Raw genomic sequence first — 57,671 nt, 5'->3', positions numbered from 1 at the left:
ACATGGCAATAGCTGCAAACGGACCGCATGGTCACTTCATTGGAAAAATAGGAAATCTTGTTTATTATATGCTCAACGGGCAGCCTGTAGTCCGGTTAATCGGCAAAAAAGGAAAATCCAGCAAGCTTCAACTGGCCAATTACCAGTCGATGGCCGTCACGATGAAATTGCTCAATAGAATGGGCAGCTTTATTAAACTAGGCTATGGTTTACAAGCAAATGGAACGGTATGTAATGCCCATAACCTGGCGACTTCCTATCATAAAAAACACGCTTTAAAAGGTGAATACCCTAATATAAGTGTGGATTATAGTAAGGTGAAACTGAGCCAGGGCGTGATGCCAGAGACCAAAAATTTAGCAATAAAAAAGGTCGCAGCTGGGCTGGAAATTACTTGGGATGCGGCGCATGGTAATGAATTGCAGCACAACGATAGTGTTATGGTGATGATCTGCTGCCCGGAAACTGGAAAAGACCAGGAATACCTAAATGTAGCCAGAAGATCCGAAGGGAAATGTTTTATTCCGATGCAGGAAGAAGCGCTAAATCAACAGATTGAACCTTATATTTCCTTTATCTCTGCGGATGGGGAAAGGGTGTCGGACAGCGTTTATCTAGGTAATTTGAACGGTTTAGGTCACACAGAGGCAGAAAAACAGGAGCAAAAGAAGTATCAACAGGTAAAAGAGCGTTTTGATCAGGTGTCTGGCAGCTATCTCAGACAATTGAAAGAAAATTATAATACTCCACCAGGTACCAAGGCTTTCAAAGTCCTGGAAAAGGAATATAAGGTACTTAAAGAGAAGTTGGATCATTTACCCGGAAAAAGCAAAAGTCCCACCCTGGAGTGAGACCTTGCTACTATTAACTACTACTATCCTTAAAATTTATGGTATTAATCGCGATTATTTCTTTGTTTTAAAGTCCTTATTAGATTCCTCATTTTTCAATGCAGTAACTACTCTTTCCTCGAAAGGCTTCAAATTAAGACTCAATTGCTGCTTAGAAACAGGCATTTCATTTGCTGTTTTCAGCGTAGGGGTATACCCACCTGAAGACATGTAAAACATATCCGGATATTTCTCAGAAACACCTTGTTCATAATCTACCCGCTGGCCAGGTTTACCATCTGTATTGGAGAACCTTACTTTGTTAAAGTTTACCCATTTTCCGGTCTGATCTTCCATTCCCCAGGCATTGTAATAGTATGCTTCTCTGCGAACCTGGCCATTTGTGTAACCGAAATTCTCAAGGAAAGAATAGAAACCATCAAACATCCGCTGTTCTTTTGGCGCTCTCCAGGTAGCTACATATTTCCAGTCTTCACCTTCCAGTTTATACCAGGCAGATAACACCACAGAATTGTTATCCTGTTTCAATACATTCATTAAAAACTTCACAGGCTCCGCGGTTTTCCAGTTGGCAGTTTTTACATAAGATTGTCCGCCGGTACCCTCGCCACCAAAAGTGTTGACAGTTGTCGATTTATCTTTGTCTACAAATGACACGTAATCCTGTGCTGTGATGGTTTTGTCGTTTTCGGCATCTTTGCTGTCCCAGACCGAGAAAAGCACCCTGCGTTCCGTATTGGAGTTCGTTTGTATCCCCATATACCCACGGTAAAAACCTAAGCTCATGTAATATGTTGCCAATGGATCGCCACCTTTTGGAACCATAATCTCCTGATAAATCCAATTGTAAGATTTAGTAGTCGGTTCCGTACTGCTGAAACTTAAGTGCACAGAAGGGGAAGACTGGTAGTCGGTTTGATGAACCTGTCCACCATCCTTTAAGGATTTGAAAGTCATTGTGTTTATTTTGATGGCCGATTGCGGATCAGTAACCGGTTTCAATTCGTACCTAAAATACCCCGTTTCTGGTACTGCTATATTGCCTGCAAATAGAGAATTGGCTTGCCCATTACCATTAAAGGTTATTTTTTTAGCGATGTTTTTGAATCCTTTATTAGGAGCAGTCGGACTGATGATCAGCTCGAAGGTTAGTTTTTTGCCATTCTCAACGGTATTGTCGATATAAAAATCATACTGTCCAGGTTTGTGATAAAGATACCAGACTACGCTTTTACTCTTGTCGCTCCATCTGGAAACAATGCCTTTATCTTCTGGATAGCCAACTGGTACAGAAACCCCTCGGTCATTGGGGCTAAAAGGTTCAATGTAGGCTTTGTTGGCTGGCACAGTAAATACTTCCTTGAAGCTTTTACTTTGGGCAAAGCCTGAAAGTGTGGCCGCCATCAACAGGATGGTGCTGAGGCCGGTTTTAGGATTTAGTGAATTTGGTTTCATTGTGTGTTTGGTTGTTTAATCAAATAACCAGATTAAATTGGTGATTCTTAATGTTTTTGTTTACACAAACGTTTGCGGAAATTTTCCTTTTCTACACCAAGGCCAGTTCTGTAAATCAGAACTGGCCTTGGTGTATTAATTTGAAAAGGGAATGAAGCAGTATTTAGTTAGGCGTTGGTGTTAGAAGGTTTAAGGGGAGGAGCATCAGGAATGCGCATTTGCCCGAACAAATCTTCTTCAAGCGGCAGCACCGTTTCTAATTTCTGTTTTTCTTCCTTAGGCTTTTCCAGCTTGATTTTTTCTTCCTTTAACTTGGTTGCTTTTGGACTATCAGAGCTGTTTTTAATGGTCTTAGGTTTCTCCTCAATGGATTTTTCTACTGTTTTAGATTTTGTCTCCGCCTGTACGGTTACAGCTTGGATTTGCTCGCTTTCCATCTGCTCTTGTTTAGCTTCAATGGGTGCTTCTTCGGTTTGAACTTCTGGCTGGGAACTATGAATGGCGACCGGAACAGAACCACCGCTCACATGAGCAGCCGTTTTTGCCAGATCTTCAATGATGCTTTTTCCCAGGATGTCAGCTGAAATGTTTTCTTTTTTATCAAGATTTACTTGAGCAAGCTGCGCCTTCAATTCTTCTAATTGCTGCTGCTGTTCCAGAACTAAGGCTTGCTGTTCCTGAATCAGGAGGTCCTTTTCGTTCAGCTGAGCTTTTAATCCATGGATACATTCGCCTATTTCTTCCGCACCACCAGCTAATTTATTCAGTGTTTTAGAGAAATCATTTAAGATCTGGTTGTCCATTTTCTCCTGGTTGCGGGCATAGTGGTCTATTGCTGCCCATCCTTCTTCAAAAATGCTGCGGATTTGAACAGCTGCTTTGTATTCCTTTTTACTTGGCGCTGTTTTAATCACATAGTCAATAGAGCGGTAACCATCTGGCTGAATTTTCAGCTCAACTCCTTTATCGGTAAATTCCTGGTGGACAGCTGCGGTATCTTCTTGTCTGAAATTCGCAGTGATCTTGTCAAAAACTACAAATTGATCAAGGATACTTTCATGGATCTTGGCCCAGTCAGATTTAAAAAGAGGAATGATCCTGATGCTGATCAGGTCGTCAATCAGTGCTTCATAATTGGTTAAATCAATGTGGACTGCTGGATTTTCCAATTGATAGGCTGCCAATTTATACATCAGTTCTTCTGAGGTGTTGATCTGATACCTGATCGCATGTACCCCATTAAATTTGAAAAGTATTTTGACAACTCCGTTGCCAATTTCATCATAAGCAGCTCTTTTTGATTCAAAATCCGAGCTGATGTTTAATAGTTCTTCGTAATTAAGGTTTGCGGCTTTAAAATCTGCTGAAGTCAGCTGGTGTTTGCTTAGGAAATCAGCTTGTTGGATCTTACTCATTTCTTGTGGGATCATACTCATTTATAAACGGTTTTTTGGTTCTTTTTAAGGTGGTTCTTCTATTTCAAAAATAGTCTTTTTGGGCAGATTAGAAATAATATTGAGGATTTTGAGGCAGGTTTTTAAACCGTTATTTGTGTCAGTAATTGAAACTTATTGATACACTGTGAACTGCATTTTAAAATTTCATTTGAAAACATTAGATAAAATAGCGAAATCCAAAGACTAAAGTAAATTGCCAGCTTAAAACTCAAAGGCTGTCGTAAAAAGCTTGCTGTAATAGGAGCGGTTCAGATGAAAAAACAGGCCGGACTATATTAGCCGGCCCGCTGAGTATCCTTTCATTGACCATCAATGGAGGACATAAATTATAGATGTTTGAAGCAGGATACTGCTTAAAAGTCAAACAAGTCTTCTAAGAAGGATTTCTTCTTTTTAGGATAACCATTGGTATGATTTCCGTAACCTTGCTGATGACGCTGGTCCTGACCGCGTTGGTCTTGTCCGCGGTATCCTTCCTGACGGAAATTCTGCTCCCGACGATCCTGTTCCCTATGGTCTTGTCGGAAAGACTGCGTATCAGGTGTGCTGCCGCCTTTTTCCTGGTCGAATGCCAATAACTTGTCTAACTCACCCCGGTCTAACCAAATGCCACGACATTTTGGGCAATAATCGATTTCTACATTATTTCTTACGGTCATTAATAGGGTTTCCTGGCAACTTGGACAATTCATATTCTAATTTTTTTTAATAGTTAATAGCGATCACAATTATTTTAAACACTTAATCCCAGGCAAGATCACCAGCAACCTATTATTCCTAGTATTTAGGATAGGGGCTATGTTGTCCAGTAGGGAGTTAAGCAGAGGGGATGCGCTGAAAGCTAAAATGGCGTCAGCCTAAAAAGAAAAGAATATTCTCCATGTTGAGGCCAGTTCCATGGGGCAACAGCAACCTTTGCTGCGGCCTGAGGCAGTACTGGACTTACAATGGCATCTTGATTTGTAATGCGGGTTTGAAAATACTTGGCTTTTTTAACCGCAGAAGTATAAGCCCTATCCAGGGGAACATCTTCCAATAGTTCCCCCTGGTCATAAGAACTGTAAAAGAAAACAGAATGCTCATTGGAGGAATCTGCAGAAAAAGCATTTTGTATAAAAAACACTCCCCACACGAATACGAGTGTCGCGAGTACCACTTTTCTTAAACTAATTGTCTTTTCCAATTGATCTTATATGCCATTTAAACCGCTCCAATATAACCACAATTCTGACACATTCAGGCGCTTGTTTATACAAAGGAGATAACTGTGACTGTATTAACGCAGTAATTTACGTGGAACGCCCTCATTTGTCATCACCACTGGTTTAATCAAGCCATCTTTATCAAAATACATTTTGTCAATGCAGGTTTCTCTGGAATTGCCATCGGTTTGATCTAATGGTCTTCTATGGTATACAATGTACCAGTCATTGCTTTTTTCATCTCCAATCACAGAATGATGCCCTGCACCAGTTGCAATCTTTGAATCCTGCTGCAAGATTTTTCCTACTCTTTTAAAAGGACCCATCGGAGAATCTGCAATCGCGTAAGCTACACTGTAATCAGGACCTGTCCAGCCGCCTTCAGACCACATGAAATAATATTTATTGTTTCTCATGAACATAAAAGGACCTTCCACATAGTTTTCAGGAGTAATCTCTTTAAACGTACTGCCATCTGCCATTGGGATGAAACCTGTGAACTGATCGTTTAGCCTAGCAATATTGCAATGTTTCCAGCCACCATAAATCAGGTAATATTTGCCGTCTTTGTCTTTGAAAACAAACTGGTCTATCGGCTGTGCACCATGATGAAACTTGTCGACCAATGGTTTGCCAATATGATCTTTAAAAGGGCCGGCAGGATGATTTGCAACGGCAACGCCAATTCCACCATACGCTTTGTCGTTTTGAATGTCATTCGCTCCGAAAAACAAAAAATACTGGTCCTTTTTCTTAATGATAGAAGGTGCCCATATTGCTTTCTTCGCCCATTTTACATTTGCCGTATCCAAAATCCTCGGGTGTTTAGTCCAATTCACTAAATCAGGAGAGGAAAAGGCATCAAAAAACACCTGCTTTTCATAAGGAGCTGAAAACGTTGGATAGATCCAGTAATTTTTGTCGAAAATGATGCCCTCAGGATCAGCATACCAACCTTTAAACACTGGATTGCCGGAATAGGCTTTTGATTTTTTTGTTTGGGCGTAGCTGCTGTTGACCACAGAGAGCAGCAGGACTGCCATAAATAATTTCTTCATTCAATGCTTAGGTTAATAATATTTGGTGGTTAAGGTAGAATCGGCTCGTGTAAAACAGGTAAAAACGGTCTCTATTTAATTTAAAAACAATTTAGCAATTCTTAGAACAAGTATAATATAAAATTCACAGATGCGGTATAGCACGCGCGTAACATTATTAGAGAAAAAGAGTTTCGTCTTTTTTTTGCCATAAAATAATTAAGCTTCAATTTTGTGCTTCCTCCGGGTCATCTTTGTCGGATTGATAAGGAACAACTCCTTATGTCGGTGGATAAGCCGGTAAAAAGAAAAAGAAAAACACACGAATGATTACAAGGTTAGGCAAAATTCTCTTTTCCACCCGAACGATGGGTGCTATGTTATTGTTATACGCGTTCTCCATGGCCATGGCCACCTTTGTTGAAAACGATTATGGGACGGCAGTTGCCAAAGCATTAATCTACAACTGCTGGTGGTTTGAATTGGTTATGGTAATTCTGGTACTCAATTTTATTGGTAATATTGGTAGATACCAACTCACACAACGTAAAAAATGGCCGCTATTGGTATTTCACCTTGCATTTGTGATCATCTTTATTGGTGGGTACATTACCAGATATGTGAGTTTTGAAGGCTCCATGCACATTAGAGAAGGAGAATCTACAGATGAAATCATTTCTGATGCTACCTTTTTCAAGATGCAGATCGGGAAAGATGATCAGGCATTAGCCTATGATGACCTACCGGCAATTTTAATCTCCAACCGCATTCCTACTTATTTAAAGCCTTTTAAGAAAACTTTTAAAGCGGAATATGACTATCAGGGACAAAGGGTTAAAGTAAAAGTAATTGATTTTTATGCAAGAGCACAGGATTCCTTAGTTCGCACAGAAACCGGTAAACCAACCTTGCATTTAGTAGTATTAGAAAATGGAAATCGAGTAAATAAATACATTCCTTCAGGAACTGTACAGCTGATTTCAAATATGCTGATCAGCTATAATAAAGAAACTCCGGGCGCCATCAATCTTTCAGATGCAAATGCCAACCTGCAAATTGCTACGCCTTTCACAGGAGATTATATGATCATGGCCACTCAGGAAAAGAAACCTGTGCTTGCAGACAATCCGGCACAACCCTTTCACCTGAGAAGCTTATATACTTTTGGTAACCTGGCTTTCGTAATTCCTGAAGCTCCTGTAGCAGGTAATATCATCTATTTCGAAGGGGACAAAACCAAACATGAACACGATCTGGACCTGATTAAAGTGGAAGTAACCACTGCAAATAAAGTGGATACCGTTTCGTTTTACGGTGGAAAGGGAATCACTAATTTCCAGCACCAAAGTGAAATCGGCGGTTTAAGAATTTCTATGGCTTATGGTTCTAAAATCTATAAAACACCGTTTTCTATTAAACTGGTAGACTTTAAAATGGAGAAATATCCAGGTAGTAACAGTCCTGCTTCTTACGCTTCAGACGTATTGATCCAGGATGGCGGACAAGATACCCCTTATAAAATTTACATGAACCACGTATTAGATAAAGCAGGATACCGCTTATTCCAGGCTAGTTTCGACGATGATGAGAAAGGAACCGTACTTTCTGTAAATCATGATGAAATGGGTACAAACGTGACTTATATCGGTTATACCTTATTGTTCCTGGGTATGTTCGTGACTTTATTCTGGAAAGGAACGCATTTTTCTAAACTGAACGAACAATTGAGAGCACTCTCTAAATCTGCGAAAACAAAATCACTTTTACTGGCGCTGTTATTTCTTCCTTTAGGTGCTGCGTTTAGTCAGAAGATTGATATGCATGGCAAGAATGGCTCTACCGCCATTCCAGGACTGGTAAAACCACAGGCGCAGCTGCCTTCAGGTGACGGGCACAATCATGCGCCTGGCGACGGACATGATCATTCCGCAGATGATGGACACAATCATGCACCGGGCGATGGACACGATCACTCGGCAGATGCACCCGCAGAACCAGTACAGGCGCACAATCACGAACAGCCAACAAAGGAGGAAATGCAAATGATGCTTTCTGCAAAATCTGTAGATGCGGTAAAGTTCGCTGCAGGCATCAAAATTGATCCGGCACATGCCGATAAATTTGGTCATTTAGCCGTACAGAATATCGATGGAAGGGTGGAGCCAATCAATACCATGGCCCTGGAAATCCTAAGAAAATTACACCGTAAAGATCGTTTCCATAGCTTAAGTGCCAACCAATTCTTCTTATCAGTTTCTACTACGCCTTTTATCTGGGTAAATGTTCCGCTGATTAAGATCGGTGCAAAAGGTGGCCCTGAATTATTGAAAGTAGTGAAAGCCAATGAAGATGCTTATACTTCGATGATCAACCTGTTGCAGGTAGGCGCAGATGGAACGCTTCAGTTTATATTAAAAGACGATTATTCAAAAGCTTTTGCAAAGAAACCAGCTGAGCAGAATAATTATGATAAAGAGATCATCGACCTGAATGATAAATTACAGGCGATGCAATCCTTGATCAACGGACAGTATTTACGTATTTTCCCTATTCAGGGCGACGCAAATAATACCTGGATTGCCATGCCTTCTGCATTGCCTGGCTCTGCATTGGTAGGGGAATTGAATCCGATCGATCGCTATGCGAAAAGTATAAAGGATGGTCAGCAAACCGGAAATTGGGAGGCGGCAAATACAGCTTTAGATCAGATCAAAGACATTCAAGTGAAATTTGGCAAGGACGTATTGCCATCGGATACTAAGATCTTCTGGGAAGTGAGCTACAACTCATGGAACCTGTTCCTAAACCTGATGATTACTTATGCGATGTTAGGCGCAGTGATTCTTGGATTGGCTTTCTTTAAGTTATTCAAGAACTCCAAAATGCTGGATAAAATGGTGACTTTCGTCTTGATCTTAATCAGTATAGCCGCGTTCCTGCAAGGGTTTGGGCTGTCTACAAGATGGTATATTTCTGGTCATGAGCCATGGAGTAACGGTTATGAAGCAGTATTGTTTATCAGTTGGATTGGCGTGCTTTCCGGTCTTGGAATGTACAGAAATAGCAATGCCTTTATTCCTGCCGCAGGTTGTTTAATTGCAGTGATTTTAATGGGCTTTGCACATGGTGGATCACAGATGAATCCGCAGATTACACCATTGGTTCCAGTACTTAAATCGTATTGGTTAATGATTCACGTAGCTATTATTACTTCGAGTTATGGTTTCTTCGGACTGAGTGCCTTAATGGGTACGGTAGTCTTAGTTTTATACATTATTGACAATAATAAGATCTCTGCGAAAGTGAAATCTTCGATCACAGAATTGACCATTGTGAACGAGATGTCTTTAACTGTAGGACTATTTTTACTAACTGTAGGTACTTTCTTAGGGGGCATCTGGGCAAACGAAAGCTGGGGACGTTACTGGAGCTGGGATCCTAAAGAAACCTGGGCTTTTATCTCTGTGATCGTTTATGCCTTCGTTTTACACGTGCGTCTGATCCCGGGATTAAGAACCAAATACTTGTTTAACTTATTGTCGCTGTTGAGCTTCTCGACGATCATCATGACGTATTTCGGAGTAAATTACTACTTAACTGGATTGCATTCTTATGCACAAGGTGATCCTGTTCCCATCCCATCATGGGTGTATGTTACAGTAGGGGTCGTTTTTGTACTGGCCTTCATCTCTTACAAAAGGTTCAAACTTCGCAGTAAATAATCCACCGATATTTGAGGCCGACCGCTTGGTCGGCCTTTTTTGTTTACAGGCAGCTCTTCCTTCTTAAAAGCTCTTTTTGACAACTGTTCTAAATTGATGGAAGGATCAAATTCAGTTCATACGGATAGGCCACCTTCTTGAACCGTAAACTTTAAGGCACCTTTTGGCGCTGTGTAATTGGACTACAAAGTAATCCAATTGTTGGCTATTTTTGTTTCAGCAAATCAGAATAGAACTGAAATGGAGCGGCAAAAGATAGCGGACTATTTAGAAAAAAGCGAGGACAGCTCTGAAAAAGCGATAGCAGATTGTATCAGAAAATTATAAACACACACATCATCATGGAAAATACATTGAACCCACTTAAAAGCTTTAGTATTCAACCATTGCTGGAAAACGAAAAGCTGATGCTCCTTCCCTTGAAGGAAACGGATTTTGAAGCTTTGTATAAGGTGGCCTCAGATCCAAAGATCTGGGAGCAGCATCCAAATAAAGACCGTTGGAAGAAGGATGTTTTCCGGACTTTCTTTGATGGGGCAATGCAAAGTAAAGGTGCTTTTAAAATTATAGACAAAGCCACTAATGAGCTGATGGGAAGCACTCGGTTTTATGGTTATGAGGAGCAGGAAAGTAAGCTGTTTATAGGCTATACCTTCTATGGAACCGCTTACTGGGGAAAAGGAATCAATCCTGCAGTTAAGCAGATGATGATGGATTATATATTCCAGTTCGTATCAAAAGTCCAGTTCCAGATTGGCGCCACGAATCTTCGTTCGCAAATTGCCATTGGCCGGCTCGGGGCGGTAAAAATAGCGGAAGAGGAAGTTACTTATTTTGGCGAAGGCCCAAAACTCAATTTTGTATACGAGATCAGTCGCTAAGAAAAAAGGCATGGAGTTTTTTACTCCATGCCTTTAATATCAGGTCTCAGCTATAGGAAAGCTGTTTAGATTTTATTCAGTTCTGCATCGATAAAGCTCAGCTCCTCTGCGCTTAAATCAAAGCTCATGGCCTGCGCATTAGCAATTGCCTGTTCCGCATTCCTGGCACCCGCCAATACAATGGTAATGCCTTTTTGAAGGGTTGTCCAGCGCAATGCCAGTTGTGCCAGACTCGCATTTTTCTCCGCGGCAATCGGACGAATGCTTTCCAAAAATGCTTTTACTTTCTCCAGGTCAAACTGTCCGAAATAACCATTTCTATGGTCATCAGTTTTCAGTTTTTCATTCTGGAAGTATTTACCTGAAAGTAAACCTCTTTCCATCGGACTGTAGACAATAATCCCGATGTTATTTGCTAAGGTATAAGGCACAAGGTCTTTTTCGATACCGCGGTTCAGCATACTGTAAGCCACTTGATTTGCTGCAGGAACAAAGGTGTTTCCAGCTGTTTTCAATTGATCTAAGCTGTAGTTTGAAACTGCCGCTGCACGTACTTTTCCTTGTTGGATTAGGCTTTCCATCGCTTCCATGGTTTCGTCGATAGGGGTGGTCGGATCTGGCCAATGCTGCTGGATTAAATCGATATAATCTGTGTTTAAACGCTTCAGACTTTCTTCTACTTCTTTGATGATGTTCGCTTTTGACGATAACTTATAGATAGGGACATTCTTGCCATCCGCGTTGATGTCGAAAAAATGTGCTCCTTTTCCCTGATTGCTGCCGTCCCAAACTAAACCGAATTTAGTCAACAACTGTACTTTAGTCCTGTCTTTTCCTTTTAATGCTTGTCCGATCAGTTCCTCACTTAATCCGAAACCGTAAAAAGGAGCGGTATCTAAGGTCGTCAGGCCATGATCCAAAGCAGCATGGATCGCTTCAATTGAATTTTTCTGCTCATTTCCACCCCACATCGTACCCCCAATCGCAAAGGCACCGTAAGTTATTGTAGACAATTCTAATGCTGTATTTCCTAATTTTCTATATTCCATTTTGTGATTAATTATTGAGGACACAAAATTCTCTAAAATGGGCCTATCCTCAAAATAACATAACTACTAGCTATCTATCATTTTAATGATACTAAAAGAAGAAATAATAACTGAAGTAGATATGAAAGTCCTGATAGATTAAATCAACTAAAGGACACCAAAGATGAATGGCTTAGTTTTTTTTCCACCAATTGTAATAATTGTGGTCTGAATCCAGTTCAAAACCACATTTTGGGTATAACCTATTGCCGATGTCATTTGTCTTTTCTGTTTCCAATAATAGTCCGCAGGCATCAGTTTCGTCGCAATGGATTTTACACCTGTCTATTAAATCAATAGATAAACCACGACCTCGGAAATCAGGATTTACAAATAAGTCGCTCAATAGCCATTGACGTTTCAGGGTTTTGTAATGGAATAAGGAATACAATTGTGCGAATCCAACAAATTTTCCATCAGCTTTAATTAAAAAGGTAACGGATTCATTGTTTTTAATTCTTTCCTTAAGGAAGCTTTTGCCTTTTTCAACATCAGATGCTTGTCGGTAAAAGACACGGTACTGATCAAATAATTCGGCAAATTCATTTAAATGGTCTAGTGTGGCTGTTTCAATTGTGCTCATGCTTTTTAAATTTATAGTGGTTTAATGTCCCGCAAAACTGGTTTATTTCAGGAGTATTGAAGGGGTCCAGTTTTGATAAATCTATAGGGCCAGATGAAATTGCTTTCTTAAAGAAAATGTTCACCTTTGTCATCGCAATTGCAATAAATTAACATTGAAACTTTTGAAACTGCCTAAAAAAACTGTTCTGCTGCTTTTTCTCTTTACCGCTGGATTTTCCAGGAGCATGGCTGCGTCTGCAGACAGTTTGCTGAAAGCGCTGGACCATGCCATTCAAAACAGGCAATTCTATACGGACAGGAGAGAAGCAACGATCAGTCAGCTTAAACAGCAGCTGAAATCAATCGGTTCATCAATAGGGGCCGCAGATTTAACAACAGCATCCGATCGCTTATCAAAAGAAAAGCTTTATCAGTTAAACAGTAAGTTGTATCAGGCTTATAAGCCTTATCAAAGTGATTCTGCGATACGTTATGCCAACCACAATCTAGCTATTGCCAGGGTTTTGAATAACCCTCAGCAGGTTGCCGAATCAAAACTGCAGCTCTCCGAACTCTATGCTATCGCTGGAATGTCTATGGATGCAGCGCGCATTTTGAGTAGCCTGCGGGCAGATCAATTGAGCCTGGATTTGAAAATAGGTTATTATCAGGCCTATAAAGACCTTTACAGCAACCTTGCCGACTACCGCAATGTGAATTCGGGCCTTTATCGTCAATACAATGCGGCTTACAGGGACTCTCTATTACAAATACTCCATCCATCTTCCAGAAATTACCTCGGCGTTTATGCCGAAAAGCTAAGTACTTTAGGGAAATACCGGGAAGCAGAAAAGATCCTGCTCAATTTATTATCCGGACTGAAAACAAAAAACCATGAATATGCGATTTGGAGTTCCGCATTGGGAAATGTCTATAAGAAAGAAGGCAATACCCTGCTTCAACAGAAATATTTCGCCTTATCGGCCATTTCTGACCTGGAAAATGCAATTAAGGAGAACACTTCTTTGCAGGCACTGGCTATTTCCTTGTATGAAACAGGAGATTTAGACCGCGCGTATTCCTACATTAAATACTCTATGGAAGATGCCATTTTCTGTAATGCACCATTGCGAACTATTGTGATTTCTAAGATTTTCCCGATTATTGATGCGGCACATCAAGCTAAAGAAAAGGAGCAAAGGACACAGCTGGTGTCTTTACTAGTGCTCATTAGTGTGCTTTCTGCAGGTTTAGTCGCAGCTATAGTGTATGTCTTTCAACAGCTGAAAAAGCTGGAGAAAAGTCGATTGGAATTACAGGAAGTCAATGGCCTTTTAAAACAATTGAACAAAGATTTACAACTGGTAAATCAGCAATTGAAAGGAGCCAATAGCAAACTGATGGAGGCCAATCGGATCAAAGAACAATATATCGGGAACTTTTTAGACCTCTGCTCCAATTATATCAATAAGCTGGAGGATTACCGCAAAGGCTTGAATAAAAAAGCCAGCACCGGTAATCTGGACGTACTTTTTAAAACACTGAAATCAACCGAGCTGATGACCACAGAGCTGAAAGCATTGTACAAAAATTTCGACGATACTTTTCTGCATTTGTATCCCGATTTTGTAATTGCCTTTAATAATTTACTGGTAGAAGAAGAACGGTTTGAACTTAAACCAGGGGAGTTAAATACAGAACTCAGGATTTTTGCTTTGCTAAGATTAGGCATCCATGACAGTGCGAAGATTGCTGCATTTCTTCGCTGTTCGATGAGTACGATCTATAATTATCGTACAAAGGTGAGGAATAAAGCCCTCGTTCCAAGAGAAGATTTCGAGAATTACGTCATTGAAATCGGTACCATATCTACATTTTAAGGGGGTGTTTTTGTGGTTAAGTTGCTGTAATTAAGCATCTTGATTTTTCATTTGGTCTACATATTTTAACCGCTCTGGATTTTTAGCGGATTTCAGGGTTACTTTTGAATCAGCAGCCCAGGTTGGGCATGCCAACCAAATTTAATATTAAACCTATCTCAGGTATGAGCAGCTATCATTTTCGAAATCCAATGACCATTACCAGAATTTCTAAGTTAATTCTGATGGTTTGTTTCTGTTACACCACCAGCGCCCTAAAGGCACAGGAGTTAAAATCACCAGATCAAAACCTGACTTTAAAGTTCAGCCTCGGCACTGCCGGAACACCAGTATACGAACTTTCCTACAAAGGAAAAAGCGTGATTAAGCCTAGTAAATTGGGTTTTCAATTGAAAAACGCAGATGATTTGTTGAACGGTTTTGAAATCGCTGATACTCAACAAAGTACTTTTGACGAAAGTTGGAACCCGGTTTGGGGTGAAGTAAAAACCATCCGTAACCACTACAATGAGCTTGCAGTAACGATTAAACAACCTGCCAGCGATCGCTTTATCATTGTTCGCTTTCGTTTGTTTAATGACGGTTTGGGATTCCGCTATGAATTTCCTGCACAGAAAAACCTGAACTATTTCACTGTAAAGGAGGAGAAAACACAATTTGCTTTAGCTGGAGACCACAAAGCCTTCTGGCTTCCTGGTGATTATGATACTCAGGAATACAGCACCACAACTTCTAATCTTTCCGAAGTACGCGGTAAAATGAAAACTGCAGTAACGCCAAACGTTTCTCAAAAGACCTTTTCAGAAACTGGTCTGCAAACGCCTTTAATGATGAAGAGCAAGGATGGCTTGTACATCAACATCCATGAAGCGGCATTGATCAACTATTCTACGATGTCTTTAGAGCTGAATGATAAAGATATGGTGCTGGAATCTGTATTGACACCGGACGCTATCGGCGATAAAGGGTACTTGCAGGCACCTACGCAATCGCCATGGAGAACGATTATTGTGAGTGATAAAGCTGGTGATATCTTGTTGTCTAAAACGATCCTTAACTTAAATGAACCTACTAAATTTAAAGATGTTTCCTGGATTAAGCCGATTAAATACGTAGGTGTTTGGTGGGAAATGATCACAGGGAAAAGTACCTGGGCCTATAATGACCTGGATAATGTGCAGCTGGGCATCACTGATTACAGCAAGACAAAACCAAACGGTAAACATGCTGCAAATACCAAACGTGTGAAAGAGTATATTGATTTCGCAGCAGAAAACGGTCTGGATGCCGTATTGGTAGAAGGATGGAATGAGGGATGGGAAGATTGGTTTGGAAAAACAAAAGACTATGTTTTTGACTTCGTGACTCCTTACCCTGATTTCGATGTGAAAGAATTACATCGCTATGCGGCCAGTAAAAATGTGAAAATTATGATGCACCATGAAACATCGTCTTCTGTACGTAACTATGAACGTCATCTGGATACAGCCTACAAGTTTATGGTGGATAACGGCTATAACGCGGTTAAAAGCGGTTACGTAGGTAATATTATCCCAAGAGGGGAACACCATTATGGACAATGGTTAGTGAATCACTATCAATATGCGATTGAAAAAGCTGCGGCGTATAAAATCATGGTGAATGCGCATGAGGCGGTAAGACCTACAGGATTGAGCCGTACCTTCCCAAATCTACTGGCAAATGAATCCGCAAGAGGCACGGAATACGAGGCTTTCGGTGGTAATAATGCGGATCATACGACGATTTTACCTTTTACCAGGTTAATGGGAGGTCCGATGGATTATACGCCAGGGATCTTTGAAACGAAAGTGAGTGCTTACAATCCTGAAAACAACTCTTTTGTACACAGTACGCTGGCCCGTCAGCTGGCCTTGTATGTAACCATGTATAGTCCGCTGCAAATGGCGGCTGATTTACCAGAAACTTATCACAAGTTCAAAGATGCTTTTCAGTTCATCAAAGATGTAGCGGTAGATTGGGACGATACGAAAGTACTGGAAGCAGAACCTGGGGATTACATCACGTTCGCCAGAAAAGCCAAAGGAACAAACAATTGGTTTGTAGGCAGTACTTGTGATGAACAGGGACGTGTTTCTAAGGTAAATCTGGACTTCCTGGATGCGAATAAAAAATACCTGGCGACGATTTATTCGGATGCAAAAGATGCTCATTATGAGAAAAATCCGCAGGCTTATGTAATTAAAAAAATGAGGGTTAGCAAAGGCACTAAATTGACGCAGTTTTGTGCGCCTGGCGGAGGTTATGCCATCAGCATTATCGAAGTTCAGTAATCCGTACCGTGGTCAGAAAAAGGCGCTTTCGTTCTATACGAAGCGCCTTTTTTATTTGCGCAGAATTTCTATTTTTGGGACCTTATGGAAGCAGCACAAGTTTACATTGTCCATGGATACATGGCCAGCACTACAGACCATTGGTTTGAATGGATACAGGCAGCGCTTGAAAAGGAAGGAATAGCAGTCCATATTTTAGCGATGCCAGATTCCAGTAAGCCAAATCCTCAGGCATGGGTCAACTATTTAAAAGAAAACGTGAAGTTCAGCGACCAGACTTATTTTATAGGTCATAGTTTAGGCTGTATTTCCCTGCTTTTATATTTAAACCGTTATCAATTGAAGTCAGCAGGAATGATCCTGATTGCCGGATTTTTAGAGAAGCTGGAGGATATTCCCGATTTAGACGGTTTTTTGGAGGAGGAGATCTCTATTCCGGGGCTGATTCAAAATGTGCCTAAACGATTGGTTATCGGAGCGGAAGATGATTACATTGTTCCTTTTGAGCTGACTCAAAAGTTAGCGGAAGCACTGGAAGCACCAATCATTACGATCGCGGATGGAGGACATTTCCTTGGAAAAGACGACTTTAAAACTTTTCCGGTACTTTTAGAAAAACTGAAAATAATGATAAAGGCGTCAATATAGAACCATAAAAGAACAGTGTGCTTCCAGCTAGCTCTTGGTATATTTAGATAGCAAGCTTTAAATAAATTTGTTTACCTAAACAATGTTTAAGGCCAACTGTTTTATAGGGATATTACCTATAAGTCCATGTCAGGTCTAACCAGTGTGATCAAAAAGAAAATAAAGAAAAACGGCGCAATATCTTTTTGTGAGTATATGGAAATGTGCCTTTACCATCCTACACTCGGCTATTACAATACTCAGGCAAATAAAATTGGTAAGAATGGCGATTATTTTACCAGTGCTTATTTGGGAAATGCCCTGGGTGTACTGATCGCGAAAAAAATGGTGGAAATCTGGGCTATGCTAGGGAAAGGGCCCTTTACCATCGTAGAATACGGCGCTGGCAATGGTAAATTGGCGGAGGATATTCTTGCTGCAATCCAACCTAATGAAGAGATGTACCAGGACCTTCGCTATTGCATTATTGAAAGAAGCGAGGCCATGAAAGTGCTGGAAAAAATCAGGCTAAAAGAAAAAGTAGAGTGGCTGAATGATATCTCAGAGATAGAGGACATTCGCGGATGTGTATTCTCAAATGAGGTGCTGGACAATTTCCCTGTTCACCGGGTCATCATGTTGGAAGAGTTGATGGAAATATTTGTGGAGGAGCAGGATGGCTTCAAAGAGGTATTGAAACCTGCCTCTCCAGCATTGATCGATTACATGCGGGTATTAAATATTGTGCTTCCTGAAGGATACCAGACGGAGATCAATCTTGAGGTGATTCCCTGGATCAAAAAGATCGCTTCGGCTATGAAACAAGGCTATATCATCACCATTGATTATGGCGATAGAAATAAAGGAATGTATAAAAAAAGCAGGGTAGAAGGGACTTTATGCTGTTATAGAGCACATGCTGTGAACGATGATTATTACACTCACATTGGGAAACAGGACATTACCGCTCATGTCAATTTCTCCGCTTTAAGCTATTGGGGGCAGCAATATGGTTTAGAAGATGCTGCATTTACCAGTCAGGGGGAATTTCTACTGCAGATGGGCTTTAATGACTGGGTGATGGAGGCTTTCTCTGAGGAAAAAGATGTAGCGCTGGCGGCAAAAAAAATAGCACTGCTTCGCCATGCCTTAATCATGGATATGGGCTATAAATTCAAAGTCTTAATCCAGGAAAAGGGAATGGAAGACCATCAAGTTCCGCTGCTAACTTAAAAGTTCAATACAATCTTACCATTTAAGCCGCCTGCGGAGACCAGATCCTGTGCTTCGGCTGCTTGTTCAATCGACATTGTTTTGGCAATTTGAACCTCGATTTTATGAGATTCTACCAGTCGCTTTCCAAAATCTAACTTTTTATGGTCTCCTACAGCACTGATAAACTTTGCGGTAATTCCATATTTTAAGGCCAGCTGATCATCTGTTGGCATGACAATACTCAATAGCTTTCCTCCTTTTTTGACCAAAGGGTAAGATTTTAACTGCGTTTCTCCACCTACAAGATCAACGATTATATCCAGGTTTTCTACCAGTTCACTGAAGTCCTGCCATTTGTAATCAATCAATTCATCAGCACCTAAATCATGAATTCTGGCAAGTCCGGAGCCGGAAGCTGTGGCAATCACATACGCACCGAGCGCTTTCGCCATTTGTAAAACAATATTGCCTACACCGCCTGCGGCACCATGGATTAATACCCTTTCTCCTGGATGTAAATGCGCTGTTTCTACCAGGATACTGTAGGCGGTATTTAATGGGACTGCCAAGGCTGCGGCCTCATTCATGCTCACATGATCCGGGATTAGGGAAACCGTTTCTTCGTTAATACAGACATATTCCGCATAAGTGCCATGAGAGGCGGTCGCAAAAACCAGGTCGCCAACTTTAATCCGCGTCACTGCTGATCCTATTGATTCTACCATCCCAGACGCATCAGTTCCAGGAATATGAGGAAATTTGATGGGTACAAAGGCCTTCATAGCGCCAGAGCGATTCTTGATGTCAAAAGGGTTGATGGTGGTGGCCACCACTTTTATCAGCACTTCATGTGCTTTTGGGACAGGCTTAGCAACTTCTTCTAATTGTAATACAGCGGAATCTCCATAGGAGTGGAATTGAATGGCTTTCATAAGGTCTAATTAATCCTTCCTGAAATTACGAATTAATACAGGAAAAATCATTTCTTTTCCCCTTATCCTTGGGTGAAAAGTGAATAAATCCTATCTTACCGCCTAGAACCATAAATAAAACCTAATCCCTTTACAATGAATAAGAAATTTTTTGTGATGGCTGTCACTGGCTTGCTCAGTTTTGGATCAGCTGATGCGCTTATTGCCGCTCCATACCTTACAAATATCACTGCTTTACAAGATATTCCTGGAAAAAACCTGATTGGCCGATGGGACCTTACGGTTGATGAAAACGGGAAATCCGCACCTTCCTGGCTGGAAGTGAAGCTATCCGGCAACCGTACACTGGTAGGTTATTTTGTTGGCGCTTCCGGCAGTGCCCGCCCGGTATCAGAAGTGAAGTTCCAAAATGGTAAATTCAGCTTTAGAATCCCACCGCAATGGGAAGGCGGGAACCAGGATTTCGTGATTGAAGGAGAACTGAAAGGTGCAGGGATTGAGGGCACTATGCTGACCAGTGAAGGCAAAACATATACTTGGAAAGGGGTAAAGGCACCGTATTTGAAAAGAACCAGCCCTGTTGTCTGGGCAAAACCTATTCAACTTTTCAATGGGAAAGACCTGACTGGCTGGAAAGCTTTAGGGAAAAACCAATGGGTAGTGAAAGACGGAGTATTGACGAGTCCACAATCTGGTGCCAATCTGATCTCTGATCAGAAGTTTGAAGATTTTAAATTACATGTGGAATTCAGGTACCAGAAAGGAAGTAATAGCGGCGTTTATTTAAGAGGCCGATATGAAGTTCAGATTGAAGACAGCCCGAAGGAAGCACATCCTTCCAGTGTTTATTTCAGTGGGATTTACGGATTCCTTCCACCTAGTGAAATCAATGCTTTAGGCCCTGATAAATGGCAGAGTTACGATATTACGCTAGTGGGCAGAATGGTGACGGTGGTTGCCAATGGCAAAACTGTGATCAGTAATCAGGAAATCCCAGGAATTACTGGCGGCGCATTAGACAGTAATGAAGGCGAACCAGGACCGATCTATTTCCAGGGTGACCATGGACCAATCGAGTTTAGAAAAATTGTGATTACTCCAGCTAAGAAATAAGCTGATTTCTATATGACCGGTTATCAGGTGTACACCTGATAACCGGTATGAATATTCCCTTGCAGGGCTTCCAAGGTCTGTTTTTTCTTAAAGAATTTGCATATTGCATTCATGTACAAATTTACCTTGGAATTGTTGTTTCAGATCATTGGAATTGGCTCTGCTTCCGGTTTGCTCTTGAAAAATGATCAGCTGAACGTGATCTCCGACAACGGAACTTTTCTGTACAGCTATGAGATGAAAGCTGCGCATCTGAGCCGACATCCTTTAGGCAGCCAGCCTTCAGAAAACATCGTAAAAAAAAATAAGCCTGATTTTGAAGCCATCACCGCTTATGGGGATAAAATATATGTTTTTGGCTCTGGATCTACCGAAAATAGAAACCAGATGGTCACTTTAAAGGCGAAGGATAAACAACTGATTTCAACCGCTGATGTCTCGGAAGTATATCAGGAAATGAGGAATGTTTCTGGAATTGATGCTGAAAACTTCAATATCGAAGGGGTAATTTTTACTGGGGCAGATTGGTACTTCCTGAATAGAGGGAATGGAGGATCCGGAAAAAATGGAGTGTTCAAAGTTTCGGGACCACAACTTAAGGCGATCTCAAAAATCAGCTTTAAGGAAATCGCATTGCCCGGGATTAAAGGAGTTCCTACGGGATTTACAGATGCCATCCTCGTTGACCATCATATTTATTTTCTGGCTGCTGCCGAAGACAGCAATTCTACTTATCAGGATGGAGCGGTATTGGGTACCTTGATTGGCAGCATCAATATGGACAAGATGGCCTTGGATTTTACGGCACAGATCAGCGAGCGGCATAAATTTGAAGGATTGACCTTAAAGCAGGAAACTGCAGATGAACTGAGTTTTCTCCTTTGTGAGGATAATGATACCGATAAATTACAGGCCGACATTTATCAATTGAAGCTGAAACGATAACATATTGAAAATGAAAAGTATTAAATGGGGAATGATTGGTTGCGGAGACGTAACTGAGGTTAAAAGCGGACCTGCCTTTAATAAGGTGCCCAATTCATCATTGGTTGCGGTGATGCGTAGAGATGGGGAAAAAGCGAAAGACTATGCCGCCAGACATGGGGTACCTAAGTGGTACGATGATGCGCAGCAGCTGATTGATGATCCGGAAGTAAATGCCATTTATATTGCGACCCCTCCGGCACAGCATGAAGCTTATGCTTTAATGGCATTCGCCGCTGGAAAACCGGTCTATGTGGAGAAGCCAATGACCTTAAATTCAGATTCAGCGATCAGAATGAAAATTGCTGCCTCAACTGCAGGTATTAAAATATGCGTGGCCCATTATAGACGTGCGCAGCCTTTATTCTTAAAAATCAAAGCCTTATTGGACGATCATGAAATAGGAGACATCCGTTTGGTACAATTAAAGATGTTTCAGCCCCAGGATGCGGATATTATTGCAAAATCAGCCAGCAATTGGAGGTTAGATCCCTTGATTTCGGGAGGAGGCTTGTTTCATGATCTTGCTCCCCATCAGCTGGATTTGATGGTCTTCTTTTTTGGAGAATGGCTTTCCGCTGCTGGATTCGCGCTGAATCAAAGTGGAATAGGACAGGCAGATGATCTGGTAACCGGTCAGGTATTGTTTAAAAATGGAACGGTGTTTAATGGCAGCTGGTGTTTCAGCGTATCTGAACAAGATAAAGCCGACCTATGTGAAATTATAGGCACGGCAGGAAAAATCAGCTTCCAGGTTTTTGGTCAGCAAATAAAATTGATTAAAGATGGGATTGCTAAGGTCTACGACTTTAGCCCCCTGCAGCATGTACAGCAACCCATGATTGAAAAGGTGACCGCTTATTTCTTAGGGCAGGGAGAAAACCCTTGTTCTGCCGAAGAAGCGATATTGTCTATGCAGCTGATGGATCGCTTTACAGCAAAGCCTTAATGCTTTTCAGGGTCTGGTTGATCTGTACCGTCTTTACCTTCTTTAAATTCACGGATTCCTTTTCCCAGGCCACCCAATAGTTCAGGGATCTTTTTACCGCCAAAAAGCAGGAGTACAACAACCAGGATAACCAGGATTTCCTGCGTACCTAAAGCCGCAAGTATAGGGGTATGTAACATCATTTGTGTGTTTTATAATTTTGGGAAACTAAACTTTTTCTTTAACCTCTTGTGCTGTTGCTTCATTTTCTATATCGGAGAGGTTGATGTTTCTGTGGATTTCTCTTTTAACACCCTCAGAAGCATCTTTGAACTCACGAATGCCCTTTCCAAGTCCCCCATATTTAAAAATTCTGCCAACACCATATCTATAGCTTTAAAGGTTTTAACAAAACTAATCGCAAGAGATTAAAGCGGGATTAAAACGAAATTAAAGTTTGAAATAAACTTGTCGTCTTTACCTGTTTCAGTTAGGTTAGGACTGGTATCGGAGGAAAATACTTGCGCTGCGCTAGAAAAATAGCAGGACCATATTTTGAAATTGCATGGCTAAGCCCGTTAATGTTTCAAATAGGAGGGGTACAAGTAGTTTAAACGCGAAATCTACTGATTTAACTAAATTATTAGTGTTATTTGATAAATAATTATATTTTTGGGTATAAATTAAATTTTAAATAAATCTTCTTTTATCTTTTCGCTCTCATGGATCATATATTGGAACAGCCTATAATGTTTAAGAACTTAGAAATTGCAAATTTATCTATCGGTGACAAGCTTATCAATTTAGGCGAGGTCTTGGAAATTTCAGAAAATGAAGATTGTTATTCTTTGGTCATTGCCAGAAGAGGCCAGCGACAGGTCTGGACATTCGACAAGGAGCAAGAGGTATACGTTTCTTAATTTTATCCGTATTCCTTTAAGTAAGGAATGAACAGGGCTTAGCTATGGTGTTTAAATGCGGCAGGCGTAAGTCCCGTATTCTTTTTAAAGTAATTGTTGAAATGAGCTGGATAATCGAAACCCAGGCAATACCCAATTTCAGCTACATCCCAATCCGTTTGTTTCAACAACGTTTTTGCTTCTTCAACTACTCTGTTGCTGATCATCTGCGTAGTGGTTTTTCCAGTATGTGATTTAATCACATAATTCAGGTGGTTCACATGAATGTGAAGCTGATCAGCAAATTCAGATGCACTCTTCAGTTTTAAAGGGTTTTCGGGAGAATCTACCGGGAATTGTCGTTCCAGTAAATCCAGGAACCTGGGGGTAATGTGGTCGGAGACGTCGGTAAGCGCAGGCGCAAGGGTCGCCGATTGGATCTTGATGCCTTCATGAATGATCAGTCTTAAAATACTCCTGATCACCTCATATTTATATTCATAGTCGCTTTTTAGCTCGGCAATTAATTGCAGGAAATAACCATTCACTCTTTGATATGCTGGTTCATCCAAAAAGCAGGAAGGAGAGATCATGGGATTAAACAAAGGACATATCCTTTCCAGCCCTTTCTTCAGCTCTGCTGAAATAAAAGAATCATTGAACAAACAGTAATACCCTTCCTGGCTTTCAGAGGTGGATTCCCAGGAATAAGGGACCGTCGGATTAGAGAAAACCAGAGCCGGACGATCAATTTCAATCACCTCATTTGCCACATGCAGTCGCCCTTTTCCAATCGTCAGGCAGATCTTATAATGGTCTCTGCGGTTATATGGACTCATTTTACTGCAGTAACTGCGTTCCTTCACGTTAAAATGACTTGGATTGGCCGAGGTGTTTAACAATTCGACCGGAACGATTTGGTTGGTCCTTTTGTAAAACTGATCAATGGTCTCAACAATTTGCATAACAGGATGTGTTGTGGATGGAATGTTTCAAAGGTAACTTTTACGCGATAGTTTAGCAAGCCTTCATTTAGAATCCCATTTTTGTGTAGTAACTTATATCAAATGACATTTATCGTCATGGATACTCAAAAAAAAATGATACAGACCGAAAACTACAAACCGATCACTAAAACCTTGCTCAGCGTATTGCTGATGGCAGGTTTAAGTACCCAAGGATTTGCGCAGGAGAACCTGACTTACCAATTGCCTCCTAAAAGCATTGTTGACTTGGTAGATGCGCCGACAAGCCCAACGGTGCGTTTTAATAAAGACGGAAGCTTGATGCTGCTGCTTTCTTCACCAGGATATGCTTCCATCGAGCAGGTGGCTCAACCTGTAATTGGTTTGGCAGGCATCAGGATCAATCCCGCTAATAATTCTACGGAAGGAGAGGTTTCAGGTATTTACAGCGACTTGAGGATTAAAGACCTGAAAACCGGTAAAGAAAATAAGGTTGCCGGATTGCCGGAGAAAATGAGAATGACCAATATCAGCTGGAATGCAGATGGGAACTTTTTCGCTTTCAGCAACAATACTTTAAAAGGGGTGGAGCTATGGCTGGTGGATGTTAAAAATTTAAAAGCCCGCAGACTGACCAATGGTTTACTGAATGATGCTTACGGCACCACTTTACAATGGCATCCGGATGGCAAGCGTATTCTTGCCCAGTTTATCCTTCCATCCCGTGGAGATAAGCCGGTAGAAAATATCGTACCTACAGGGCCGGTGGTTCAAGAAAACTTAGGTGTAGTGACGCCTTCCAGAACGTATCAAAACTTATTGAAAAATACCTATGATCAGGATCTGATGGGCTATTACCTCAGTTCTGAGCTGCAGGAAGTAGATTTGACTGGGAATACTACAAAAATCGCAGGTCCTGCAATTTATCGCAAGGCTGCCTATTCGCCAGATGGCAAGTTCCTGATGGTACAGACCATTGAGAAACATTATTCTTACCTGGTGCCTATTTATTATTTCCCTTTCAAAACCACCATTCTGAATCCTCAGGGACAATTGGTAAAAGAACTTTACCATGCACCGCTTGCGGAGAAATTGCCAACAGGCTTTGATGCCGTTGCTATGGGGCCTCGTGCTTACGAATGGAGAAGCGATGCAGCTGCAACTATTGTTTGGGCGGAAGCTCAGGATAAAGGTGATCCTAACCTGAAAGCGGAAGTCCGCGATGCTTTGTTCCTGCTGAAAGCACCTTTCACAGGGGCTCCGGTAAAGTTGTATAGTATGGCTTCAAGGTATAGTGGTGTGGAATGGGGCAATCAAAATTATGCTCTGGTACAAGAACAATGGAGAAAAGATCGTGCTCAAAAAATGACGCTGATCAATCCTGAAAGCGGTAAGGTGGTCAAAGTGATCTCGAACAGGTCTTCAGAAGATACTTATACGGATCCAGGAGATTTTATTTATGGTAAAGGGCCTTTCTCCGCAAAAGTCTTATTGTTTGATAAAGGTGCTCCAGGCGTAATATTCACTAAAGGTGCAGGTGCTTCTCCGCAAGGCGATCGCCCATTTATTCTGAAATGGAACCTGATTTCCAATAAACAGGATACTTTGTTTAAATCTAAAGCGCCATATTATGAGGAGCCGGTATTCTTTAACAATACAGGAAAGGTGTACATCTCCAGAGAGTCGACCGAAGAAGCGCCTAACATTTATGCTGTTGACTTGAAAAACAGGGCGGAACAAGCCTTAACCAGCTTTCCAGATCCTTACCCTAGTTTGAAAGGAGTTCAAAAGTCTTTACTTTCGTACCCTCGTAAGGATGGAATCAAGCTTTCTGCTACGTTATACCTGCCAAAGGATTTTAAGAAAGAAAATGGACCATTGCCGGTATTGATCTGGGCTTACCCGCGTGAATTTAAAAGTCTGGCTGCTGCCGGACAGGTAAAAGGTTCGCCGTATCGTTTCACCAGGCTGGCTTTCCGCTCCCCGGTATTCTGGGTAACCAGAGGGTATGCAGTATTGGATCAGGCAGATATGCCGATTGTTGGTGAGGGAAAAGAAGAACCTAATGATACGTTCTTGCAACAGATTGAAGACAATGCCACTGCTTTGATCAATTATGTGGTAGATATGGGCGTAGCAGATAGAGGTAGAATTGCAGTAGGAGGTCATTCTTATGGCGCATTCATGACTGCCAACTTGCTGGCACATACCAATCTATTTGCTGCGGGAATCGCCAGGAGTGGGGCTTACAACCGTACCTTGACCCCTTTTGGTTTCCAGGTGGAGGCGCGTACTTATTGGCAGGCAATGGATGTTTACAATAAAATGTCGCCATTTAATTATGCGGATAAAATCAAAACACCCTTATTGATGACTCATGGTATTGACGATGAGAATTCAGGCACTTTCCCGATTCAAAGTGAGCGCTTGTATAGTGCGATCAAAGGCCATGGCGGTACGGTGAGACTAGTACTGCTGCCTAAGGAGTTTCATGGATACAGAAGCAGAGAGTCGATTCTGCACACGTTCTGGGAGCAGGATCAGTGGTTAGAAAAGTATGTCAAGAATAAAAAATAAGGCTTTTAAATTAAAATGCCCTTCCGATTTATCGAAAGGGCATTTTAGTATACAAATCTTATGGTTTTCTGATCGCCTGATAGCGCTTAGTTTACCCCGCCTTTGCGTGTTGGTTTAACTTGTGGAGGCCATACACCTGGTTCTCCGGTTCTTGGATTCACAGGTAAAATGCTTTTCTCTCTGGAAGTTGTTTCTGGGTCTTCACTCGCCATATAGGCTAGAATTGCAGTCAATATGGCATTGCTTCTCACATCATCAAAAACTACTTTATCATAAGTATCTCTGTTGGTATGCCAGGTATAAGTTCCGTAAGACCAGCTATTGGAGCTCAGCGAGAATGCGGGTACACCTGCAGCTACGAAGGACGCATAGTCTGAACCACCACCACCAGGAGTACCAGGGAAAGTGGTTGCGATCTGTTTTCTAATGTCTTCCGGCACTGCCGATAACCATTTTCCTAAATAAGAATAAGCGTTTAAAAAGCCTTGTCCGGCAAGGTTAACCACGCGGCCTGTACCATTGTCCTGGTTAAAAACCACCTGGATATTTTTAACAATTTCCGGATGATCTTCTACAAATGCCCTTGAGCCGTTTAGCCCTTGTTCTTCACTTCCCCAGTGGCCTACAAGGATGGTTCTTTTTGGGTTTGGGTAGATCTTTTTCAAAATACGGATGGCTTCCATCATGGTGATGGTCCCTGTTCCGTTATCAGTGGCGCCAGTGCCACCATCCCAAGAGTCGAAATGCGCGGAAAGGATGACATATTCATTCGGCTTTTCTGTGCCTTTGATCTCTGCAATGGTATTAAAGGTAGGAACGACGCCCAGCTCTTTAGAACCGACATTTACACTGATTTTAGGCTTGTTTCCAGATTCGGTCAGACGGTACAGTAAACCGTAATCTTCCAGGGAGATGTCGATAGAAGGGATTTTGGTGGTATTGGCACCAAAGATTTTATTGACACCAAATCCAGAAGACCAGTTGCTGGTGACTACGCCTAATGCGCCTGCACTTTCGAATGCCAGTGCCAAAGCTTTCAGGTTAAGTCCGGTTTTGCTGATGCGGGAGCGCCAGGCATTGGTTTGTTCGGTTCTGTCTTTTTTCATTTTCTCGAAAGACTCCGGAGTCGCAAATTCCTGCCAGTTATAGTCTGGTCTGCCGGTAGGTTGATTCATGGAAAACATCACGAATTTTCCTTTTACATTTGGTAACCAGCTTTTGAAGGATACAGAATCGGGTAGGTCAGGGTAGATGATCATTTCACCCACTACTGCTTTTCCTTTTGTGCTTGGACTCCATGCCAATTGCATGCCTTCCAGGGATTTTACGCGAGGATAAACCATGTCAATATGAGAAATTCCACGTTCCCAGCCACGCCATTCTCCCCATTGTTCGTTTTTTGCAGGTATGCCCCAGCTGGTATATTTTGCGACCGCCCAGTCGTTTGCCTGTTTCATCTGAGGAGAGCCCACAAGTCTGGGGCCCACCATATCTAAGAGCTCATGGGCGAGCTTTTCCAGTTGAGAGTTTTCCGTGGCTTCCTTGACGATCAGGTCAATAGTTTCCTTTTTAGTTTGTGCATAGCTGACGTTTCCAGCGATCAGCATCGCCATAAAGAAGGCAGCGGTTGCCTTTTTTAATCCATTAACAGGAGGGGTTGTTGGTTTGGTTTTCATGATTCGTCAATTTAGGCATAAATGCTTCTATCCTGTCAAAAAGGAACAAATTTGATACAATAGGTCGGTTTTAAAAAATCAAAAGGTTATCTTCGCAGAAAAAATTAAATGCTGGAAATTGTATATCAGGACGATCATCTGATTGCCATCAATAAGCCTCATGGTTTATTGGTTCACCGTTCTTCTATTGCTAGTGATGCTACAGAATTTGCCTTGCAAATGCTAAGGGATCAGATCAATAAGTATGTTAGTCCTGTACATCGTTTAGACCGTAAAACCAGTGGATTGCTGCTTTTTGCTTTCGATAAAGAGACGGAGATCGCCATGCACCAGCAGTTTCAAAATGCCGAGGTAGAAAAGAAATACCTGGCAGTTTTGAGAGGTTATGCGCCTGATAGACTAGAAATCGACTATCCATTGGCCAAAGAAAATGGCAATATGCAGGAAGCATTTACTGCTTTTGTAACTTTGCAGCGCGCTGAGCTGGAGGTCGCACTTGGAAAACACCCAACATCCAGATATTCCTTAGTGGAAGCTACGCCAACCACAGGAAGGATGCATCAATTGCGCAGACACTTTGCGCATGTCTTTTATCCGATTATCGGTGATCGCAAGCATGGCTGCAATAAACAAAACAAGTTTTTCAAAGAGCAGTGGGAGATGACCACGATGCTGCTGCATGCTTCAGAATTGAAGTTTGTACACCCGGTAACGAAAGAAACCATCCATTTAAAAGCGAATGTTCAGGACGAGTTTAAAAGGGTCATGGAACTGATGAGCTGGACGCTTTAACCTGTTTTTTATTTTAGAATAGCTGTACTACATTTAAACCCAATACCATGTTTTCAAAAGATCAGGCTGCACAGTTAAAACAGTCTTTCTGGACTACCTTCGGACAATATATCGCGCCTCATCAATCTGCTGAAGGGATGAGAATCAATTGGGTGAATTATAAGACAGGAATTAAGTACCTTAATTTTAAAATGTCTGCCGACAAGAAATCCGCTTACATTGCAATTGAGATGTCTCATCCTGATCCAGGAATGCAGGAGTTGATTTTTGAGCAGTTTGCTGCTTTTAAAACGATGCTGCATACGAACCTGGGGGAGGAATGGGACTGGGAATTACTGACTGTCGATGAACATTATAAAACGGTGAGCAGGATTGTTAAACACCTTCCTGAGGTGAGTATTTTCAAAGAATCAGACTGGCCGGCTTTGATTTCCTTTTTGAAACCAAGATTGATTGCACTGGACGAGTTTTGGTGTGATGCAAAGGATGGTTTTGATACTTTTAAATAACTAAGATGAGACCTTAGTAAAATACCATGGTATTATCAATTCAGTCCTTGTATATTTCAGATATTTTTATTTAAGCTAATTATATTAGTATATAATACTATATTTGTTAGTAAAATATAGAAAAATGTCTGAACGGATTAGAGAAAAGTTGAATATCCTTGCTGATGCGGCCAAATATGACGTGTCCTGTTCTTCAAGTGGAGGGACAAGAAAGAATGACAATAAAGGACTCGGTGATAGCCATGCATCTGGAATCTGTCATACCTATACAGAAGATGGGCGCTGTGTTTCTCTGCTAAAAATTCTCCTGACCAATCATTGCATTTATGACTGTGCCTTCTGTGTTTCAAGAAAAAGCAACGACATAGCGCGTGCGGCATTTACAGTAGAAGAAGTAGTTTCCCTCACCATCAACTTTTATAGAAGAAACTTTATCGAAGGCCTTTTTTTAAGCTCCGGTATTTTTAAGAATGCTGATTTTACCATGGAGCGTTTATTGAAGGTTGTGAAGAAACTAAGGCTTGAAGAACGTTTTAATGGGTACATCCATCTGAAAACTATTCCTGGTGCAAGTGAAGAGCTCATTAGAGAGGCTGGGCTTTATGCAGATAGAATGAGTATCAATCTGGAGATGCCGACAGAAAGTGGTCTGAAATTACTTGCTCCGGAAAAGAACCATGAAGATGTGAAACGACCACTTGCATTGGTACAAAATCAAATCATACAGTTTAAAGAGGAGAAAAAGCTAATTAAGAGTACACCTAAATTTGTGCCTGCGGGTCAAAGCACCCAGATGGTGATCGGAGCAACTCCGGAAACAGATAAAGATATTATGCATACCGCAGATGCATTTTATAGGGATTTCTCGCTGAAAAGAGTTTACTATTCTGGATATATTCCCATTAGTTACGACAATCGCCTGCCGCTGATTGGCACTCAACCTCCATTAATTCGTGAGAATAGATTGTATCAAACAGATTGGCTCATGCGCTTTTATGGTTTTCATGTAAATGAACTCCTGAATGATGCGAATCCGCATTTGGATGTAGATGTGGATCCGAAATTGAGCTGGGCATTAAGGAACCTCCAATATTTCCCAATAGACATCAATGTGGCTGCCTATAAAATGATCCTACGCATCCCCGGAATTGGTGTGAGCTCTGCAAAAAAGATTGTACAGGCTAGAAAATTCGGAAAATTACGCATTGATCAATTGAAAAAAATAGGGGTGGCCTATAACCGGGCAAAACACTTTATCAAGTGTTCAGATAGTCCTTATCAAATGAAAGATTACCAGGCTACACAAATCAAGTCATTCATACTGGCGGAAAGCCAGGGTAAATATGCTAAGATTGATGTTCAGCAATTGATTTTGTTTTAACCCGACAATTACCATGATATATGTGATCGATGGAAGTTTAGAAAGCTTGCTTTGTGCAGTTTTTGAATGGTTTGAAAGAAAACCGGGAAAGATCAGCCTTCAGTTAGAAAAACACCACCAGCCAGATGCTTTTAGTACAGAATTTTATGTACATAATGACAATAAAAAAGCTGATAGAGTATGGACAGGGTTAAAAAAGAAACTAAATGCAGGCTGGATGAGGAGATTCTACTGCACTTTTCTTTCAGAATCTACTCAAGCCTATAACAGTTTATTTGAGTTTAGCTGTTATATATTTTCCAACCCAGCCGGGGCAGAAGCTAATTACGGTAATGTTCATGTATTGACGGTCGCACAAACCGCTAAGAAGGTAGAACGAGAAAAACATAGGATGGAGGCCTTCATCAGGTTTCAGCTTTCTGCAGATGGAATTTTCTACTGTGGAGTAGATCCAGACTTTAATGTACTCCCTTTAATTATGAACCATTTTAAGAACCGCTATGCGGATCAGCACTGGATCATTTATGATTTAAAAAGACATTATGGATTGTATTATAACCTGGAACAAGTAGAAGAAGTAAGCCTAAATACAGAAGAGGAGAAGAACCTGAACAGACCTACCGCAGAGTTGCAGGACGGTAAAGAGCGCCTCTACGCCACGCTATGGAAAGACTATTTTAAAAGTACTAATATTGCGGCTAGAAAAAACACCAAATTACACGTGCAGCATGTCCCTAAAAGGTACTGGAAATACCTTACGGAAAAAACAGGTACTTAAATTGCCATTGCCAAGCGAGGCTCAGTCAATTCCCTGCGTAACTTCAAATTTATACGGACAAAATAAGAAACATTCGTATATATTTGAGTGCTGCGATACCATTAAAACATTTATGAAAAATCTTAAGCTTCCGGCTTTTTTATTTGGCTTGCTCTCTTTAATGGGCTGTATGGGAAGTATGAATCCAACAGGTGGAAACTCAGCACCTGATTATCCCTATTTTATCACTCAAGAACCATTGGTCGTTAAAAAGATATCGGTTCCAATAGGAACAAAATTAGTGTATGATGAGCAGTTTTTTAAACAAGGGGAACAAGATAAAATATTGAATGAGAAAAAGCTCAACTCCATAGAACTTCCGACTGGGAAAACGATAGATTGGGCAGGTGTTCCAGTAACTTCGATTTCAAAGTTTTTCAATTCGGAAATGTGCGGATTTACAGTTTATGCAGACTTTGATCAAATGAACAAGGGTAAAGGGAGAAAAACTAAATTCTCTGAACTATGGCAAACCTGCAGTAATGATATAGGAATTACGGTGAAGGACATAGACGATTGGTCTTTTAATCCAAAAAATATTGCTGATGTGGAGAGCTGCAGTGTCAACTATCAGCGATATTTCAAGGATAGTCCAAGCCAGCAAGGCTTCCTGGATGAAATGTATTCCGAACTTATAAAAAACGGCTCCAAATAAAATCTGAAAATAGCCGTGCTATACCTTAGCGAATCAGGTATCCGATTAGGGGAAATATAGTATCTTTGGCTCAAATCGGGGCTTTTGCTCTTAAATTATGCAGGTGTGAAGAATTTCCAACCAGAACTCAGGACTGTTAATGTGACCAGGTATGTCACCCCTTTACGCGAAGGGGGATCGATGCCTGCAATAGCAGAAGCAGATGACGACTTTTTATATGTACTCAAATTTCGTGGTGCCGGACAGGGATTACGTGCGCTCATTGCCGAGTTAATTGGTGGAGAAATCGCAAGGTTACTTGGCTTGAGAATGCCGGAATTGGTGTTTGCGCAATTGGAGAAAGATTTTGGCCGGATTGAACCAGATGAGGAGATCCAGGACTTATTAAGGACGAGTGTTGGGCTGAATCTTGCCTTGCATTACCTTTCAGGAGCGATCACTTTTGATCCATTGGTGAATCAGGTAGACGAAAAAACTGCTTCACGGATTGTATGGATGGATGCGCTGCTGACCAATATGGACCGTACCGCCCGTAATACCAATATGTTGATCTGGCATAAAGAATTATGGCTGATTGACCATGGTGCTGCATTGTATTTTCACCATTCCATGGAGAACTGGGAAGAACAGGCCGTAAGACCTTTCAGCTTGATCAAAGATCACGTGCTGTTGAGCCAAGCTTCGGAATTGGAAGAAGTGAATGCGGTATTTAAAGCAATTCTGACTCCGGAAAAAATCAGGGCTATTGTTTCCTTAATTCCAGACGACTGGTTGATCAGGGACAATACTTTTGACTCTATTGAAGCACACCGCGAAGTATATTCCAACTTTTTGGAATTGCGCCTCGCAAATTCAGATATTTTTGTAAAAGAAGCACAGAATGCAAGAGAAGCACTTATTTGAGTATGCCGTGATCCGCGTCGTACCAAGGGTAGAACGGGAAGAATTTCTTAATGTGGGCATTATACTGTATTGCGCTAAGCAAAAGTTTTTACAGACTTTATTTGAATTGGATGAGGGACGTCTTGCCGCATTTTCCTGCAAACTGGATCCACAGGAATTGCTAGACCATTTGCGTTCTTTTGAGCTGATCAGCAAAGGAGGAAAGGCAGGAGGAACGATTGGTCAGCTGGATATGGCTTCACGCTTTCGCTGGTTAACAGCCACCAGAAGTACGGTGGTTCAGACTTCTAAAACTCATCCAGGTTTATGTTTGGATGCCCAGGAAACCTTGAAAAAACTATACGAACAGCTGGTGCTCTAATACTTCTTTTCCGGGCGCTTAGCTGTTGATACCCATCGCGTAAAGAATGATATTTACGCCGAATTTAGTGTTGTCTTCCGCCAGGAATCGCTTGTTGCGGAAGTCGTAATCCCATTCACAGCCATAGTCTTTGTTACTGTACAATACTCCGATGCGGTTATTAATGGTAATGGCTTTCAGGTAATCATGTACCAGGTCGTCGCCCCAGCCGTTTAATTCAAATGAGGTCGTAGGCGGGCCATTCTCAAAATTGAAAAAGGAGTGGTAAATCTTATGCTGGTTAGGAATTTTTTTAAGTGCTGCCGGACCAAACAGGTTGCTCATTTGTGTTTCAAATGATTTGGCAAACAGCCCATCGATGTCGTGGTTGCAATCGTCTACAAATACAAAGCCGCCATTGTTTACATACTTCTTGAAATTGGCCGCTTCCTGCTGGTCAAATTGTACCAGCTTATGTCCGCTTAAATAGCAAAACGGATATTTGAAAAGGTCCTGACTACTTAATTCTACGATCTTTTCTTCAGGATCCAAAGGAATGGTGGTATATTCCAATAAGGAATTGAGCAGATTGGAAGGCATACGCTGATCCGTATCCCAATTCCCGGATTTATACTTTATTCTCGCAAATGTGAACTTTGATCTTTGCATCGTTCTAAAATAACGTCTATTTTCATTAGAAACGGGATTTTAGAGGATATATCTTGTAATTTTTTTGATATTCTGATCAAGGGATAGGAAATAATACGCGGAGAGCCCTATATTGAATCACAATCGCTTACCTCATAAAAATCATTGCTTTGGAAATTTCAGAAAGTAACCTTAAAACCTTGATCCATAAAATTTCTCTGTTAAAAGAAGAAATCCAAAAGGTGATCGTCGGGCAGGACATCATTATTGAAGAAATGCTGGTCGCTTTGCTTGCCGGCGGACATTGTCTTTTAGAAGGTGTGCCGGGGCTGGCAAAAACGCTGATGGTGCGCACCATGTCTCAGGCCCTGGATCTTTCTTTTAGAAGAATTCAGTTTACGCCGGATTTAATGCCTACTGATATCGTCGGTACAGAGATTTTGGAAGAAGACCATGTGACTGGAAAACGGTTTTTTAAGTTCAATAAAGGGCCTCTATTCGCCAATATCATTCTGGCGGATGAGATCAATAGAACGCCGCCAAAAACACAGTCCGCATTGTTAGAGGCGATGCAGGAGTTTGAAGTCACGTATGGCGGACAAACCTATCCTTTAGACCGTCCGTTTTTTATCCTGGCTACCCAAAATCCAATAGAGCAGGCGGGTACCTATCCACTTCCTGAGGCACAGCTGGATCGTTTTCTGCTGTACATTAAGATAGGGTATCCTACAGCGGCCGAAGAAACAAAGATACTAAGCAGTACCACTGGTACTCTTAAAAATAAAGTGCAGCCAGTCATCGGTGCAGACGAGATTAAGCAGCTTCAAGCCTTGACAAGAGAGGTGAGCATCAGTGATGATTTGATTGCGTATGTGGCAGAGCTGATCCGTGCCACCAGACCAGACACGAGTACGGTTGATTATGTGAAGGAATGGGTGCGCTGGGGTGCAGGTCCAAGAGCTGGACAAGCCTTGATCTTAACCGCTAAAGCCAGAGCATTGATCCATGGACGTTACGCCGTAGGCATGGAAGATCTGCAAACGATGGCTTATCCAGTATTGAGACACCGGATCTTAATGAATTTTAAAGCAGATGCAGAACAGGTGACCGCCGATATGGTGGCCGATGCGCTTCTAAAATCCATTTCAAGACCGAAAATCAACATTTAATGAGCAAACTGCTAGATCCGAAAGTGATGATGGCGATCAAAGAGCTGTCTTTGTCGGCAAAGATGACGATTGATGGTTTCATGAGCGGGATTCACAAAAGTACGGTGAAGGGCCCTGGATTGGAGTTTAGTCAGTACCGCAGCTATCAGCCCGGGGACGATCTGCGCTCGCTGGACTGGAAAATGTTTGCCCGTTCAGACCGGTATTACATCAGGGAATCTGAGGTAGAAACCAATATCAGCATCCGCCTGCTGATCGATGCAAGTGCTTCTATGAACCATCAGGATGGCGCTAATACCAAAATGGATTATGCACGTTACCTGGCTGCTTCATTAGCTTATTTAGGTAATTTGCAAGGTGATGCCATTGGTTTATACGTATTTAAAGATGCAGGGATCTTCTCTATGGTGGCGAAACAAGACTTTCAGCATCTGGCGAGATTGTTTTATCAATTGGAACAGGTAAAGCCAGAAGGGACTTTCACAAAGCCCATCAATTATAAAGAACTCTATGCCGGGGCTCAAAAAAGGGAACTGCTCATCTTTATCACGGATCTTTATGAGGTAAATCAGGAGATCTTTGATTTATTGGATACCTTAAATACGCTGAAGCATGAGGTGCTGGTTTTTCATTTGATGTCTGGGAATGAGATGAAACTGGATTTTAAAGGATATACGACTTTTGAAGATTTGGAAACTGGAAAAACCATCCAGATTGATCAGGAGACTGCGAGGGCTGCTTATCAGGAAAATATGGCCCGTTACCTGGAGCAAACCAGAACTAAAATGCTGGACAGAAGGATTGCTTATCGCCTGATACAAACGGATCAACCGCTGGATCAGGCATTGAGAGACTTTTTGAACCAAAGAAACAAATTAAAGATATAGAGATATCAAGGTGCATTTACTTTATCCCATAGGCTTAATCGCGTTAGCAGGACTATTGATCCCGCTGATCATCCATCTGTGGAAATTGAAACAGGGGAAAACACTGCGTATTGGAAGTATAGCCTTGTTGGGCGCGAGTTCTCCATTTACTTCCAGAAGTTATCAGATCACAGATTGGCTGCTGCTTTTATTGAGAATACTGCTGATCGTTTTACTGTCCTTCCTATTGTCGGAGCCCTACCTGAAGAGAGAGAAAAATGAAGGCATCAAAAAAGGCTGGGTGTTGCTGGAAAAATCTCAGTTACCCTCGGTTTATAAAACACACAAACAAGAGCTTGATTCTTTAATCCAGGCTGGTTATGAATTGCATGACTTTGGATCAGGCTTTCAGAAAATTAGTATGGAGGATACTTTAAAAAATGAAAAACCAGATGCGGCAAGTCATCAGGGGCTAAATTCATCAATCACTACCTCGGCTAAAATAAGTCATTATGCATTACTGCGTGAACTGAATGCACAGTTGCAGCCGAATTTTCCAGTCTACCTCTTTGCCGATCGGAAATTACAAAGTATGGGCGGGAACCAGGCACAGGTCGATTTCCGTTTAGTATGGAAAGAAATAGCCGGAAAAGACACCTTAGCTACCTGGAGCAGCAGTTTTGCACATAAAACTTTCGAAGCTAAATCCAGTCCGGAAATCACCGCAATTAGAAGGATGGATGAGGTTCAGGATGAGGCTAAGACCAAGGTGTTGATCTATGGAACAGAACACCCTGAAGATGTAAAATATCTAAGGGCTGCGATTGAGGCCATCGCTCAGGAAACAAAACGAAATATAGAGGTATCGATGTTTAATGGCAAGAATGTTAGTGGATTAAGTTTTGATATTGGCTTCTGGATTTCGAATAAACCAGTCAGCTCTGGATTTTTAGCACAGCTTTCTAAAGATGGTCGTTTGTTTAACTATGCAGGAGAAAAAGTAACCAGCATCAACTCCTGGGTTGAAGTGGAGCCCGGAACAAAAGGAAATATGCCAGCTATCCCACTGAACAAAAGGACCTTTGATACGACTGATCAGGGAGCAGTGTTATGGACAGACGGATTTGGAGTTCCCCTATTAACCAGGTCAAAAGAAAAGACATTGAACCATTATCGTTTCTACAGCAGAATCAATCCGCAATGGACGAGCCTGGTCTGGAATGAGAAATTTGTGGAAGCCATGATGCCTGTTCTATTAGGTGAGGATGGAAGCCTAGCTGGATTTGGTTTTGAGGTCAGTCCTGATGACGAGCGAAGAAGTTCTCTTAAATCAGCGACAGGATCCCTGGCCGGTCAGTCCGCATCAACAGCTCATCTGTCGGTTGCTGATCAATCCAGTCTGCCTGCAGCTAGTCAGCAAGAACAGCCGCTTGAAAAAGTATTTTGGCTAACGGCTTTATTGGTTTTCACCTTAGAGCGCATCATTTCCTTACATCATAAAAATAAGTTAAATCATGGTTGAGCAGGAAGCGATAAATAGAATAGAAGGGTTCAGAAAACAGTGGATCTTCTTATTGCTGCTTCAGAATCTGATGTTGAGCCTTGGCTTAACCCTGATTTTCGGTGCTTTAGCAAGCTATTTGTTGGATTGGTCGGTCTGGGTATGCCTCCCTTTATTTTTGTTTTTTTTCGTTTTACTCAGTTTATTGAAGCCCTTTTGGAAAATCAGTGTACAGCAGATTTCCAGATATTTGAATACCCATTTCCCTGAATTGGAAGAAAGTGGGGCACTTTTACTGAAACCTTCAGCAGCATGCAGTGTGCTGGAACGTTTGCAGCAGCATAAAATCAGCGAAGTCATGCTGCACATTAAACCAAAACTGCCATTCCATAAATTAACATGGGCAGCACTGGTGTTGGTGGTTGGCGTAGGAATGAACTTTGGAATCTCCTTTTTAAAGCCATTAATAGACTTTCAGGCAGCTGATCCTGTAAAAGACAATGTTTCGACGGTAAAAGAAAAAGTACTCCCGGAAATCGCCTCTTTTTCACTGCGGATCAAATCACCGGCTTATACGGGAATTCCGGAAAAGACACAGTCAGCTTTTGCTTTTAAAGCAGCACACGGTGCTTTATTAGAGTGGGAGATCAGCACTACAGTGCCGGTGAAAGTGCTGAAACTGATTTTTAATGATAAGGAAGTGGCGGTTTTAAAGTCGCAGGATCATCACGGAAAAAGCTGGCAGTTTGCTAAAACAATGGCTAAGTCTGGTTTTTATCAGGTAGAGCTGGATGGTAAAAAATCAGAGTTGTATATGATGACGGTTATTCCTGATCTTCCAGCGGTGATCAGGATTACTCAACCTAAACCACATACAAGTATTGATTTCGGGCAGGTTCCTCAAGTCCATTTAAAAGTTTCCTTAACAGATGATTACGGGTTGAAATCGGCTTATATTACTGCTACAATGGCTAGTGGTAAAGGGGAAGGCGTTAGTTTTACGGAGCGAAAGCTTGATTTTAATACGCTGTTTAACCAACAAAGATCCATGAATTTAACCAAGCTGATCGACATCAAAGCCTTAGGCATGAAACCCGGTGATGAACTTTACTTTTTTGTGAATGCCATTGATAATCTGGGTCAGATGAGTAGATCTGATGTGTATTTCGTATCTATTGTGGATACGGCAGAGTTGATGAGTATGGCTGGAATGACCAATGGCGTAAACCTGGTTCCTGAATATTTTAGAAGTCAGCGCCAGATTATTATGGATACGGAAAAGCTGCTTGCGGAGAAAAGTTCCATCAGCGAGGAAAGTTTTAAAAACAGGAGCAACGATCTGGGCATGGATCAAAAGCTATTGCGGCTTCGTTATGGGAAGTTTCTGGGGGAAGAATCTGAGACAGAGATTGGGGGGGATCATGACCATAAAGAAGGAGACGATCACGATGACCATGGTCATGAAGCCAAAGAAACGCAGGATCAAAGCACACAGAAATTTGGGGATGTGAAAGCGATTATGGACAGTTACGCCCATAAACATGATATTGCAGAAGATGCTACCTTTTTTGAACCCGAATTGAAAGCCCAGCTAAAAGCAGTGCTGACAGAAATGTGGAAGTCGGAGTTACAATTGAGAACCTATAAAACACGTGATGCTTTACCTTTTGAGTATAAGGCCTTGCGTTTGCTGAAGGATCTTCAGCAGAAATCAAGGGCTTATGTGGCCAAAACCACGGTTAAAGTGACGCAGCTGAAGGAAGACAAGCGGTTGTCAGGGGAGCTGGATAAAATCGGGTCACCCATACAAAAAAGTGATTTTGAGACAGATGATAAGCGAGTTGTCCTTTTGAAACAGGCACTTACTGTGCTGGAAAACAGAAAGACTGCTACTGGATTTAAAGATTGGGAACGTCAAGTGCTGAAAGAAACAGAACCATACATGATTGTTGCGGCCTCAGATCAGCCTGCGGTGTTTTTGCCAGCTCTAGCTGCAGGCAGAAAGCTTTTATCAGCTAAAGCTGGATCAGAAAAAGATATCGCGCTATTGCAAAAGGCAATAGTCAGGATGTTAGGTGCTGCTCAATCTGTTCCCCAGCTGCCAACTTCGGCACCAGCTTCTACCTTAAGTCAGAAGTATTTTAATCACCTTAAAAAAACAAAACAGTCAAATGGATTTTAAATACCTGGCTATCGGATTTTGTGTGGCATTGGGTGTTTTTCTCCTGATTGCCGAAACACGCAGAAAGCAAAAGGCACATCTGATCTGGAGGTTATTGGCCAGTACTATTGCTGTAATATGTTTTTACTGCTTGTTATATCCACCAAGTTTTACAGATAAAAGGAAAGCCGGTGCTCAGGAAATTAATTTGCTAAATGGCGATGTAGCTGATGGTTTAGTTATAGGATCAAGTAACCAATCAGCTCCGAAAAGTGTAAGTGTTAACACTTTAAAAGGGCTTACTTATTCCATAGATCATCAGTTCTTTATGAAGAACAGGAAGGCCGGAGTTCGCTTTGTTCCAGATTTGGAATACTTCCTTAAATCCAATCCTGATTTGCAGGTGATTCATCTTTACGGAAAGGGACTTAGCCCGGATCAGCTCCAATTGTTAAAGGGAAAACAGCTTAGCTTTCATCCCGGTCCGGTAAGGGATGGCCTAACTGCAATTAATTGGAATGGCCAGCTGACACCCAGTTCTGAATTGATCATACAAGGCACTTATCAGCATACTGGAGGGACAGCGCCAAAGCTGTTACTAGAAGGGCTGGGGACGAAGCTAGATTCGGTCAGTGTTACTGAAAAAGGGCTGCAAACCTTTACTTTAAAAGCGATTCCGCAGCAATCCGGTAAGGCCGTTTTCCGTATCATTGGCATGAAGGGAAAAGACACTTTGTTTACTAACCCTGTTCCTATTGAAATTAAGCCATCTCATCCGGTTAGGATTTTGATGCTGGCTTCCAATCCGGATTTTGAATATAAATTCCTTAAAAACTGGCTCTTTGAAAAGAAATATCCGTTGATTTTCAGGAGTCGGATCAGCAAAGACAAATACAGTACCGATTTTTTAAATACGGATGTTAATGAATTTCAGGTCATTACCGCTGGTTTACTAAAAAAAATGGATTTGCTGATTTTGGATGAGGAAGAATTAGCGCAATTGTCTGGAACAGAGCGAGCTCATATAAAACAAGCTTTAGACAATGGTCTTGGCCTGTTTATGAGGGTGAGCAGTGTGAAATCCAGTGCTGGAATTGCAAATGGAAGCAGTAGGTATGAATCCGAATCACTAAAAAATAAGCCATTGCATGCTGGTTTTACCAACCATGGACCGGTATTAAGTGCTTTGCCTGTAGAACAGCTCCTGTTTTTGAAAGCAGGTAATGACGATCAACCTTTATTTCAGGAAGCTACCGGTAAGATTCTGGTGAACAGCCAGATTTATGGTATGGGCAGGCAAACGGTTTCCGTCCTTCCAGCGACCTATCAATGGATGTTGAATGGTGCTGCTGGTGATTATGCCAGATTTTGGTCTGCGATGGTCAATAAAACGGCAAGGCCTGCCGAAGCAAAGGAAAAATGGACGATCAGCCCTGGGATCCCCGAACTGACTGACAGACTCCATATTTCGATCTCTTTGCCACAAGGAGGAGCAGTTCCTCTATTTAAAACAGCAGGAGAAATCAGTAGTCCGCTGCAGAATAGGGAACTGGCTACACAATGGCAATTGAACAGCTGGGCTACGCAACCAGGCTGGAATACCTTTCAGGCAGGAGATTTAACCGATGCTTTTTATGTCTATCAGAAAAGCGATTGGCAGCAATTGCGGGAAACCCAGCAACAGCTGGCTACCAGTCAATTCGTGAAAGATCATCCGATTCATGATAAAGTTGTAGAAAAGAGCATTTTGTTGGATAAAAAACTTTCTTTATGGTGGTTTTTTATACCTTTTTTACTTTCTGTCAGTTTTTTGTGGTATGAAACTAAAATGTTATAGAATTCTTAGACATTACCTCCTTTAATTAGTTAAATTAGGAATATTATTAACCTAACTAACTGAACCACTTGAAAAGAAAAGACTTTCTCTACCTATCCGGCATCGGAATGGGGGCATTGATGCTTCCTGACCTTTCTGCTTTCGGAAATCCTATAGATCCCCTGCAAGCGTTAGAGGGTGTGGATGTGAAAATTAAAAAAGAGCTCGCCGATGTGGCTTTAAATGCGGCAAAATCTAAAGGCGCCAGTTATGCGGACATTCGTATAGGCCGATACCTGAATCAGTTTGTGGCTACCCGAGAAAAAAGAGTGCAGGGAGTAGCGAATACCGAATCTTATGGGATTGGTGTACGGGTATTGGCAAACGGCTGCTGGGGATTTGCAGCAACGAATAACGTCACTAAAGAAGCGGTAGCTAAAGCTGCTGAACAAGCGGTTGCAGTGGCGAAAGCAAATGCTAAGATCCAGGGGGAGCCGGTACAATTGGCCCCACAGAAAGGTTTTGGTGAGGTAAGCTGGAAAACTCCTATAGAAATCAATGCATTTGAGGTTCCGGTAAAGGAAAAAGTAGACTTGCTGCTCAATGTAAATGACATTGCCATGCAAAATGGCGCCAGCTACATTAACTCAGTTATTTTTGCGGTAAATGAGCAGAAATATTTTGCTTCTACAGATGGTTCTTACATTGATCAGGACGTCCACCGCATCTATCCTTCCTTTAATGTCACTAGAATTGACAGGGAATCGGGTAAGTTCCAAACCCGTTCTGCGCTAAGCTCCCCAATGGGAATGGGCTATGAATACATGAATGCCCGTCCACAGGACAAGGTTTCAGGTGTGGTTACCCGTTATAAAGGCAGATATGATATGCTGGAAGATGTAAAATCAGCAGCGCTGAATGCCGCGGAAAAAGTGAAAGCCAAATCGGTAGAACCTGGGAAATATGATCTGGTACTTGATCCTTCACATTTATGGCTCACGATTCACGAATCTGTGGGGCACCCAACAGAGCTTGATCGTGTATTGGGCTATGAAGCTAATTATGCAGGAACCAGCTTCCTGACTCTTGATAAATGGAAATCGAAAAACTTTAAGTTTGGAAGTGAGCGTGTAAACGTAATCGCGGATAAAACACAGCCAGGTTCCCTGGGAGCCGTAGGTTATGACGATGAAGGTGTGAAATGTAAGAAATGGGACATTATAAAAGACGGTATTCTGGTAAACTACCAGGCCATCCGTGATCAGGCACACATCATTGGTCTGGATGAATCTCAAGGCTGCTGTTATTCTCAAGGCTGGGATGATGTGCAGTTTCAGCGTATGCCTAACATCTCTTTACAAGCGGGTAAAGAAAAATTAAGCGTAGATGACATGATCAAAAACGTAGAGAAGGGGATTTATATCATTGGGAATGGCAGTTTTTCAATTGATCAGCAGCGCTATAATTTCCAGTTCGGCGGACAAACATTTTACGAGATCAAAAATGGTAAGATTGCTGGCATGCTCAATGATGTAGCCTACCAGTCCAATACCCAGGAGTTCTGGAATTCCTGTTCTGCCATCTGCGACGAAAGTGACTACCGCTTAGGTGGTTCTTTTAACGATGGTAAAGGACAGCCTTCCCAAAGCAGCGCCGTTTCTCATGGAAGCGCAACCACAAGATTTAATGGAGTTAATGTGATTAATACAGCAAGAAAGATTTAATTATGGCCATATTAAGTAAAGAAGAAGCCCAGGCAATACTAAAAAAGGTACTCAGCTATTCAAAAGCAGATTCCTGCGAACTAAGTTTAAGTGGGTCTGATGGCGGGAATATCCGCTATGCGAGAAATGCCGTGTCTACCGCCGGACAAATCAGTGTGATGGACCTGGCCGTAAGTGCAACTTTCGGCAAGAAAACCGGAGTGGCCACTATCAATGAGTTTGATGATGCTTCACTGCAAAAAGTAGTAAAAAGAGCCGAAGAGCTGGCGATGCTGGCACCGGAAAATCCGGAATTTATGCCATTGTTAGGTCCGCAGACCTTCCAGGAGTCTGCAACCTATAACGCAAAAACAGCGGCAATTACACCGGACACGCGTGCGGAGATGGTGGGTAAAAGCCTGCAGGTCTCTAAAGCCGCAAATCTGGAAGCTGCAGGGTTTTTAGAAAACTCGACGCGATTCAATGCGATTATGAACTCGAAAGGGCTGTTTGCTTATAATAAAGGAACGGATGTTTCCTTCTCAGTAACGGTAAGAAATCAGGCAGGGACAGGGTCTGGCTATATTGAACAAGGATTTAATGACCTGGATAAGATGGATACGCTGGCGTTGAGTAAGATCGCGGCTTCCAAAGCAACAGGTTCAGCAGCAGCAAAAGCCATAGAGCCTGGAAAGTATACCGTAATCCTGGAGCCATTGGCAGCAAGTGATATGTTAGGTAATATGTTCCGGGGCTTTGATGCACGTAGTGCAGATGAAGGCAGAAGTTTTATGAGTAAAAAAGGTGGAGGAACCCGTTTAGGTGAACAGTTGTTTTCAGAGAATGTGAATATATATTCTGATCCGATGAACCCGGAAGTCCCTTCTGCAACATGGACTGGAGACGGTTTACCTGTGAAAAGAACGCAATGGGTAGAAAATGGTGTGGTGAAAAACCTTTCTTATTCAAGGTATTGGGCTGGGCAAAAAGGTGTAGAACCGGTGCCTTTCAGCAGAAGTATCGTGATGGAAGGTGGTACACAATCGTTGGAAGACCTGATTAAGAGTACGGAAAAAGGTATTTTAGTGACGAGATTTTGGTACATCAGGTCTGTGGATCCGCAAACGCTGCTGCTTACGGGGCTGACAAGAGATGGTACATTTTATATAGAAAATGGGGAGATTAAATTCCCGGTAAAGAATTTCAGGTTCAATGAAAGTCCGGTGATTATGTTGAACAATGTAGAAGCGCTAGGGAAGCCGGTGAGGACTGGAAGCGGGATGATTCCTCCGATGAAAATCAGGGATTTTACGTTTACTTCTTTGTCGGACGCGGTTTAAACTAAAAATAGTATAAGATCAAAAAATGAGCACAGTTATACAAGGTCTGGAACCTTTGCCCTGAAGGGGGCAAAGTTCCTAGGCCCTTTTAATAACCATGCTCATTTTTTGTAACCAAACTGCATATAAGAACCAAACTGCATAAAAAAACAAACTGCATAAAAAAAACAAACTGCATAGGAGAACCAAATGCATTAAAGGAAATACAAAACTTAACTAACATTACATTGAGAAGAAGAGACTTTCTATATATGACTGGAGTTGGCCTTGGGGCTTCGATGGTCCAGGGAATGCCAGTTTTTGGCAGAGAGATTACCGTAGAGGAGGCTTTAACTCCGGTAGATGTGCAGCTGAAGAAAAGGATGGCGGATGTGGCACTGAATGCAGCGCGCGCTAAGGGTGCAACTTACGCGGATGTCAGGATTGGCCGTTATTTAAATCAGGTGATTGCCACCCGGGAAAAGCAGGTGCAGAATATTGCCAATTCGGAGTCTTATGGGTTGGGTGTTCGTGTCATCGCCTTTGGCTGCTGGGGCTTTGCTGCCACCAATAATATGGACAATGACAGCATTGCTAGAGCCGCAGAAATGGCGGTCGCGATTGCAAAGGGGAATGCTAAGTTATTAACGGAACCGGTTCAGCTTGCACCACAGAAAGGTTTTGGTGAAGTGAGCTGGAAAACGCCATTGGAGGTCAATGCTTTTTCAGTATCGATTCCTGATAAGGTAGCACTGTTGCTGAACGTCAATAATGAGGCATTAAAAGGAGGAGCAAAGTATGTGAATTCGAACCTGTTTATGGTGAATGAGCAGAAATATTTTGCTTCTACAGATGGCTCTTATATCGATCAGGACATTCATCGGATCTGGCCCACATTTACGGTAACCAGGATTGATCCGGCAGGAGGAAAGTTTGAAACCAGGAATGCCCTTTCTGCACCAATGGGAATGGGATTTGAATACCTGACACCAAAAGATTCTGAGCAGATTAAAGGTGGTCCTGTTACCATGTACAAGAAGCGTTATGACATGCTGGAAGATGTACGGGAAGCAACGGAACATGTGGCGGAAAAGCTGAAGGCTAAACCTGTAGAACCTGGGAAGTATGACCTGGTACTAGATCCTTCGCATTTATTCCTGACCATTCATGAATCTGTGGGACATCCGACAGAGCTGGATCGTGTGTTGGGGTATGAAGCCAATTATGCAGGCACTAGTTTCCTTACGCTTGATAAATGGGAGAGTAAGAAATTCAATTTCGGCAGTAAAGCCGTTAATATTCTTGCGGATAAAACTGAACCGGGTTCCTTAGGGGCCGTTGGCTACGATGATGAAGGTGTGAAATGCGGAAATTGGGACATCATTAAAGATGGTATCCTGGTGAACTATCAAACCATCAGGGATCAGGCTCATATTTTAGGTTTGAAAGCCTCTCAGGCTTGCTGTTATGCGGATAGCTGGGAAAGTATTCAGTTTCAGCGGATGCCCAATGTATCTTTAGCTCCTGGAAAGGCAGCGCTTAGTGCCGCAGAAATGGTGAAAGGAGTAGAAAAGGGGATTTATATGTTCGGTAGGAACTCTTATTCTATTGACCAGCAGCGCTATAATTTTCAGTTTAGTGCGCAGCTGGCCTATGAGATTAAAGATGGAAAGCTGGGAGGAATGCTGAAAGATGCTTCCTATCAGTCGAATACGCAGGAGTTCTGGAATTCCTGTACACAGCTTTGCGACCAGCAGGATTACCGTTTGGGTGGAACATTTGCAGATGGGAAGGGGCAGCCTGGTCAGGCGAGTGCTGTATCTCATGGGAGTCCAACTACCCGATTTAACGGCGTAAGCGTGATCAATACCGGACGTAAGTTAGGCTAATATTTATTGTAACTTTTTGTGGGGGATCATCGTCTGATTATTACTATTAATTAACCTTAAACCACCTTACTTTGAAACGTAGAAATTTTATTTACTTAACAGGCGTTGGAGCGGCCGCGGCCATGCTTCCAGCCATTCCTGTATGGGGCAACGAGATTCCCCTGGAACAGTCGCTCGAGTACATCGATCCGGCAGCGAAAAAGCTGCTTTCCGATGTAGCACTTAATGCAGCGCGCTCAAAAGGGGCCACCTATACCGATGTCCGTGTAGGCAGGTACCTGAATCAGTTTGTTGTAACCAGAGAGGATAAAGTCCAGAATATAGTGAATACCGAGTCTTATGGCGTCGGGATTCGTGTCATAGCCAATGGCTGCTGGGGTTTCGCTGCAACAGACCAGATGGACAAAGACAGCATTGCTAAAGCCGCGGAATTAGCTGTAGCCATTGCAAAAGAAAATGCCAGATTACAAATAGAGCCCGTACAACTTGCCCCTCAAAAAGGCTATGGCGAAGTGAGCTGGAAAACTCCTATAGAGAAAAGCGCTTTTGAAGTGCCGATCAAGGAAAAGGTAGACTTACTGCTTTCAGTGAATGATGCTGCCATGAAAGGTGGGGCGGACTATATCAATTCCATTCTGTTCATGGTGAACGAGCAGAAGTATTTTGCTTCCTCAGATGGTTCTTATATCGATCAGGATGTTCACCGCATCTGGCCAACTTTCTTTATCACCAAAATCAACAAAGAAACCGGGAAATTTGAAACTAGAAATGCCTTAAGTGCCCCTACAGGTAAAGGGTATGAGTATTTGAATGCCAGGCCGGAAGATAAAATAAAAACTGCCTCTGGAACCTTGTATAAAGGTCGATATGATATGCTGGAAGATGCGAAACAGGCGGCAACGCAAGTGGGCGAAAAGCTGAAAGCGAAGTCGGTGGAGCCAGGAAAATACGACCTGGTATTGGATCCTTCTCACCTTTGGCTGACCATCCATGAGTCTTGCGGACACCCGACAGAACTGGATCGCGTACTCGGATATGAGGCGAATTTTGCAGGGACCAGCTTCCTGACTTTGGATAAATGGCAAAGTAAAAACTTCAAATATGGCAGTAAAGAGGTCAACATTACGGCGGATAAAACTGAACCTGGTTCTTTAGGGGCGGTGGGTTATGATGATGAAGGTGTGAAATGCGGGAAATGGGATGTGATCAAAGACGGCGTACTGGTCAATTATCAGGCGATCAGAGATCAGGCACATATTGTAGGACTGGATCATTCTCAGGGCTGCTGTTATGCCGACAACTGGAGCAGTGTGCAGTTTCAGCGCATGGCAAATATTTCCCTGCAGCCAGGTAAAAAACCGTTGTCTATTGCAGACCAGATTAAGAACGTTGAAAAAGGGATTTATATCGTTGGAGAGGGATCCTTCTCTATTGATCAGCAGCGCTATAACTTCCAGTTCGGCGGACAATTGTTTTATGAAATTAAAGCGGGCAAGATTGTCGGGATGCTGAAAGATGTGGCTTATCAGGCCAATACCCAGGAGTTCTGGAATTCTTGTTCCGCAATTTGCGATCAGAGTGATTACCGCCTTGGAGGATCTTTCTTTGATGGTAAAGGACAGCCTATGCAAACCAGTGCCGTGTCACATGGCTCTGCAACCGCACGTTTTAATGGAGTGAATGTAATCAATACAGCTAGAAAAATCGGATAGAAATCATGGCAATATTAACTAAAGAACAAGCCAAAGCGCTTTTAACGAAAGTACTGGGCTACTCAAAAGCAGATGAATGTGAAGTAAATCTGAGTGGATCTGATTCAGGAAATATCCGCTATGCAAGAAGTTCGGTTTCTACCAGTGGAGGCGCTAGCTCGCAAACCTTGGTGGTGAGTTCCGCTTTTGGAAAGAAACTAGGGGTGGCTACCATCAATGAGTTTGATGATGCCTCCCTTGAAAAGGTGGTGCGCAGAGCAGAGGAACTGGCAAAACTAGCTCCTGAAAACCCAGAATTTATGTCTTTTTTAGGACCTCAGGAATATGGACCGGAATCACCTACGTTCGTAGCTTCAACAGCTGCTGTTGGGCCAAAAGAAAGAGCGGATGCGGTGGCTGCAAGTTTGAATCAGGCTAAAGAAAATAAACTGAATGCTGCAGGCTTCCTTTCCAATGAAGCTGGCTATTCAGCAATGATGAACAGTAAAGGGCTTTTTGCATACAATAAAGCAACAGATGTGGCTTTTAATATCACGATCCGCACGGAGGATGGGAAAGGATCTGGTTATGCCACCAGAGGCTACCATGATTTCAGCAAATTGGATACGAAGACTGATACGGCTGTAGCGGCGAAAAAAGCCATGGCCTCTGTGACTGCAAAAGCGATAGAGCCGGGCAAATATACGGTGATTCTGGAGCCTACGGCAGTGGCTGTTATGCTGGAGAATCTGTTTTTTGACCTCGATGCGCGTCAGGCGGATGAAGGAAGGAGTTCTATGAGCAAACCGGGTGGAAAAACGAAATTGGGTGAGCAATTGCTGGACGAACGTGTGAATGTCTATTCCGATCCATGGAATAAAGAACTGCCAGGATCTACCTGGTCTGGGGATGGCAGACCTCAGCAGAAAGTAAACTGGATAGAAAAAGGAGTGGTTAAAAACTTTTACACTTCCCGTTATTGGGCACAAAAGACTGGAATTAAGCCAATACCTTCACCTAATGGGGTAATTATGGTAGGGGGTGATAAGTCCTTAGAGGAGCTGATTAAAGGAACGGAAAAAGGGATTTTAGTCACTCGTTTATGGTACATCCGTCCGGTAGATCCTCAGACTTTATTGCTTACCGGGTTGACCAGGGATGGTACGTTTTACATTGAAAACGGAGAGATCAAGTTTCCGATCAAGAATTTCAGGTTCAATGAGAGTCCGATTATTATGCTGAACAACCTTGAAGAAATGGGGAAATCAGAAAGGACAGTGAGTGCGGAATCGAATTCAAACTACCTGCTGCCGCCATTGAAGATTAGAGATTTTACTTTTACTTCACTATCAGACGCGGTTTAATTGGTGGTTTAGGCAGCTGCTATGCGCTGTTGTAGCCATGCCTGAGCAGAATTGATTTAAAATACAAAGGGCTGTTCGATTGAACAGCCCTTTTTCATAGGTAGAAGCGTTAATTATGTAATTATGGTTTTACATTAGGATTGCTGTCATATTCTGTTTGCGGTAAAGGAATCAGATAATAAGGGCTGTTCGCTGTGAATGGCTTATCATCTGGGAACCTTAATGTAGTATGTTGTTTTGCAAATACCTCTTTTGGCCCAGTAGGAGTAATCACTGTCACTTTTAAAGGCTGTCCATCTGGTCCTAAAGCCGGTTTTCTAACCACAGCGCGCTGTGTTCTTAGAATATCTGCTATGGCGAAACCTTCACCCCAAAGTTCTTTTCTTCTTTCAATCAGAATGTCGGCAATTAGGTCTTCTTTAGTTTTTGTACCTAACACGTAAGTATTTGCTTGTCTGGCAGCTAAAAGCTCATTCAGTGTTTCTACCGCGTTTGGTAAGTTCCCTGACCTTGCATAACCTTCCGCAGCAATCAAGGTCATTTCAGCAGAACGCATCATCACAATGTCTGCGGTGACATCCGAACGGAACTTAAATTTCTGGTACCTTAAATAACCCTCTCTACTTGGTAAACCATCCCATAAGAAAAGTTTTGATCTGATGTCATTGGCATCAAACAGGTTTTTGAAGTTTGGATCAGCCATGAAGCTATAGTAATAGGAAGAAGTACTGCTTACATCTAAGTAGTGGAAAGAATAACTGGCATTACTTTGATCTGCCTGTTGTCCTTGTCCCCAGATCCATTCGCTGTTTTTCAGGTCATTGAAACCATTTGCATACTCATTAGGAGCCATATAAGTATAGTTCTTCTTTGCAGCTAAAGCTTGTGCTGTGGCCAGGTCCCATTTACCCATGTTCAAATAGGTTCTAGCCAAAAGACCATGAACTACATCCGTATTGATCTTGTATTTAGTCGTACTTGGACGGGCATATTTTACCAATAACTCTTCAGCTTGTGTTAAATCTGCAATAATCACCTTATATACTTCTTCTAAAGTAGCTTTTGGATTTGGTTTTGAATCCGGTGTAGTTGGCGTGGTATATAAAGGAACTGCTAGTGCCTGTGGGTTTAATTGGTAATTGAACTGGTAAAAAGTAACGAGGTTTAAATAGCTGTTGGCTCTTAATGCCAATGCCTGACCTTTAATTCTTGCTTTTTGATCAGCTGTACCTTCCGAATCATCGATCTTCGTGATGACGTTATTCATATTGTCGATCACTTTGTATAAAAGCGTCCAGATTCCGTTTAAACGACTTTGGTTATTGGCGATCGTATAATTATAAGAATCTGCGTAACCATATTTATTTTGTATGATGGCTACATCATTTCCCATGGCATCACTATTTCTTAAAATAGTAGAATACCCAGGGTTGGCATAAGTAAAAAAGGTTTCGTGCATATAGGCCCATGTTCCGTTAAGGACCATATCGATGTTATCCGCTTTTGCAAAAACCAGTGATTCATCTACGGCTGTCGTAGGACTGGTAGTCAGCTCTTTCTTGCAACCCAGGAAAGGGAGTAAAAGAGCCGTAACCGCTATATATGTTATGTTTTTAATCTTCATTGTCGTAAATAAATTAGAATGTAAGGTTTAAACCGGCAGATAGTGTGCGCATTGATGGGTAACGGAAATAGGTCGTTCCTTCAATGGTTTGTTCAGGATCCATTCCTTTGTGACCGTAAAACGTCAGTAGGTTTTCTCCAGTTAGGGTCAGTTTCAGATTGGCCAGTCCCCATCTGTTTGCCAGGCCTTTCGGCAGACTATAACCTACAGTTAGATTTTTCAATCTTGCGTAAGTACCACTGTACAGAAAGCGGGTAGAGGCTTGTGTCCATCCTTTGTTATCTGTAGTCAGTTTAGGAACATTTGCGTTTGGATTTTCTGGTGTCCAGTGATCCAGGATTTCTGTAGACCATGGACGGCCAATTGAGCTGCCCGTATGCATTAAACCTACATAATCATTGTCCAGGATTTTACCACCAATGCTATAGTTGAATAATGCAGAGATTTCAAACTCTTTGTAGTTAAAGGTATTGGAAAAACCACCAGTCAACACAGGAAGCGAAGTTCCCTGAACGTATTGTGTGGCCTTTGCATATTCGTTTGTGGTGGTCTTAGTGCCATCATCCAGTGTTCTGTACCAAAGTGGATCCCCGTTTGCCGGATTTACACCTGCCCATTCCTTAAGGAAGAAGTCTGAAATCGTACCGCCAACCTGCATGATTTTGGTTGAAGTCTTGATCGGCTGTGGATTTGCTGGATCTTGCTGTGGCAATGCCGTAATGGTATTTTTGTAATGGGTGGCATTTACGCTGATCGTCCATCTGAAATCAGTAGTACGAACAGGAATGGCATTGATCTGTACTTCGACACCTTGGTTTTTTAAAGCGCCTATGTTTTCATCAATAGAAGAGAATCCTAGTGATGGAGCCATTGGACGACTAAACAGGAGGTCTTTTGATCTTCTGTCGAAATACTCTACCGTACCGCTGATGCGGTCATTTAAGAAACCGAAATCTATCCCAACGTTCAGGTTTAAATTGGATTCCCATTTTAGGTTAGGTGTAGCCAATCTGGAAGTAACTAATCCATTTTCCCCCAGGTTATTCATGAAGCGGTATAATCCTTTATACGCATAATAACTACCGATGTTGTCGTTACCCTGTGCACCATAACTGGTTCTGAAAGTTAAGGTACTCAACCATGGTGTTTCTTTCAAGAAAGCTTCTTCGGAAAGTTTCCAGGACGCACCAAGGGACCAGAAAGTACCCCAGCGTTGTTCTGGTGAGAATCTTGACGTGCCGTCAGTTCTTAATGAAGCCGAGAAAAGGTATCTTTTTTTGTAGTCATATTCTGCTCTTCCAAGAAAACTCAATAACGTATAGTCAATAGAGTTTCCGCTGAAGCCAGTCAGCTGTGCTGCAGCATCCGGCTCATAAAAGTCCGGTAGGGCAAAGCGCTGACGGGAACCAGAAATCACACGGTAATTGTATTTGTAAAGTTCTTGTCCACCTAAAACATTCAAGTGGTGATCACCAAATGACTTGTCATAAGTAGCAATGTTGTTCCATGTCCAGGAATAAGTTCTATTGTTTGATTTAGAAACACTACCACCAGTTTCTTTTCCACCACCTAATATTGGGTTGGTATAGTAATGAGAGTTGTAGTTTTGAAAGTCACCACTGTAAGTGGTTTTGAATTTTAGTTCAGGTAAGATCGTTGCTTCTAAGAAGGTTCTTGCAGAAACATTGTCTTTCATGATTTCTGATTTATCTAATCCTACTGTTGCAGGAAGGTTACTTCTTGGAATGGCTGAACTTGGACGGTAAGCACCAAAATCATAGATCTTATTTCCAGCACCATCTAGTAGAAAAGAACCATCAGGATTGTGCTGATAGATCGGGTAGAAACTTGGGATCGCTCTTGAATATTGGATCACATTGGCCGTGTTACTGTCTTCTGAGGTGGGGTAATCCTGAGTACTATTTGATGCGGAGATATTCATTCCTGCCGTCAGCCATTTTTTTGCTTGTGTGGTCAGGTTTACTCTGGCATTGTAGCGTTGGAATCCTGAGCCAATGGCAATTCCTTTATCATTCAGATAACCGCCAGAGATGAAGTATTGACTTTTTTCTCCACCGCCACTAAAACTCAGGTCGGCTTGTGTTCTTCTAGCGGTTTGTTCTGTTGCTTTTCCCCAGTCGTCATTCCATAAAGCGGTTGCACCAGGAACAATTTTTCCGTCCGGTCCAACAGGATTTGGATAGTTACTACCGTAAGGATTGATTCCTAAATCACCAATGATTTGTCTGCTGGCTGCCTGCCCTGCTTGTAAATCAGTGAAAGTAGGGTTGGAGCTCAATTGCTTGTTTTTTACAGCCAGCCAATAGTTCTCAAAATATTGGTCTGTAGTTACCTGTTGGTAATCTTTCACCGAACGGTCAGAAATACCCTGGCTGAAAGTTGCAGAGATTTGTGTTTCATTGTTTCTCTTACCTGATTTTGTGGTAATGATGATCACCCCGTTTGCACCTCTAGAGCCATATAAAGCACTTGAAGCTGCATCTTTTAACACACTTACGGATTCCACATCACTTGGGTTAATGGAATTCAGGTCTCCGGAAAATGGATTCCCATCTACTACATATAATGGAGCACTTGAGGCGTTGATTGAACCAATACCGCGAATACGGATGGTTGCTGCTGTTCCTGGCTGTCCGCTGGACGAAACTGCCTGTACCCCTGGTGCTAAACCTTGAAGTGCTTTAGTGATGTTAGAAACTTGTCGGTTTTGAAGTTGTTCTCCATTGATGCGGGAAACTGCTCCGGTAATGTCTCTCTTTTTTGTTGTTCCATAAGCGACAACCACTACTTCATCCAGATCGCTGGAAGCATCTGCGAGGCCTATTTTTAAGTTGTCTCCTGCTTTTGCAGTTAATTCCTGAGTGGTAAAGCCCAGAAAAGAAAAGATCAGGGTTTCCTGTTCTTTAGGCAATTGGATGCTGAAATTTCCAGCATTGTCGGTAGTAGTGCCGACTTTTGAACCCTTAATCAGAATACTGACACCAGGTAGGGGAAGTTGTGTTCCTTTTTCAATTACTTTCCCCGTGACTTTATAAAGTTCCTGAGCATTTGCGAATTGAATGAAGAACAAAAGAAATAAAATAGATAATCTTGTTTTCATTTGAATAATTTTTTCTTTGATAATAGGGTTTAGCATAGCTGTTTTCCTGATGAACAGGTGAGTGGCAATGCCATAATAATAGGATGATTAGGCAGAAATTTTAGGCAATAGTTTTCCTTCACCGGGAGCCGGTGTATTTGTCAACCAAGAAAAATTTCTACAGGATTAAGCCGGGCAGCAACACATTCGGCGCGTTGCAGGAGCGGATAAAATGAAGCAGGCGAAGGATTCAGCCTGATGAAAAAATTGAAGTAGAATTTGATACATAACCGTGTCTTTACTTGAACATATAAAAGTTTCGACTGCAAATATAACTAAAAACACTACTAAATCCCTAGACTTTAAATGGATTATATCAAATGTTTGTCATAAAAAATGAAAATAGGGGTTGTATGTAGTTTTAGAGCAGTTTTTATCCTTTAAAATTTGACTAGGGTTTTAATTGTAGCCTTAAATGGTTTGGTAGCTGGCCTGTAGATGTGGGGTGGTCTTGTTTTTATGATTTAGTTTTTGTTTTGATCCTGTATTGTTCAGGTAACAACAGCGCAATGCAAGAACAACGGAAGAGCAAGACAATAGCAAAACAATAGCAAAACAGATAGGACGCTGGATGCGGTTTTTATTATGGTCGGTTCAGCTTGAAATCAATATAAAAACACCCCAAAAATTGAGTTATTTTTGGGGTGTTGCCAGGGAAATTCAGGAAGGGTTAGTTCCAGCCCCCGCCTAATGCGCGGTATAGATTCACAACTGCATGTAATTTCTGACTCTGGTCATTAATTGCTTTGAGCTCCGCAGTCAGCAGGTTTTGCTCTGCAGCAAGTACATCGGTGTAATTGGTGTTTTTACTGTTGTTCATCAGCTCTTTATTAAATTCAACTGCGAGCGTAAGTGCTTTCAATTGCTTGCTGCGTTTTTCTTCTTTTTGTGCAGCCGCCTGATAGGCTGAAAGCGCATCAGAAACCTCTTGACTGGCTTTTAATAAAGAAAGTTCGAATACATGCAGTGCTTCTTGTTGTTGAGATAAGGCAATGGCTAAACCTGCTTTATTCTGTCCTTTATTAAAAATAGGCTGTATAATACCGCCAGCAATGTTGCCAAATAAACTGCCATTGCTGAACCAATCTTTAAGGCTGAAGCTGGAGAAACCACCCATAGCCGTGATGTTCAGTCCTGGGTAGAATTGTGTGCTGGCAATATTAGTGTTTTCAAATGCTGCCCGGAACATATATTCTGCCTGTTGTACATCGGGGCGATGGGCGAGTAGTTGGGCCGGAATTCCGGGTTTTAAATCGTAAATAAGCTGTTGCTGTGCCAGGGAATTCCTTTGAATGGGACCTGGATTCCTCGCTAACAATACGGCTAGTACATTTTCTTTTTCCCTGATCTGTTGCTCCAGATCTGGAATAGATAATTCAGCTTCGTAATAATTTGCTTCACTTTGAACCACAGCCACTCCATTTAAGATGGAGTTTTCAAACAGTAGTTTAATGGTTGCTGCATCCTGACCTCTGTTAATGGCTGTTTTTCGAGTAACAACCAATTGTTCATCCAAGGCTAGCAGATCATAGTAATGGTTGGCAATATCAGCAATGAGCTGGGTCTGAACTGCTCTTTTTGCTGCATCACTGGCCAATAACTCCGCCATTGCGGCGCGTTTTGCACTTCCCAATTTGCCCCAGATATCTAACTCCCAATTGCTGCTGATCCCAAAATCGTACTGCGTGTTGCTGCTGAAAATACCGAATCCCTGTGGATCAGCTAATTTACTTTGTTTAAGTCCAACGTTACCCTTTAAATCAGGCAGGTAGGCCGTTTTACTTTTTCTAAATAGGGCTTTCGACTGATTGATGCGTTGTACCGCAATCTTTAAATCGAGGTTTGCTGTTAATCCTGCTCGAATCAGTTCCTGCAGCACAGGGTCTGTAAAAAGGCTGGGCCATTTCATACCCGCCATACTCAAGGTATCCGCTGTTTCCGAACTGCGGTAAGCTGAAGGAACAGGTGTAGTGGGCTGCTGATATGTTTTGGTGACTTTACAAGACGTAATGCCCAGTGCTGCCAATAAGAGCAGCACTGAGATTTTATAAGTGAATGTTTTCATAAATGTTCAATTAATTGATTTCTGGAATGTTACGCGGCAGATGATTTGGAATGGGAGCGCCTGATATTTTCTCCTGCAGTGATTGGAAAATCACAAAAAGTACAGGGATCACAAAAACGCCGAATAAGGTTCCAATCAGCATGCCACCAACAGCGGCAGTTCCAATAGATTTATTGCTCAGAGCACCGGTACCAGTGGCCAGCATCAAAGGAACTAAGCCAAAAATGAAAGCAAATGATGTCATCAGGATCGGCCTTAGTCGGGCTTTTGCGCCTAAGAGTGCGGATTGAACAATACTTCTGCCGCTTAGTCTGTGCATCAATGCGAATTCTACAATCAGGATTGCATTTTTAGCCAGCAGACCAATCAACATGATCAGACTGATTTGAAGGAAAATGTTGTTGTCGATTCCAAACAGGTTGGCGAAGATAAAAGCACCTGCTAAACCTATTGGTAATGATAATAACACGGAGAAGGGCAGGATATAGCTTTTATACTGTGCGCTTAACAGGAAATAGATAAACAGCAGGCAAAGGGCGAAAATCATTACCGTTTGGCTGCCGCTGGAAAGCTCTTCCCTGGTCAATCCTGAAAATTCGTAGGTGTAGCCACGGCTCAATGTTTGGGCCGCAACTTCCTCAATTGCCTTAATGGCGTCTCCAGAACTGTATCCTTTGTTTGGAACACCCGTCACCATAGTTGAAGTAAAGAGATTGAAACGGTTGATAAACTCAGGGCCATACGTTTTTTTTAAGGTCACAAATTCCGAAATTGGAGCCATCAGTCCTTTTTCAGTTTTAACGAACACCTTATTGAGGTCTGCTTCTTTCTCTCTGAAATCCGGGTGACTTTGTATCATTACGCGGTATTGCTTGCCAAATTTATTGAAATCAGAAGCATAGACACCGCCAAAATATCCTTGAAGCGTATTTA

At 42.0% G+C, this 57,671-nt stretch carries 44 protein-coding genes (1 of these 44 cut by a window edge); 28 read left to right on the top strand and 16 right to left on the bottom strand.

Annotated features, from left to right (window positions below):
* Positions 1–2: 2 nt before the first annotated feature.
* Positions 3–851 carry a DUF6266 family protein gene (locus K7X70_RS08930; protein ID WP_222536726.1) on the top strand — a complete coding sequence of 283 codons (849 nt, stop codon included), beginning with the start codon at positions 3–5 and terminating at the stop codon, positions 849–851.
* 54 nt (positions 852–905) lie between these two features.
* Here K7X70_RS08930 and K7X70_RS08925 read toward each other — a convergent pair whose 3' ends face one another.
* From K7X70_RS08925 to K7X70_RS08905, 5 genes are all read right to left on the bottom strand, one after another.
* Positions 906–2,306 carry a DUF3472 domain-containing protein gene (locus tag K7X70_RS08925; RefSeq protein WP_255607024.1) on the bottom strand — a complete coding sequence of 467 codons (1,401 nt, stop codon included), beginning with the start codon at positions 2,304–2,306 and terminating at the stop codon, positions 906–908.
* A 167-nt stretch (positions 2,307–2,473) separates the two neighbouring features.
* Positions 2,474–3,742, bottom strand: coding sequence for a RelA/SpoT domain-containing protein (locus K7X70_RS08920; RefSeq protein WP_222536725.1), 1,269 nt, complete (start codon positions 3,740–3,742; stop codon positions 2,474–2,476).
* A gap of 374 nt (positions 3,743–4,116) precedes the next feature.
* A complete protein-coding gene (locus tag K7X70_RS08915) occupies positions 4,117–4,455 on the bottom strand; it encodes a TFIIB-type zinc ribbon-containing protein (RefSeq protein WP_222536724.1) in 339 nt (112 codons plus the stop codon).
* 149 nt (positions 4,456–4,604) lie between these two features.
* Positions 4,605–4,946: a hypothetical protein gene (locus K7X70_RS08910; protein ID WP_222536723.1), complete on the bottom strand. Its 342-nt coding sequence runs from the start codon at positions 4,944–4,946 to the stop codon at positions 4,605–4,607.
* A gap of 93 nt (positions 4,947–5,039) precedes the next feature.
* Positions 5,040–6,023, bottom strand: a complete 984-nt coding sequence (locus K7X70_RS08905) for a glycoside hydrolase family 43 protein (protein ID WP_222536722.1) — start codon at positions 6,021–6,023, stop codon at positions 5,040–5,042.
* Between the two features lie 305 nt (positions 6,024–6,328).
* Between K7X70_RS08905 and K7X70_RS08900 the strand changes: the two genes are divergently transcribed.
* Positions 6,329–9,724: a cytochrome c biogenesis protein CcsA gene (locus K7X70_RS08900; protein WP_255607023.1), complete on the top strand. Its 3,396-nt coding sequence runs from the start codon at positions 6,329–6,331 to the stop codon at positions 9,722–9,724.
* 341 nt (positions 9,725–10,065) lie between these two features.
* Positions 10,066–10,605 (top strand): GNAT family N-acetyltransferase, encoded by a 540-nt coding sequence (locus tag K7X70_RS08895; RefSeq protein ID WP_222536721.1) that lies wholly within the window; start codon positions 10,066–10,068, stop codon positions 10,603–10,605.
* 65 nt (positions 10,606–10,670) lie between these two features.
* Here K7X70_RS08895 and K7X70_RS08890 read toward each other — a convergent pair whose 3' ends face one another.
* A complete protein-coding gene (locus tag K7X70_RS08890) occupies positions 10,671–11,654 on the bottom strand; it encodes an aldo/keto reductase (protein WP_222536720.1) in 984 nt (327 codons plus the stop codon).
* A gap of 172 nt (positions 11,655–11,826) precedes the next feature.
* Entirely contained in the window at positions 11,827–12,276 is a 450-nt protein-coding gene (locus K7X70_RS08885) for a GNAT family N-acetyltransferase (protein WP_222536719.1), read from the bottom strand.
* Between the two features lie 163 nt (positions 12,277–12,439).
* On the opposite strand from K7X70_RS08885, the gene susR reads away from it, so the two are divergent.
* The 4 genes from susR (at position 12,440) to K7X70_RS08865 (ending at position 18,309) form a co-directional block, all read left to right on the top strand.
* Positions 12,440–14,137, top strand: a complete 1,698-nt coding sequence (gene susR / locus K7X70_RS08880; RefSeq protein ID WP_222536718.1) for a SusR family glycan utilization regulator — start codon at positions 12,440–12,442, stop codon at positions 14,135–14,137.
* 164 nt (positions 14,138–14,301) lie between these two features.
* Positions 14,302–16,449 (top strand): glycoside hydrolase family 97 protein, encoded by a 2,148-nt coding sequence (locus tag K7X70_RS08875; protein ID WP_255607022.1) that lies wholly within the window; start codon positions 14,302–14,304, stop codon positions 16,447–16,449.
* A gap of 84 nt (positions 16,450–16,533) precedes the next feature.
* A complete protein-coding gene (locus K7X70_RS08870) occupies positions 16,534–17,097 on the top strand; it encodes an RBBP9/YdeN family alpha/beta hydrolase (protein WP_222536717.1) in 564 nt (187 codons plus the stop codon).
* 126 nt (positions 17,098–17,223) lie between these two features.
* Positions 17,224–18,309: a class I SAM-dependent methyltransferase gene (locus K7X70_RS08865; protein ID WP_222536716.1), complete on the top strand. Its 1,086-nt coding sequence runs from the start codon at positions 17,224–17,226 to the stop codon at positions 18,307–18,309.
* Here K7X70_RS08865 and K7X70_RS08860 read toward each other — a convergent pair.
* Entirely contained in the window at positions 18,306–19,223 is a 918-nt protein-coding gene (locus K7X70_RS08860; protein WP_222536715.1) for an NADP-dependent oxidoreductase, read from the bottom strand. The genes K7X70_RS08865 and K7X70_RS08860 overlap by 4 nt on opposite strands.
* Before the next feature lie 135 nt (positions 19,224–19,358).
* Here K7X70_RS08860 and K7X70_RS08855 point away from each other — a divergent pair, with 135 nt between their 5' ends.
* The 3 genes from K7X70_RS08855 (at position 19,359) to K7X70_RS08845 (ending at position 22,269) form a co-directional block, all read left to right on the top strand.
* On the top strand, positions 19,359–20,336 hold the full coding sequence (locus K7X70_RS08855; protein WP_222536714.1) for a 3-keto-disaccharide hydrolase: 978 nt from the start codon (positions 19,359–19,361) through the stop codon (positions 20,334–20,336).
* Positions 20,337–20,447: 111 nt separating this feature from the next.
* On the top strand, positions 20,448–21,281 hold the full coding sequence (locus tag K7X70_RS08850; RefSeq protein ID WP_222536713.1) for a DUF6929 family protein: 834 nt from the start codon (positions 20,448–20,450) through the stop codon (positions 21,279–21,281).
* Positions 21,282–21,291: 10 nt separating this feature from the next.
* Complete coding sequence (locus tag K7X70_RS08845; protein WP_222536712.1) at positions 21,292–22,269, top strand: Gfo/Idh/MocA family protein; 978 nt, start codon at positions 21,292–21,294, stop codon at positions 22,267–22,269.
* On the opposite strand, the gene tatA is transcribed toward K7X70_RS08845, so the two are convergent.
* Positions 22,266–22,448: a twin-arginine translocase TatA/TatE family subunit gene (gene tatA, locus K7X70_RS08840; RefSeq protein WP_222537156.1), complete on the bottom strand. Its 183-nt coding sequence runs from the start codon at positions 22,446–22,448 to the stop codon at positions 22,266–22,268. The genes K7X70_RS08845 and tatA overlap by 4 nt on opposite strands.
* Before the next feature lie 758 nt (positions 22,449–23,206).
* Positions 23,207–24,112, bottom strand: a complete 906-nt coding sequence (locus K7X70_RS08835; RefSeq protein WP_222536711.1) for a helix-turn-helix domain-containing protein — start codon at positions 24,110–24,112, stop codon at positions 23,207–23,209.
* 135 nt (positions 24,113–24,247) lie between these two features.
* On the opposite strand from K7X70_RS08835, the gene K7X70_RS08830 reads away from it, so the two are divergent.
* Positions 24,248–26,689, top strand: a complete 2,442-nt coding sequence (locus K7X70_RS08830) for a S9 family peptidase (protein ID WP_255607021.1) — start codon at positions 24,248–24,250, stop codon at positions 26,687–26,689.
* Between the two features lie 86 nt (positions 26,690–26,775).
* On the opposite strand, the gene K7X70_RS08825 is transcribed toward K7X70_RS08830, so the two are convergent.
* On the bottom strand, positions 26,776–28,365 hold the full coding sequence (locus K7X70_RS08825; RefSeq protein WP_255607020.1) for a M20/M25/M40 family metallo-hydrolase: 1,590 nt from the start codon (positions 28,363–28,365) through the stop codon (positions 26,776–26,778).
* Between the two features lie 108 nt (positions 28,366–28,473).
* On the opposite strand from K7X70_RS08825, the gene K7X70_RS08820 reads away from it, so the two are divergent.
* The 7 genes from K7X70_RS08820 to K7X70_RS08790 all read left to right on the top strand — a co-directional run bounded on the left by K7X70_RS08820 (position 28,474) and on the right by K7X70_RS08790 (position 33,783).
* Positions 28,474–29,157: a pseudouridine synthase gene (locus K7X70_RS08820; protein WP_222536710.1), complete on the top strand. Its 684-nt coding sequence runs from the start codon at positions 28,474–28,476 to the stop codon at positions 29,155–29,157.
* Positions 29,158–29,204: 47 nt separating this feature from the next.
* Complete coding sequence (locus K7X70_RS08815; protein WP_222536709.1) at positions 29,205–29,666, top strand: DUF4268 domain-containing protein; 462 nt, start codon at positions 29,205–29,207, stop codon at positions 29,664–29,666.
* A gap of 124 nt (positions 29,667–29,790) precedes the next feature.
* Positions 29,791–31,047, top strand: coding sequence for a putative DNA modification/repair radical SAM protein (locus K7X70_RS08810; RefSeq protein ID WP_222536708.1), 1,257 nt, complete (start codon positions 29,791–29,793; stop codon positions 31,045–31,047).
* Between the two features lie 13 nt (positions 31,048–31,060).
* Positions 31,061–31,825 carry a TIGR03915 family putative DNA repair protein gene (locus tag K7X70_RS08805; RefSeq protein WP_222536707.1) on the top strand — a complete coding sequence of 255 codons (765 nt, stop codon included), beginning with the start codon at positions 31,061–31,063 and terminating at the stop codon, positions 31,823–31,825.
* A gap of 112 nt (positions 31,826–31,937) precedes the next feature.
* Positions 31,938–32,519 (top strand): hypothetical protein, encoded by a 582-nt coding sequence (locus K7X70_RS08800; RefSeq protein ID WP_222536706.1) that lies wholly within the window; start codon positions 31,938–31,940, stop codon positions 32,517–32,519.
* A gap of 105 nt (positions 32,520–32,624) precedes the next feature.
* The gene (locus K7X70_RS08795; protein ID WP_222536705.1) at positions 32,625–33,422 is read left to right on the top strand and encodes a HipA family kinase; all 798 of its coding nucleotides are present in this window, start codon (positions 32,625–32,627) and stop codon (positions 33,420–33,422) included.
* Positions 33,400–33,783 carry a DUF3037 domain-containing protein gene (locus K7X70_RS08790; RefSeq protein WP_222536704.1) on the top strand — a complete coding sequence of 128 codons (384 nt, stop codon included), beginning with the start codon at positions 33,400–33,402 and terminating at the stop codon, positions 33,781–33,783. Before K7X70_RS08795 ends, K7X70_RS08790 begins: the two co-directional genes overlap by 23 nt.
* 18 nt (positions 33,784–33,801) lie before the next feature.
* On the opposite strand, the gene K7X70_RS08785 is transcribed toward K7X70_RS08790, so the two are convergent.
* Complete coding sequence (locus K7X70_RS08785) at positions 33,802–34,431, bottom strand: DUF4159 domain-containing protein (RefSeq protein ID WP_222536703.1); 630 nt, start codon at positions 34,429–34,431, stop codon at positions 33,802–33,804.
* 149 nt (positions 34,432–34,580) lie between these two features.
* Here K7X70_RS08785 and K7X70_RS08780 point away from each other — a divergent pair, with 149 nt between their 5' ends.
* From K7X70_RS08780 to K7X70_RS08735, 10 genes are all read left to right on the top strand, one after another.
* Positions 34,581–35,579 carry an AAA family ATPase gene (locus K7X70_RS08780; RefSeq protein WP_222536702.1) on the top strand — a complete coding sequence of 333 codons (999 nt, stop codon included), beginning with the start codon at positions 34,581–34,583 and terminating at the stop codon, positions 35,577–35,579.
* Positions 35,579–36,466, top strand: a complete 888-nt coding sequence (locus tag K7X70_RS08775) for a DUF58 domain-containing protein (protein WP_255607019.1) — start codon at positions 35,579–35,581, stop codon at positions 36,464–36,466. Before K7X70_RS08780 ends, K7X70_RS08775 begins: the two co-directional genes overlap by 1 nt.
* Before the next feature lie 10 nt (positions 36,467–36,476).
* Positions 36,477–37,967, top strand: a complete 1,491-nt coding sequence (locus K7X70_RS08770; RefSeq protein ID WP_222536701.1) for a BatA domain-containing protein — start codon at positions 36,477–36,479, stop codon at positions 37,965–37,967.
* Positions 37,960–40,128, top strand: coding sequence for a DUF4175 family protein (locus tag K7X70_RS08765; protein ID WP_222536700.1), 2,169 nt, complete (start codon positions 37,960–37,962; stop codon positions 40,126–40,128). The genes K7X70_RS08770 and K7X70_RS08765 overlap by 8 nt, the downstream gene beginning before the upstream one ends.
* Positions 40,118–41,944 carry a hypothetical protein gene (locus tag K7X70_RS08760; RefSeq protein ID WP_222536699.1) on the top strand — a complete coding sequence of 609 codons (1,827 nt, stop codon included), beginning with the start codon at positions 40,118–40,120 and terminating at the stop codon, positions 41,942–41,944. Before K7X70_RS08765 ends, K7X70_RS08760 begins: the two co-directional genes overlap by 11 nt.
* Positions 41,945–42,012: 68 nt before the next feature.
* Complete coding sequence (locus K7X70_RS08755) at positions 42,013–43,647, top strand: TldD/PmbA family protein (RefSeq protein ID WP_222536698.1); 1,635 nt, start codon at positions 42,013–42,015, stop codon at positions 43,645–43,647.
* Positions 43,648–43,649: 2 nt separating this feature from the next.
* Positions 43,650–44,966 carry a TldD/PmbA family protein gene (locus tag K7X70_RS08750; protein ID WP_222536697.1) on the top strand — a complete coding sequence of 439 codons (1,317 nt, stop codon included), beginning with the start codon at positions 43,650–43,652 and terminating at the stop codon, positions 44,964–44,966.
* A gap of 227 nt (positions 44,967–45,193) precedes the next feature.
* The gene (locus K7X70_RS08745; RefSeq protein WP_222536696.1) at positions 45,194–46,834 is read left to right on the top strand and encodes a TldD/PmbA family protein; all 1,641 of its coding nucleotides are present in this window, start codon (positions 45,194–45,196) and stop codon (positions 46,832–46,834) included.
* A 71-nt stretch (positions 46,835–46,905) separates the two neighbouring features.
* Positions 46,906–48,546, top strand: coding sequence for a TldD/PmbA family protein (locus K7X70_RS08740; RefSeq protein WP_222536695.1), 1,641 nt, complete (start codon positions 46,906–46,908; stop codon positions 48,544–48,546).
* A 5-nt stretch (positions 48,547–48,551) separates the two neighbouring features.
* Positions 48,552–49,889, top strand: a complete 1,338-nt coding sequence (locus K7X70_RS08735) for a TldD/PmbA family protein (RefSeq protein ID WP_222536694.1) — start codon at positions 48,552–48,554, stop codon at positions 49,887–49,889.
* 121 nt (positions 49,890–50,010) lie between these two features.
* Here K7X70_RS08735 and K7X70_RS08730 read toward each other — a convergent pair whose 3' ends face one another.
* The 4 genes from K7X70_RS08730 to K7X70_RS08715 all read right to left on the bottom strand — a co-directional run.
* Positions 50,011–51,513, bottom strand: a complete 1,503-nt coding sequence (locus K7X70_RS08730; protein WP_222536693.1) for a RagB/SusD family nutrient uptake outer membrane protein — start codon at positions 51,511–51,513, stop codon at positions 50,011–50,013.
* Between the two features lie 13 nt (positions 51,514–51,526).
* Positions 51,527–54,634 (bottom strand): SusC/RagA family TonB-linked outer membrane protein, encoded by a 3,108-nt coding sequence (locus tag K7X70_RS08725; RefSeq protein WP_222536692.1) that lies wholly within the window; start codon positions 54,632–54,634, stop codon positions 51,527–51,529.
* Between the two features lie 709 nt (positions 54,635–55,343).
* Positions 55,344–56,738: an efflux transporter outer membrane subunit gene (locus tag K7X70_RS08720; RefSeq protein ID WP_222536691.1), complete on the bottom strand. Its 1,395-nt coding sequence runs from the start codon at positions 56,736–56,738 to the stop codon at positions 55,344–55,346.
* A gap of 10 nt (positions 56,739–56,748) precedes the next feature.
* Positions 56,749–57,671: the final stretch of an efflux RND transporter permease subunit gene (locus K7X70_RS08715; protein ID WP_222536690.1), read on the bottom strand. 2,236 nt of this gene lie beyond the right edge of the window; 923 of the gene's 3,159 nt are visible here — the last part of the coding sequence; the start codon falls outside the window, past its right edge; it ends in the stop codon at positions 56,749–56,751.

The sequence above is a fragment of the Pedobacter polysacchareus genome, assembly GCF_019802255.1.
GTDB classification, from domain to species: domain Bacteria; phylum Bacteroidota; class Bacteroidia; order Sphingobacteriales; family Sphingobacteriaceae; genus Pedobacter; species Pedobacter polysacchareus.
This window is presented reverse-complemented; position numbering and strand designations above follow the sequence as displayed.

Bases quoted from the DNA above. Each gene is read 5' to 3' on its own strand.
- K7X70_RS08855 (WP_222536714.1), top strand. From the start codon at position 19,359: ATGAATAAGAAATTTTTTGTGATGGCTGTCACTGGCTTGCTCAGTTTT.
- K7X70_RS08870 (WP_222536717.1), top strand. From the start codon at position 16,534: ATGGAAGCAGCACAAGTTTACATTGTCCATGGATACATGGCCAGCACT.
- K7X70_RS08865 (WP_222536716.1), top strand. From the start codon at position 17,224: ATGTCAGGTCTAACCAGTGTGATCAAAAAGAAAATAAAGAAAAACGGC.
- K7X70_RS08790 (WP_222536704.1), top strand. From the start codon at position 33,400: ATGCAAGAGAAGCACTTATTTGAGTATGCCGTGATCCGCGTCGTACCA.
- K7X70_RS08835 (WP_222536711.1), bottom strand. From the start codon at position 24,112: ATGCAAATTGTTGAGACCATTGATCAGTTTTACAAAAGGACCAACCAA.
- K7X70_RS08920 (WP_222536725.1), bottom strand. From the start codon at position 3,742: ATGAGTATGATCCCACAAGAAATGAGTAAGATCCAACAAGCTGATTTC.
- K7X70_RS08725 (WP_222536692.1), bottom strand. From the start codon at position 54,634: ATGAAAACAAGATTATCTATTTTATTTCTTTTGTTCTTCATTCAATTC.
- K7X70_RS08860 (WP_222536715.1), bottom strand. From the start codon at position 19,223: ATGAAAGCCATTCAATTCCACTCCTATGGAGATTCCGCTGTATTACAA.
- K7X70_RS08930 (WP_222536726.1), top strand. From the start codon at position 3: ATGGCAATAGCTGCAAACGGACCGCATGGTCACTTCATTGGAAAAATA.
- K7X70_RS08895 (WP_222536721.1), top strand. From the start codon at position 10,066: ATGGAAAATACATTGAACCCACTTAAAAGCTTTAGTATTCAACCATTG.
- K7X70_RS08825 (WP_255607020.1), bottom strand. From the start codon at position 28,365: ATGAAAACCAAACCAACAACCCCTCCTGTTAATGGATTAAAAAAGGCA.
- tatA (WP_222537156.1), bottom strand. From the start codon at position 22,448: ATGTTACATACCCCTATACTTGCGGCTTTAGGTACGCAGGAAATCCTG.
- K7X70_RS08815 (WP_222536709.1), top strand. From the start codon at position 29,205: ATGTTTTCAAAAGATCAGGCTGCACAGTTAAAACAGTCTTTCTGGACT.
- K7X70_RS08845 (WP_222536712.1), top strand. From the start codon at position 21,292: ATGAAAAGTATTAAATGGGGAATGATTGGTTGCGGAGACGTAACTGAG.
- K7X70_RS08900 (WP_255607023.1), top strand. From the start codon at position 6,329: ATGATTACAAGGTTAGGCAAAATTCTCTTTTCCACCCGAACGATGGGT.
- K7X70_RS08915 (WP_222536724.1), bottom strand. From the start codon at position 4,455: ATGAATTGTCCAAGTTGCCAGGAAACCCTATTAATGACCGTAAGAAAT.
- K7X70_RS08850 (WP_222536713.1), top strand. From the start codon at position 20,448: ATGTACAAATTTACCTTGGAATTGTTGTTTCAGATCATTGGAATTGGC.
- K7X70_RS08810 (WP_222536708.1), top strand. From the start codon at position 29,791: ATGTCTGAACGGATTAGAGAAAAGTTGAATATCCTTGCTGATGCGGCC.
- K7X70_RS08760 (WP_222536699.1), top strand. From the start codon at position 40,118: ATGGATTTTAAATACCTGGCTATCGGATTTTGTGTGGCATTGGGTGTT.
- K7X70_RS08720 (WP_222536691.1), bottom strand. From the start codon at position 56,738: ATGAAAACATTCACTTATAAAATCTCAGTGCTGCTCTTATTGGCAGCA.
- K7X70_RS08885 (WP_222536719.1), bottom strand. From the start codon at position 12,276: ATGAGCACAATTGAAACAGCCACACTAGACCATTTAAATGAATTTGCC.
- K7X70_RS08765 (WP_222536700.1), top strand. From the start codon at position 37,960: ATGGTTGAGCAGGAAGCGATAAATAGAATAGAAGGGTTCAGAAAACAG.
- K7X70_RS08905 (WP_222536722.1), bottom strand. From the start codon at position 6,023: ATGAAGAAATTATTTATGGCAGTCCTGCTGCTCTCTGTGGTCAACAGC.
- K7X70_RS08730 (WP_222536693.1), bottom strand. From the start codon at position 51,513: ATGAAGATTAAAAACATAACATATATAGCGGTTACGGCTCTTTTACTC.
- K7X70_RS08925 (WP_255607024.1), bottom strand. From the start codon at position 2,306: ATGAAACCAAATTCACTAAATCCTAAAACCGGCCTCAGCACCATCCTG.
- K7X70_RS08735 (WP_222536694.1), top strand. From the start codon at position 48,552: ATGGCAATATTAACTAAAGAACAAGCCAAAGCGCTTTTAACGAAAGTA.
- K7X70_RS08775 (WP_255607019.1), top strand. From the start codon at position 35,579: ATGAGCAAACTGCTAGATCCGAAAGTGATGATGGCGATCAAAGAGCTG.
- K7X70_RS08830 (WP_255607021.1), top strand. From the start codon at position 24,248: ATGATACAGACCGAAAACTACAAACCGATCACTAAAACCTTGCTCAGC.
- K7X70_RS08805 (WP_222536707.1), top strand. From the start codon at position 31,061: ATGATATATGTGATCGATGGAAGTTTAGAAAGCTTGCTTTGTGCAGTT.
- K7X70_RS08750 (WP_222536697.1), top strand. From the start codon at position 43,650: ATGGCCATATTAAGTAAAGAAGAAGCCCAGGCAATACTAAAAAAGGTA.
- K7X70_RS08785 (WP_222536703.1), bottom strand. From the start codon at position 34,431: ATGCAAAGATCAAAGTTCACATTTGCGAGAATAAAGTATAAATCCGGG.
- K7X70_RS08800 (WP_222536706.1), top strand. From the start codon at position 31,938: ATGAAAAATCTTAAGCTTCCGGCTTTTTTATTTGGCTTGCTCTCTTTA.
- K7X70_RS08820 (WP_222536710.1), top strand. From the start codon at position 28,474: ATGCTGGAAATTGTATATCAGGACGATCATCTGATTGCCATCAATAAG.
- K7X70_RS08890 (WP_222536720.1), bottom strand. From the start codon at position 11,654: ATGGAATATAGAAAATTAGGAAATACAGCATTAGAATTGTCTACAATA.
- K7X70_RS08875 (WP_255607022.1), top strand. From the start codon at position 14,302: ATGAGCAGCTATCATTTTCGAAATCCAATGACCATTACCAGAATTTCT.